The following is a 56,174-nucleotide window of genomic DNA, read 5'->3' as shown; positions in this document are numbered from 1 at the left end:
CCACGCGATCGTCTGGGTGGCGCTCGGCCCGCGCACGATGTCCGGGCCCGAGCGCGACTGCAACGCGGTCTGCACCAGGCGGCGCAGGTCCTCGCCCTTGTAGAAGGTGGTGTTCAGGTCGATCTGCGGCTTGGCCTTCTCGAAGACGGCGGCCACGTTGTTGGTGAAGTACTTCTGGTTGGCGTCGCCCTGAATGTCCAGCCACAGGTCGACCTTGCCGGTGCCGTTGCCGGCGCCGCCGCCACTGTCACCGCTGCAGCCCGAGAGCAGCAGGCTGGGGGTGGTGATACCGAGAGCGGTCAGGCCCGCACCGGCGAGGAACCGCCGGCGACTCAGCGAAGCGGTCACGATGTCTCCTCAACGGGAATGGGGGTGATGCGGACGGACTGCGTGGCGGCGCGCCCCTGTGTGACGAGGAGCGCGACGCCGCCGCAGGTGAGCGCGTCGTCGTCGAGGTCGAAGACCACCTCGTCGTCGACGCTGGCGGTGAGTCGGGTGCCGGCCGCGCGGACGGCGAGCCGGTAGGTGGCGCCGTACTCCCAGGGGAAGTCGCGGCTGGCGAGAACGGTGTCGTGGCGGAGCATCTCGACCCGGTCGCGGCCGGCGAGCCGCAGCGCGTAGTACCGGGTCAGGCCCTGCACCCGCACGGCGAGGCCGGCGGCCTCGGCCAGGTGGGGCGTGACGTCGGCGTGGACGGTGTAGTCGCGCCAACCGCGTTCGCCTTGGACGAGCAGGCCGGTGCCACGGTTCTGCACGATCCGGAACGGCTCGGGCCAGTGCGGGTCCCAGCGGTCGACGGTCTTCACCCAGGCCCGCCGCCACATCGCGTCGGCCGGGGTGCCGTGCCCGGTCCCGGCGGTGGCGGGGCGGGTCAGCGTGAGCGTCGGTGTGCCGTCCCAGGTCAGCGACTCCAGCTCGACCGCGCCGGTGGCGCGGAGGCCGACGTAGGTCACCGGCTGGCCGCCGAGGTCCGGCACCGTCCAGCGGATCTCGTCGCCGGCCGCGGCCGGCCCCTCGACCCAGCTCAGGGTGTCGCCGTCGTCGGCGTAGTGCCCGACGACCGGGCGGACCTCGACGCCCGTTCCGACGCGCAGCCGCGCGCGGACGGTCTGTCCGCTGTAGAGGGTGGGGCTGGCGATCAGGCCGTAGATCGGCATGGCGCGCGCCTCCGGCGGGATGAACGTCGGCGTCGCGACGGTGACCGCGGGGGTGGTCGGTTCGACGGCCAGCCGCCCGCCCGGGTTGTGCACCCGGGCCGTGCCGGACAGGACGGTGAACCCCTGCACGCTGCCCGGCAGCGAAAAGTGGAACCGGGCGCCGTTCTTCGTCAGGTCGCGCTCCGGCTGCCCCGCCCAGGCTCGGCCGTGGCGGGCGAGCGTGAGCGCCTCCCGGGCCACGTCGGTGACCGTCGACCCGCCGTCGGTGCTCGGCAGGTACATCCGGTCGGCGACCGGCCCGCGGTAGTCCGGCCCGGCGCCGTCGATGCCGGCGAGGCCGCCAAACACGCCGCAGATCGCGCCGACGTCGCCCGCGTTGGAGTCGGTGTCCCAGCCGGAGGTGTTGACCACCGTCATGGCGGGCAGGAACGCGCCGCCGCTGCGGGCCACCGCGTGGATCACCGTGGCGTGGTTGGGCACCACGTGACAGTTGCCGCCGTAGCTGTCGTACCCGTAGCGGGCGTCGATCCGGGCCCGCGTGGTCTTCCAGTCCTCGTCGGCGGCGGTCCACTCCCGCACGTCGGCGATGACCCGGTGGATCAGGCTGTCCTTCGGGATCAGGGCAACCGCGGTGTCGAGGAGCCGCTCCATGTCGGTCTCGGTGAACGCGCCGGAGACCAGCGCGGCCACCACCCGCGCCGCGTGGATCGATTCACCGTCGTGGCTCACCCGGGCGGCCCGCTCGGCCAGCTCGGCGGCCGCCTCCGGGTCGCCGGGGCGGGTCATCGCGAAGCCCTCGACGAAGATCTGCGCGCCGACCTGCTCGGCCACGACCACCCCGTTGCGGGCGATCGACCCGCTGTCCGGCGCGCGGACCCCGTCCTTGAGATGCAGGTACGCGGTGTGCTCGGTGGAGTTGCCCACCCCGCCCCACCACAGCACCGACTGCCCCTCGGCGATCTCGTTGAGCCAGGTCTCCCCGATCTGGGCCGACGTCGGCTCGGCGCCGTGGTCGCGCAGCGCCCGGGGGAACATGAACGTTCCGCTGATGTCGTCGTCGGTGACCACCAGGAGGTGGTTCTTCAACGCGAGGTCGGTGCGGTGGTTGACGTAGCCGGTGATGTCGCCCAGCTCGGCCTGGATCCGCTCGAAGCGCCAGCCCTCGAAGGGCCGGCCGAGGTAGACGGCGATCACCTTGCCGAGCACGCCGGCGTAGACGCGCTCCTCGTAGTCGCTCGGGAAGTCGGTCATCAGAAGGGAACCCCCGCTCGCAGGATGACGTTGGCGAACGGGGTCGCCTCGCCGGTACGGACGACGGCGCACGCGCTGCGGCAGGCCGCCTTGAGGTCGTCGTGACTGGTCGTCTTCACCGGGATGCCGGCGAGCCCGGCGTGCAGGCCGGCGAGGATGTCGGCGTCGCTCAACTCCTCGGCCACCGTTGCCTCCTCGACGACCAGGTCGGCGGTGACCGCCGCGAGCACCGGCAGGAAGGTCGGGACGCCGCGGGCGACGCCGAGGTGGACGCTCTCGACGCCGGGCGGGACCGGCAGGCCGGCGTCGGCGATGACGATCGTGTCGGTGTGGCCCATTGCGGCGACCAGCGCGGCGAGCCGGGGGTGCCAGAGGCCCGTGTCACGCATGGCTGGCCTCCGGGAGTGTGGCGCGGAGCCGGTCCAGGTCGGCTCTCGTGGGCAGCGCGGGCTGTGCGCCCATCCGGGTGGTCGCCAGCGCTCCTGCCGCGCAGCCGCGGCGTACCGCTTCGGGGAGGCTCTGACCGTCGGCCAGCGACGCCGCTAGCGCGCCGACGAAGCTGTCGCCCGCGCCGGTCGTGTCGACCGCGTCGACCGGGAAGGCCGGGTGGGCGGTGGCGCCCGCCGCGTCGGCGTGCACCGCGCCGCGCTCCCCCAGCGTGATGACACAGGCGGCCGGGCCGCGCGTGCGCAGGCGGGCGGCGAGGGCGGCCCAGTCCGTGGTCGGGACGCCGGCCAGGCGCAGCGCCTCGCCCTCGTTGACCACCAGCACGTCGACGTGGCGCAGCAGGGTGGCCATTGTGGGCGGAACCGGGTCGGGCAGCGGCGCGGCGTTGAGCAGCACCCGGGCGCCGGCGTCGCGGGCGTGCCGGGCCGCCGCGAGGCAGGTTGCCAGCGGGATCTCGAGCTGCAGGACGAGCACCGCGTCGGGGCCCAGCGTGGCCGGCAGGGCGGCCAGCGCGTCGGCGGTCAGCCGGGCGTTCGCACCGGGCGCGACGACGATGGTGTTCTCGCCGTCCGTGTCGACGACGATGAGCGCCACGCCGGTCGCGACGCCGGCCACGGTGGTCAGATGGTCGGGCGGCAGTCCCTCGGCGGTGAGCGCGGCGCGCACGTCGGCGCCGAACCGGTCGTCGCCGACCGCGGCGAAGAACAGCGTGTCGGCGCCCAGCCGGCGGGCCGCGACGGCCTGGTTGGAGCCCTTGCCGCCGGGGCGGGCGGCGACGTCGTCGCCGAGGACGGTCTCACCCGGCACGGGCAGGTGCGGCACGGCGACCCCCAGGTCGAGATTGGCGCTGCCGACGACCACGACGCGGCTCATGACGGGTCTCCCTCGCTCGGCGCGTCACCGCCGGGTGGATCCGCACATCCGCACGAGCCGCGCCGGACCAGCGCGACCGGCAGGACGTCGGTCGGGCTGGTCGTGCCCTCGTGCTGGGCGAGCAGGTGGGACAGCGCGGCCCGGCCGATCGCGGCGAACGGCTGCGCCATGGTGGTCAGCGCGGGGGTCGAGTAGGCGGCGCCCGGGATGCCGTCGAAGGAGGCGACCGCGACGTCGTCCGGGCAGCGCCGGCCGGTCTCGCTGATCGCACGGAGCACCCCGACGGCCTGCTCGTCGCTGGCCACGAAGATGGCGTCCGGCGGCTCGGGCCGGGACAGCAGCTCGCGGGCGGCCCGGTAGCCGGCGCGCCGGCCGAACGCGGACTGCACGACCGACATCGCGCGGCGGGAGACCCCCTCGTCGGAGAGGGCGTCCCGCCAGCCGCTCACCCGGTCGTGGGCCGGCATGACGTCTTCGGGGCCGCCGATGCAGGCGATGCGGCGGCGGCCGTGCTCGATCAGGTGCCGGGTCGCCAGGTAGGCCCCGCCCCGGTTGTCGACCAGCACGCTGGGGGCGCTGGCGCCCGGCACCTGGCGGTCGAGCGAGACCCAGGGGGTGCGCGAGCGCTGCAGGTCGGGGAGGAACCCGGCCGGCCCGTGCGCCGGGACGATGAACAGCCCGTCCACCTGCCGGGCGAGGAAGGTGCGTACGTAGGTCGTCTGCCGCTCGTCGTTCTCGGCGGCGTTGCCGATCAGGAGCGTGTAGCCCTTCGCGAACGATTCCTCCTCGATCGCGCGGGCCAGCGCGGCGAAGTAGGGGTTCGCGTTGTCGGGGATGACCAGGCCGAGGGTCATGGTGCGGCTCATCCGCAGCGACCGGGCGATGCCGTTGGGGCGGTAGCCGAGCTGCTCGATCGCGGCGAGCACCTTTGCCCGAGTCTGTGCCGACACGGGGCGCGGCCCGCCATTGAGGACGTAGCTCACCACCGCTGGTGAGGTGCCCGCGAGGCGGGCCACGTCCATCCGTCGAACCGTCACGCCGACCTCCGGTCAACACGAGTTGCGCTCGATGTGTCGCAAATCATGTGACGAGCGTGTTCATAGACGCAACACGTGTTGAACAGCCGTGACCTGACCGAGATCTGTGACGAGCCCGTCCCGCTCGGTGTCCCCCACGGCGATGTCTGTGCCTGCTCGCCGAGGGCCTGCCCAACCCCGAGATCGCCGAGCGGCTCGTGGTCAGGCGACGAGACCTTGAAGACCCACGCCGGCCGGCTGCTGGGTAAGCTGAGCCTCCGGGACCGGGCGCAGGCGATCCTCGTCACCCAAGGTCCAGGCTGGTCGTCCCGCGCGGCAATCGGAGTGAACGGTGAACGACGACGCGCTCGCCGCCTCGCTCGCGGCGAACCTGGACGCACTGACCTTCGCGGACCGGTCGACCGACGAGGTCACCGCGCTGCTTGTCGACGCGGTCGCCGCGTGGGGTACGGCCCAGGGCTTTCGGGTGTACCGACGCGCCACAAGCGTCGTCCCGCTTCCCGCCCCGTACCAGAACCGGCACTCGGTCGTAGACGTCGCCTTCGCTCGTCCCGCCGCTCATCCCGTCGTGATCGAGGTGGACCGCACAGACCGCCGACGCACGGTGCAGAAGCTGCTCGCCGAGGCCGCCGCCGGCCGGGTCGCGCTCTGGGTGCGCTGGGGGCCGGGACCGTTCGCCGTACCGCCCGCGCCGGTCCGCCTTGTCACCTGCGAAGTCGCCGTGCGCAACCACAGGCACTCGCGACTGCCGGCCCGTCCCGCGCCGCAGCACTCCGCGCCGGCCGGCGCCGCGGCCGATCCGGTCGAGCTTCCGCTCATCGCAGATTGAGCTTCGTTCCCTCGTGGCCGGCGACGAACCCGAGCCGCCCGAGGACACGGGTGGCGTGGACGTAGCCGACAGCCGCGATCAACGACTGGCCGTCATCGCTTCGTCGGCCCACTCCCGTGCGATCGTCCGCTGCGGAGTGTTGGGGTCGGAGGGATCCCAGGCGTCCCGGCTCGACCTGCCGTAGTTGTTCGTGGGGGTCGTGGTGCCGTCGGGCAGCATCGGCTCGATCGGCCTCAGGCCGTTGGCGACGTTCAACGAGTTGTCGTTGACGCGCCAGATGACGAGCCCGGCGTCACTGGCGCCCTGGTCGTAGGTGCCTGGCGTCAGCTCGCGGTTCTCCACCTTGAAGTAGTTCTTGGTGCCGTCGTCGGGGTCCTACAGGATGAAGGAATCCCCGGTGGTGTCGGCCCGCCGGATGTCGTAGAAGCCGTCGGCCTCCACGACGACCGGTGTTGTCCAGCCCAGGTGCATCTTTGTCCAGGAGTTCGGCGCGAACAGGGTCGTGTCCGGCAGACCGCAGGTGGGTCCGGCGAAGCCATCCGGCGCCGATTCGGCAACATCTGGTGGTTGACTTCCTCCCCGCGCCTGAAGGGCGGGGGATTCCCGTGGCTGAGGCGCGTTCACGCCGCGAGCCGTTCGGGTGGTTGGCGTTTCACAGACAGCCCTGCGGCTCGGTCTCCGCGCCCTGTTACCGCCAGTCCGGCGGCGAGGATGTTCTTGGCCGCGTTCACGTCGGCGTGGTCCTGATGCCCGCAGGCGACGCATCGGAAGACCGCTTGGCTCTCGCGGGACTCCGAGGCGACATGCTTGCAGGCGTTGCAGGTCTGCGACGTGTACGCCGGGTTGACCTTCTCGATCTTTGCTCCGTGGTAGCGGGCGGCGTGTTCGAGCTTGAGCAGGAATCCGCCCCACCCTTTGGCGAGGATGGCCCGGTTCAGGCCAGCCTTCTGGCGGACGTTACGGCCGGGCTGCTCAACGGTGCCCTTCGCGCTGGCCGTCATGTTCTTGATCCGCAGGCCCTCGACAGCGACCATGCCGTGCTCGCGGACCAGGCGCACGGCGGTCCGCGCGGCGAAGTCAGCTCTGCGGGCCCGGATACGGGCATTCAGCCGGCCGAGTTGCGCACGGGTAGCGTCGCGACGTCTCGATCCGCGGTTGCGGCCATGAACCCGCAGCGACCGGGAAATGCGCTGCTGCAACCGCTTGAGCCGGGCCGCCTCGCCCGCGGTGACGAACTCCCGCTCGTCCAGCCCCCCGTCCGAGGTGGCCACAGCCACGGTGACACCCCGGTCCACACCGACCGGCGGCTTACCGTTCGGGGCAACCTCGCTCCTGCCGTCCTCGACGCAGAACGAGATGTACCAGCGTCCGCCGTCACGCAAGACCGTGGCGTTGCGGACGGCGCCACCCAACGGCCTGGTCCACCGAAACCTGACCGGCCCGAACTTCGGCAGGCGCACCTCACCCCACCTGCGGTTCAACCGCTGCACCGCGATGTGTTTGGGGTCGGGAAACCGGAACGACGGGGCCGTGCGGGCCTTCGACCGCCAGCGCACCTTCCACGTGCCATGCGTCTTGCACGCCCGGTCCAGGTCCCGCAGGGTTTGCTGCAACGTGTGCGACGGCGCGTCGGCCAGCCACGCGCAGTCCGGATCTTTCTTCGCCTTGGCCATCTGCCCGGCCTGCTCGTTGTAGCCGATGAACGCGCCGCGGCGGCGGTACTCACGGCGCTGCTCCAACGCCGTGTTCCACACCGCCCGACACGCCGCGCCGACCTGTTCGGCGTAGGCGGCCTGCTCGTCGGTGAAGGCGAGGAGATAGCGGCGGCCGGTCAGCATTCAGCGGCCCTTCTGCTGCTCGACATACTCCTTCACCGCTGCCAGCGGGGCACCGCCGGTGGTCGCCACGAAGTACGAGTTCGTCCACAAGGTCGGCAGCCGAGAACGCAGCGACGGGAACTCCTCACGCAGCACCCGAGACGTCCGTGCCTTGACCGCCTTGACGAGCTTATGGACACCGAACCGCGGATCCACCTCAACCAGCAAGTGCACCTGATCGGGCATGACCTCCAACGCCACCAGCCACGCCCCCTTCTCCTCCACCACCTCACGGATGAGTTGCTTCAACCGCTCCTCGATCCGGCCGCCGAGCACCCGGCGTCGGTACTTCGGGCACCACACGACGTGGAAAGCGCACTGGAACACGACGTTGCTGTTCGACCGCAGGGCAACGGACACCCGCGCAATATACAACCTCGTGCTATCTACTGCCCGTCCAAAAATGACACGCTAACCCCACGGCTAAAGCCGCGGGTCTGCTCGCTACGCACTTCGATCAACGCAGCGATCGAGGACGTCGCACCGCTGAGGGGATGCGGCGGCTCGCCGAACCGCGGTACGCCGAGGCGATGCGCTACGCGCAGGAAACCCTCGACCGGGAGCTGAGCCGCCGCACCGACAGAGTCGTCAGCCGCCAACTGATCGGCTGACGACGGCACCGCGGCGCGGTGGACGACCGGCCAGTCGACGCTGCCGGTCCGCCCGAGACCGCTGCCGGCGTCCTGTTCGTACGATCGCCCTTGTCGGCGTTGGAGGTCGTCATGTCGGTCGATAATCGGGCAGGGAAGCCGAAGCTTCCGCCGCGCTGGTTCATCCGGCTGGCCTGGTCGGTGCACCGGGGTCTGTATCGGGCCTTCCGGGGACGGGTCCTCTGGCGACCCCGCGCCGACCGGTGGGGCACCCTGCGGCTGTCCACGACCGGGCGGCGCAGCGGGCAGCAGCGCAGCGTCATCGTCGCGTACCTGGAGGACGGGCCGAATCTGTTCACGCTGGCGATGAACGGCTGGGGTGAGGGCGAGCCCGCCTGGTGGCTAAACCTGCAGGCGCATCCGGACACGGCTGTCGACCTGGTCGGCGGGCGGCGGCTCGTGCGCGGGCGCGCCGCGACGGGCGATGAGCGGTCGCGGCTGTGGGCCCGCTGGCGCGAGATCGACGCGAAGCTCGACGCGTTCGCGGCGCTGCGGCCGTCCGAGACCGCTGTGGTGGTTCTGGAGCCCCGGCCCGGCACCGAGCACGTCGCCGGGTAGGGGTCGGCACCGGCGATCGGGGTGAAGGTGTGTCAGTCGAACCGGACGACCAGCTCGGCAACCTGGTCGCCGCGGTAGCGAAGGGTCAGTGTGCCGGTGCCGCCGCGGGACCACGCGAAGGTGACGACGTCGCCGTCGCCGTCGGAACGGATGCCGCTGACCCGGATGGTGTCGTCGGGCGGGTGTTCGGCGTAGGCGACCGCGATGGCGTCGCGGCCCCGCTGTGATCCGACGGCCCGCCCGACGAAGGTCATGACCGCGTCGGGATGCAGGGCGTCGAGGAACGCCGCCCAGTCACCGCTGGTGACCGCCGTGTTGAAGCGCGCGACGTGGGCTCTGGCCGATGCCTCCGTCATGGCAGCCACCGTACGGCAGGCGGGCCCCGGACGGCGCGCACCGGGGCGCGGTCCGGGGCGGCGCTGTCTTGGGCGCCGCCCCGGGCCCGGCCGCACGTCAGGCGATCCGGTAGGCCTGCTGGATCGTCTGGGTCACCGTGTTGCCGGCGCTGTCGGTGGCCGTGAGGCGCAGCGAGACGAAGCCGGGCCGCCGCGGGTGCCGGACGAGGGCGGCACCCCGGTGCACCGGCAACGCGACCCACGTCCGGACGTCGTCGAACGAGGCCGAGACGCCGAGCGTCCGGCCGGGAGCGGCCGTGGAGCCCGCCAGCCGGTCCAGCGCCACGGGCAGGGTCATCGTCGTGCCGGCCCTGGCCGTGTTGGTGTCGTCGAGGGCGGGCATCGGCCGGGCCGTGGTCAGGGGCAGCCGCTCCGGCTTCACCGTGTGGGCCGAGGTGAAGGTCCAGGCCACGGAGACCGAGGTGGACAGGGTGTCCGGCGCGCCGCGGGTGACGGTTGCCTCCAGGCGGTAGGTGGCCTTGCCGGGCGGCACCGGGAAGTCCGCGTACGCGCTGTCCGCCGTGGCGATCTCCGTGCCGTTGCGGGACAGCCGGAGGTGGACCGGCAGGTCGTCGCGGCTGGCGGGGCGGCCGGTCGCGTCGCCGAACAGGGGCGGCGACGCGGCCGAGATGGTGTCGCCGTCGCGGCCCGCGTACCCGAGCGGGGTCAGGGCCGGGGCGCCGCCCACCGTGGGCCCGAAGGGGGCGGCGTTCCAGGTCTGGGCGTACGTCCTGCCCGCCGTGAAGGTGGACTCCTGCGTGGTGAGGTTGTCGCCCTCGACGAACGTGGACGTCCAGACAATGCCGCCGTCGGTGTTGTAGTACTCGGTGGCGCGGAACGGCAGGTCGAACGACGTGTTCGAACCGATCGGGCCGGCGCCGCCGGGGGACGCCGCACGGTGGAAGCGGACGGCGGTCGCGGCGGTGGACTGGCTCCGGTAGGTCGCCCGGACGGTGGCGAGGTTCTTCGGTGACAGCGCGGTCGCGAGCGCTCCGGCTGCCAGGGAGCGTCGTTGCCGTCGTCGCACATCGTCCTCTCCGCCACGGGCCTCTCCCGGACGGGACGATGACGCCTGGCCGGGCCGACGGGTTGATCATCGACTCTGTGACCGTGGTCACAATTCCGGCCCGCGCGATGCGACCCCGACCGCCTCCCCTGTTGCATGCCGCAGTGACCACCGTACGAGGCTCGGGGGCCGGTCAGATGGGTGACGCAGAGGAGTTCGACGCCCTCTACGCGGCCTGCGCGGGGCGGATCGTCGGTCACGTCTACATGCTGACCGGCAACCGCGGCGAGGCGGAGGACGCGGTCGCCGAGGCTTTCATGCGGGCCTGGCAGCGCTGGCGGACCGTGCGGGAGGCGGACAGCCCGGAGGCCTGGGTCCGTCGGGTCGCCTCCCGGATCGCGGTGAGCAGCTGGCGCAAGACGTTCAACCGGATCCGCGCGCACCGCCGCGCCGCGGTCGACCAGACCGTGCCCGGGCTCAGCGAGGACCACGTCGCCCTGCTGCAGGCGCTGCAGCGGCTGAGCGCCAACCAGCGCCGCGCCATCGTGCTCTACCACCTGAACGACCTCAGCGTCGCCGAGGTCGCAGCCGAGATGCAGGCGCCCGTCGGAACCGTCAAGACCTACCTCGCCCGAGGCCGGAGAGCGATGGCCGAGCTTCTGACCGAGACGCACCACGAGGAGACCCACCATGGCTGATCCTCACGACGACCTCGGGGCGATCGCCGAGGAAGTCCGGCGCGTCACGACGCTGCCCCCGGCACCGACCCTGCGCCGGCGCAGCGAGCGGCGGCGGCGCCGCACCGCCGCCACCGGTGCTGCGCTGACTGTGCTGGTGGTGGCCGGCGGCACCGCCCTGCTGCAGACGCGGGACCAGGTGGAGACACCGGACGAGGGCGTCGGCCCGGTCGGCCCGGCACCGGCGTCGGTCGCCCCCTCCAGGACCGCCTCCACCGAACAGGAGATCCTCGCCGGCCGTCGGCAGACCCGGATCGTGGTGCCCGGCATGGGCGGGGCCGCGCTCGCCGTCGACCGGGACAGCGACCGGGTGCGGGCCACCACCGAGCAGGGCATCGACGACCGGGCCCGGTGGGTCCTGCGCCCCGAGGGGGGAAAGTTCCGGATCATGCTGGCCACGCCGGGCGCCGCCGGCCCGGTCTGCATGACGGTCGTGCACGACGCCGCGCCGGGCAGCGTCCGCGGCCGGGAGTGCGATCCCGCCCAGCAGACGCAGCTCTTCACCATCGAGAAGGAGGCCGACGGGACCTACTCGCTGTTCCAGGGTCGGCGCTACGTCCAGACGGTGGACGGCACCAACGCCCTGGTCCCCGACCTGCCCGAGGGCCTGACCACCACCTACGCGTTCGAGGACCGCGGCCCCGCCGCCGGCGAGCCGTCGGGCGGGGGAATCACGCCCACCCGCTGAGCGGTGAGGCGGTTGGTCCCGCGCGGCTGCGAGACTCTACAGAGGAGCGGCGTGCGGAGGAGGCAGGTTGATGTTTCGCCGATTGCAGCGACAGGACGTCGACGCGCTCAGGGAGAGGTTCCTTGCCAACCGGGAGAAGGTCCGGTCGTGGATCGGCGGCTGGGACTGCCCCGAGGTCGAGTGGCCCGAATTGGCGGAGATCCCCCTCCCCTGGGTGGTGCGGCAGGCGGATGAGCGGACGTGGCTGAAGCGGCACGCCCCGTTCATGGACGAGTACGGGTGGATTCTGGAGGCCCGACCGGTGGCGCAGGGCGTCAGCCAGGTCGTTGCCCACTGGCAGTTCGGCGAAGGACACCGGTTCGATCGCCTCGACATCGACTTCCGGAGCTTCGCCGACCCGCCGTACCTGGCGGAGAAGCTTGCCCTGGGAGCGCACGCGGCCGATCTGAAGGGCTGGCAGGAGGGCGACGTGCAGGGCGTGTACGCCTGGCTCTTCGAGGGGATCGACAGCCGGCCGATGGGTGAGATGGTGCGGGGGCAGCACCGGAGCGGGTTCATCCTGTTCCAGCTCACCCGGTGGCCGCACAGCAGGACCGAGATCAACGTACGGCTGCGGATGACCCTGACGGACACGGCGCTGGACGGCACTCCGTTGAGCAGCGCGGGAGAGTCTTTCCCGGCGTGAGACCGAACGCCGGTCAGCATCCGTCAGGATTCTCGGCGGAGCGTGTCGGATCGGGGCGACGGCGTTCGTAGCAGGGGTGAGAGGCGGCCCGAGGCAGCCCACGACGACAGGAGATGACCCGATGCCGCAGTACCTGATTTCGGTGCTCCACGACACGAGCGAGCTCGCCACCGCGGAGGAGATGGCCGCGATCGACGTCTTCAACGCGCAGCTCCAGGCCGACGGCCACTGGGTCTTCGCCGGCGGCCTCGCGGCGCCCGGCTCGGCCACCGTCGTCGACGGCCGGGGCGGGGAGCCGGTGTTCACCGACGGGCCCTACGTGGAGTCGAAGGAGCACATCATCGGCTTCTGGATCATCGAGGCCCCCCACCTCGACGTGGCGCTCCGGCTCGCCGCCCTGGGGTCGGAGCACTGCAACCGGAGGGTCGAGCTCCGGCCGTTCCTGGGTTGATGGGCGACGTCGGCGAGGTGATCAGCCGGGTCCACCGCGAGGAGTGGGCCCGGGTGGTCGCGACCCTGGCCAGGCGCCTCGGCGACCTCGACATTGCCGAGGAGATGGCCGCCGAGGCGTTCGCGACCGCCGTCGAGCGCTGGCCGGTCGACGGGGTCCCGCCGAGTCCCGGCGCGTGGCTCACCACCACCGCCCAGCGCAAGGCGATCGACCGGATCCGGCGGGAGGCGCGGCGCGACGAGAAGCACAAGGAGGCGCTGATGCTGTCCGCCACCCCCGAGCCGCTCGGCGCCATCGACGACGACCGGCTGCGTCTCGTCTTCACCTGCTGCCACCCCGCTCTCGCCATGGAGGTGCGGATCGCGCTGACCCTGCGGATGGTCGGCGGGCTCACCGTGCCCGAGATCGCCCGCGCGTTCCTGGTCCAGGAGGCCGCCATGGGCCGGCGGATCACCCGCGCGAAGGCGAAGATCAAGGCGGCGAGGATCCCCTACGGCGTGCCGCTGCGGGAGGACGTTCCGGCCCGGGTCACCGGGGTGCTCGCCGTCCTCTACCTGATTTTGAACGAGGGCTACCTGGCCTCGGACCCCGGGAAGGAGGCGGTCCGCGCCGACCTGACCGCCGAGGCGATCCGGCTGACCCGGCTGGTCCGTGCCCTGCTGCCGGCGGACGGCGAGGTCGCCGGGCTCCTGGCGTTGATGCTCCTGACGGAGGCCCGCCGGGCCGCCCGGGTGTCCGCCAGCGGTGAGCTCGTCACCCTCGCCGAACAGGACCGCGGGGCCTGGGACGGCGAGCTGATCGCCGAGGGCCACGCCCTGGTCCGCGCGCGCCTCGCCACCGGCCAGGCGCCAGGGCGCTACCAGATCCTCGCCGCGATCAACGCCCTCCACACCGACGCCCGCGACGTGCGCGACACCGACTGGTCGCAGGTCGTCGCGCTCTACGACCAGCTGCTCCGCCTCGACCCCTCGCCGATCGTGCGGCTCAACCGGGCGATCGCGGTCGCCGAACTCGACGGCCCGGAGGTCGCCCTGGCAGCGGTGGACCGTCTGCCGCTGGAGGGCTACCACGCCTTCCACGCCACCCGCGCCGACCTGCTGCGCCGGCTGGGCCGCAGCGAGGCGTCGCGGACGGCGTACGACCGGGCCATCGAGCTGGCGGGCAACACCGCCGAGACGGCGTACCTCATCCGTCGCCGCGACCAGCTGGCCGGCACGGGTACCGGTGCCGCCGACGATGACGAGCGGCCGTAGCGGCGTCACGGCGCGCCGTGTCATCCTGGCCGGGTGCGAGTCGCCGCGATTCACACGTACCCCGTGAAGGGGTGCCGCCGGATGGACCGCGACACGGCGCGGGTCGAGCCCTGGGGCCTCGACGGCGACCGGCGCTGGCTCGTCGTGGACGACCACGGGGTCGGCCTCACCCAGCGCCAGCACCGGGAGCTGGTGACGCTGCGGGCGGTCTCCCGGCCGGGCGGGCTGACCCTGGACGCGCCGGGGCTGGCCCCGCTCGAGCTGGCCGAACCGACCGGCGGCGAGACGATCCAGGTCCGGGTGTTCCCGGCGCGACCACCCGCACCGGTACGCGCCGCCGGCCCCGAGGCGGACGACTGGCTCCGCCGGCTGTTGGGCCGCGCCGCCCGGCTGGTCTGGCTCGGTGACCCCACCCGCAACCTCGTTCCCTGGCCGGTTCCGGCCGGCTCCGGCGCCGAGCTGAGCTTCGCCGACGGCACTCCGCTGCTGCTGGCCAGCACCGCGTCGCTGGACGCGTTGAACGACTGGCTGCTGGAGTCGGGCAGCACCGAGTGGCCGCTGCCGATGACCCGGTTCCGCCCCAACCTGGTGGTCGGTGGCGCCGCGCCGTGGGCCGAGGCCGGGTGGGTCGGCCGGCGGATCAGGATCGGCGGGGCCGTGTTCCAGGGCGTCGGCGAGTGTGACCGCTGTGTGGTCGCGACGATCGACCAGGAGACCGGGGAGCGGGGGCGGGAGCCGCTGCGCACGCTCGCCGCACGGCGCAACGTCGGCCAGAAGCTCCTCTTCGGTCTGCAGATGGTGGTGCGGGCCGACCCGGACGGCTCTTCCCGCGACGGTGCCACGATCAGCGTCGGTGACACCGTCGAGGTCGTGGACTGACCGGACGGTCCACTCGGGCCACTTTCGTCGCTATCGGAGGAAAGTCTCTCCCTCATCGATGAAAGCTATGGACATCGGCAGATGCCTTTTGTAGCGTCGCGTCATCCTCGAGAAGGAGAAGCCGATGTGTTACGGACACGACGGAATGGCCGCGCTGCGGCGCTCCGTTGACCGGCGCAGCCTCCTGCGCGGCTCACTGGCCACCCTCGCCGGCATCGGGCTCGCATCGTCCGGCGTCGGCGCGACGGCCGCGGCGGCCACCGGCCACCCCACCGGGCGGCGCCACGTGCCCCCGGGCCTGATCAGCATCCAGCTGTGGACGGTCCGCGACGCCCTGTCGGGCCCGCCCGGCTACGACGCCACCCTCGCCCACCTCGCCCGGATCGGATACCCGCGCGTGGAGCTGGCGCTCGGCTACTTCGGTCGGACCGCCGCCCAGCTGCGCCGGTTCCTCGACGGCATCGGCATCCGGGCCAGCTCGAGCCACGACGGGATCAGCGCCAGTCCGGCCGAGCTGGCGCAGAAGATTGAGAACGCGGTCACCCTGGGGCAGCGGTTCCTGGTGGTGCCGTACCTGTACTCGGAGAACGCGGACGACTGGAAGCGCTGGGCCGAGCAGATGAACGTCGAGGCCGCCGCGGCGAGGGCGGCCGGCCTGCGCTACGGCTACCACAACCACGCGCACGAGTTCACCATCGACCTCGGCAACGGCCGGCGCCCGTGGGACGTGCTGACCGGGGAACTCGACCCCCGGCTCGTCCACCTGGAGGTCGACCTCTACTGGGCGGTCACCGGCGGCATCAACTCGGGCGACGGGATCGCGGATCCCGAGGGCTTCACGCTGGACGTGATCCGCTCGGCGCCGCAGCGGGTCCTGCAGTACCACGTCAAGGACCGGGACGGGTCCACCGGCGACATGGCCGACCTGGGCACCGGGACCATCGACTTCGGGCGGATCTTCCGGAAGCACCCGGTGCTGGAGTACATCGTCGAGAACGACACGCCGGACGTGACGCCGCAGCAGACGGCCGAGGTCGGTTACCGCTACCTGCGCAGGCTGCGGTTCTGACCCGGGCGGTCACAGTGCCGCCGGACACCGGGGCCGACGTCCGGTTCGACGGGAGCCCGCCGATCGTCGGCCCCGGTGTCCGGCACCCACCATCCGCGCCGGTCCGGGGGTACGGCGATCGTGCGGACCTGTCGGAGGGGCGGCGTAACGTCCGGCGGGTGACCGATCCTGGCGACGTCCCACCCGAGATCCTCGCTCGGCTCCGGCCCGTCTGCCTCGGCCTGCCGGAGGCCTACGAGGAGCCCGCCTGGGTGGGCACCCGGTGGCGGATCCGCAAGCGGACCTTCGCCCACGTGCTCACCGTCGACCCCGACCACCAGGCCGCCTACGCCCGCGCCGCCGCCAGCGACGAGCCGATCTGCGTGCTCACGTTCCGCTCCCCCGGCGACGAGATCGCCGGGCTGCTCGCCGGCGGGCACCCGTTCTTCAAGCCCGACTGGGGCGCCGACGTCGTCGGCATGCTGCTCGACGACGGGGTCGACTGGGCCGAGGTCGGCGAACTGCTCACCGAGAGCTACTGCGTCCTGGCCCCGAAGAAGCTGGCCGCGCTGGTCGACCGGCCGGCCGAGCCGCCGGCCCGACCGACGGGCCCGGGACAGCCGTCGGGCACCTCTGGCGCGCGCCGGGACATGCTGCCAGGCTGAGGATCGTGTACGACTACGACCTGCTGGTGCTGGGCTCCGGGCCGAGCGGTCAGAAGGCCGCGATCGCCGCGGCCAAGCTCGGCCGGCGGGTCGGCATCGTCGACCGCCGCGACATGATCGGCGGGGTGTGCATCAACACCGGCACCGTCCCGTCGAAGACGCTGCGCGAGGCCGTCCTCTACCTCACCGGCCTGAGCCAGCGCGACCTCTACGGCAGCAGCTACCGGGTCAAGGAGGAGATCACGGTCAGCGACCTGGCCGCCCGGACCCAGCACGTGATCAGCCGGCAGACGGACGTCATCCGCAACCAGTTGGCCCGCAACCGGGTCGCGATGATCACCGGCACCGGCCGCTTCGCCGACGCGCACGCCGTGTGGGTCGACGGCGGCTCCGGCCGGGAGTCCCGGGTCACCTTCGACAAGATCGTCATCGCCGCCGGCACCCGGCCGGCCCGCCCCGACAGCGTCGACTTCGACGACCGGACCATCGTGGACTCCGACGGGGTCATCAACCTCCAGGCCGTGCCCCGCAGCATGGTCGTGGTCGGCGCCGGCGTGATCGGCATGGAGTACGCGTCCCTGTTCGCCGCCCTCGGCACCAAGGTGACCGTGGTGGAACGCCGCGACCGGATGCTCGACTTCTGCGACGAGGAGATCGTCGAGTCGCTCACGTACCACCTGCGGGACCTGTCGGTGACGTTCCGCTTCGGCGAGGAGGTCGCCGCGGTGGAGAAGCACCAGACCGCCGCGCTGTGCATCCTCAAGAGCGGCAAGAAGATCGTCGCCGACACGGTCATGTACTCGGCGGGCCGCCAGGGCCAGACCGACGACCTGGCGCTGGAGGCGGCCGGCCTGGCGGCGGACCACCGGGGCCGGATCCAGGTCGACGCGACCTACCGCACGGCGGTCGACAACATCTACGCGGTCGGTGACGTGATCGGCTTCCCGGCGCTGGCCTCCACCTCGATGGAGCAGGGCCGGCTGGCCGCTCAGCACGCCTGCGGCGAGCCGGTGCGTGCCATGCCCGAGTTGCAACCGATCGGCATCTACACGATCCCGGAGATCAGCTTCGTGGGGAGGACCGAGGAGGAGCTGACCGACAGCTCGACCCCGTTCGAGGTGGGCATCGCCCGCTACCGCGAGCTGGCCCGCGGCCAGATCGTGGGTGACTCGTACGGCATGCTGAAGCTGCTCGTCTCGCCGGACGACGGGCGGCTGCTCGGGGTGCACGTGTTCGGGACCGGGGCCACCGAGATCGTCCACGTCGGGCAGGCGGTGATGGGCTGCGGGGGCACCGTCGACTACCTGGTCGACGCGGTGTTCAACTATCCGACGCTGGCCGAGGCGTACAAGGTGGCGGCCCTGGACGCCGCCAACAAGATCCGCAACATCACCCGGATCGACGGCTGACGGACCCGCCGGGCGGCGGGCATCCGTCGCGGCCCCTCCCCCGTGACAAATGTCAGCGGCGCCGGACCGTGCCCGACGTTACCGTCGAGCGCGGAGCCGACGTCCCCGCGGGAGAGAAGGACTCGATGTCGAGTACGCCGCGGGCGAGCCGCACGGCGGTGCTGGTGTGCCAGGGTCGCGCCGCCGCGGACGGGCTCATCGCTCCCGGCCGCTTCGCGGACCCGACCGCCCTGCCCCTGCTGCGCGCCGACGAGCGGGCGGCCGTCCAGTGGGCCCGCGCCGGTGTCCCACCCCAGAGTTGGCAGCAGCGGCTCGACTACGAGACCGTACGCGCCGCCGCCGAGCTGATGGCGCCCCGGACGATCGCCATCGACGACGCGATCCGCGCCCACCCGTCTCCGCAGCTGGTGATCCTCGGCGCGGGGCTGGACGGCCGCGCCTGGCGGATGCCGGAACTCGCCGGGGTGACGGTCTTCGAGGCCGACCAGCCGGCCACCCAGCAGGACAAGCGCGACCGTGCCGTGGGTCTGCCCGGCGCGCCGCCCACGTTCGTGCCGGTGGACTTCGGCCGCGACCGGCTGGCCGAGACGCTGGCGGCTCACGGGCACCGGGCCGACCTCGCCACGACCTGGCTCTGGGAGGGCGTCGTGCCGTACCTGACGAAGGCGGAGGTGGCCGCCACGGTCGCTGAGCTCGCCGCCTGTTCCGCCCCGGGCAGTCGCCTGATCGTCAACTTCCAGAGCCCCGCCGTCTCCACCGCCCTGGGCCGGGCGGTCGCTCGGCTGCTGACCGCCTCCACCGGCCGGGCGAGCGTCTGGGCCAACGAGCCGTGGCGCTCGACCTGGACGCCCGCCGCCATGGCCGCCCTGCTCACCCGGCACGGCTACCGGGTGACCAGGAAGGAGAACCTGCTCGACACGGCGCGGGCGCTGGCCCTGCCGCCCGTCCGCGCCAGGTCGCTGCGCCACAGCCAGGTGATGGTCGCCGACCGGGCCTGACCCCCGGCGCGCCACCGGGGACGAGCCCCGGCGGCGTTCAGGGCGCCAGGGCCAGGGTGAGGCGGAGCCAGTCCGCCAGCTCCTCGATCTCGTGCCGCACCGCGTTCGTCATCGCCCTGGTGAACGGCACGTCCTGGTGAATCGCGTCCACCCGGAACACACCGGCCCTGCGGTCGGCGGTGGCGTCGAGCTTGCCGACCAGCCGGTCCCCGTAGAGGATCGGCAGCGCCCAGTAGCCCCAGCGGCGCTTGGCGGCCGGCTTGTACATCTCCAGCTGGTAGTCGTACTCGAACAGCTCGGTCATCCGCCGGCGGTCGAAGACGAGCCGGTCCAGCGGGGACAGCAGCGCGGCACGGCCGGTGAACGTCCGGTCCAACAGCTCGGGGTCGACCCGCCACCGGCCCTTCACGCCCTCGACCACCGCGGGCTCGCCCGCCGAACCGACGTCGTTCGGCTCCCCCGCACTCTCCGGGGCCCGGGCGCGTGCGATGCCGAGCGCGCGCAGCCACCGCTCGTTCCGGATCCGCCGCGCCTCCTCGTAGGGCACCACCTCGTCGGGGTAGACCCGTTCGGCGAGGTCCCACAGCCGGTCGGCGCCCCGCCGGCCGGCGGCCGCGACCTCGCCCCGCTGGACGAGGAAGTCGATCATCTTCCGGACGTTGCGGTCGTTCGTCCAGCCGCTGGAGCGCCAGGGGACCACGCACGTGTCGGGCAGCTCGCGCGCCGGCAGCGGACCGTCGGTGCGGAGCCGCGCGAGGATGTCCAGCCGGCAGCCCCGGTTGGCGTCCACCCAGTCCCGCAGGCCCTCCTGCCAGTCGCGCAGCGGCGGACGGCCGGGCCACTCGGCCATCTCCGCCCGGTGCAGCGCGAGGTCCTCCGGCGGGCGGATCAGGCCGTGCAGCTCCAGCAGGGTCTGCTCGTCGAGGGCGTCGCGCAGCTGCGTCGGCGAGTACGAGGAGCCGAGACGGCTCCACAGGACCAGATCGGCGCTGGGCGCGACGGCGGCCGTCCGGTCGTTCTGCAGCAGCGTCAACCGGCGGACGACGTCGAACATCCCGCTCGGGCGGTGGGCGTCCAGCAGTTGGGCGCGCACCGCGAGGCGTCGAGCGTCGCCGCGGGACAACTCGTGCACGATCACCAGCCGAGCCTAGGAGGCGGGTACGACCTCAGACGGGCGGCCCGCTTGACGCCGGAGCCCGTCGACGCGGCGCGCGCGAGGGCGGCCCGGCTGGTCGTACACCGGGCCGCCCGTCAGGTCCCTGCGTGTCAGCCGCCGAGGCTCGCCGCGGCCGAGGCGATGGCCGAGGAGAAGTAGCTGACCTGGGTGTAGACGCCGGGGTAGTTCGGCCGGGCGCAGCCGTTGCCCCAGCTGACGATGCCGACCTGGATCCAGGCGTTGGAGGCGTCCCGGCGGAACATCGGCCCGCCCGAGTCACCCTGGCAGGTGTCCACGCCGCCGCTGGCGTACCCGGCGCAGATCTCCTCGGCGGGGATGAGGTCGCCGCCGTAGTTGGCGTTGCAGGTGGCGTCGCTGACGAACGGCACGGTGGCCTTGAGCAGGTAGCGCTGCTGCCCGCCGCCTTCGGTCGCCGCGCCCCAGCCGGCGACGGTGAACGTGCCGTTGTCGTAGGCCGTGGTGTTGGCGATCTTCAGGGTGCTCAGCCCGGTGACCGGGGTGGCCAGGCGGATGAGCGCCCAGTCCTTGCCGCTGCCGTTGTAGCCGGGGGCGCGGTAGACGTAGTTCGACCGCACCTGGATCCGGCTGGACGACTGGAGGTCGACCACGCCGAGGGTGGCGGTGATGCTGGTGTTGGTGCCCGTACGGCCGACGCAGTGCGCGGCGGTGAGGACCAGGCGGGGGCTGTACAGCGCGCCGCCGCAGCCCATCGAGAGTCGCACCATGAACGGGAATTCGCCCTGTGCGGCACGGGTGCCGCCGACGACGTTCGGCGTGATCGGCGCGGGGTCGGCGACGGCGGGTGCGGCGAGAGTGAGGCTGCCCGCGGTCACCGCGGCCAACGCGGTGGCCAACAGGCCGGTGAGGGTACGCCAGCGAACCATGGATTCCTCCGCATCAGGACCGGTGCGCCTCGTGGGCCCACCTGATTCGAGACTGCGGACAGCATATTGAGATCAATGGATTTGCTGACCATACTCTTCGGGTCGTACCGCGCCGGTATGGGCAGCCGTCACGTCACCGGCGTCAGGGTCTTCTCGAACCAGTGGTGTGCGTACGGCTCGTCGTTGTACGGCGCGATCTCCCGGTAGCCCGCGGCGCGGTACAGGGCGATCGCCTCGGTCAGGTTGCGGTTGGTGTCCAGCCGGGCGGCGTTCCAGCCGCGCTCGGCGGCGTACCGTTCCAGCTGATCCAGCAGGCGCCGGCCGACCCCCAGCCCCCGGACGGTGTCGGACACCCAGACCCGCTTGATCTCCGCGGGCGCGCCGGCGTGGAGCTTGATCGCGCCGCAGCCGACCGGCTCGCCGTTGAGGGTGGCGAGCAGGAACACGCCGGCGGGCGGGACGAGGTCCTCGTCGCGGACCGGCTTGCTCCGGGCCGGGTCGAACCCGCCGTCGAAGCGCTGCGCGATCTCGTGGGCGTAGGCCCGCACGCACGCCCGGGCCCGGGGATCTCCGGGTGGGCAGGGCCGCACGACCACCATCGAGCTGACGAGCAGCCGCTGCACCTCCGCCATCGCCGCGACCAGGCGCTCGCGGCGCTGGTCGGTGAGCGGTTCGAGAATGGACCGGGCCAGCTCGTCGGACCGCTCGTCCAGCTCCGCCCACTCCGCCCGCCCGGCGTCGGTGAGGGCGGCGACACGTACCCTCCCGTCGCCGCCGGCCCGGTCGGCCGGGCCGACGCTCACGAGTCCGTCGCCCTCCAGGGTGCGCAGGAGCCGGCTGAGGTACCCGGAGTCCAGGCCGAGCCGGGCTCGCAGGGCCGCGATCTCGGCGCCGTCGGGGCCGATCTCCCACAGCAGCCGCGCCTGGGCGAGCGGTCGGTCACGGGACATGTACTGGTCGTCGAGCGCGCCCACCCGTTGGGTGACCGTCCGGTTGAACCGCCGCACGGTGGCGATGAGCTCCGAGTTCATATGCCTGACCTTAGTCAGGCTTTGCCGCCGCCCGCCAGGGGGCCGGGCCCGCCCGATCAGGTGGAACACCCGGCTGAGCCGGCGGTCGGCCTTGGCGAGCATGACCGGCGACGGGTCCAGGACGGTCACGTCGTAGCCGAGCCGGGGCAGCGGCAGCGACTGGTGGGCCGCGCCCCCGCCGACGTCGAGGACGCTCGCCCGCCGGAACAACGGCCGCCTCCGGTCCTACGCCGCGTCGCCCGTGGCGGTGCGACGGCCCACCGTCCGGTGGGTCCACAGCCGCCACAGCTCCGGTACGGACCTCCCGCCGGCGAGGCACCACGCGGCGATGACCGGGTCGCAGATCGCGCAGCCCAGCGAGGAGTGCGCCGCGAACGGCAGGATCGGTTCGCCGTAGCGGTGGTGCAGCAGGTCCCAGACGGTGTGCATCAGCCACGCCACGCCGATCCACCGCCAGGACCGCAGCCCGCGGAAGGCGACGTACGTCATGGCCGCGGTGAACAGCAGCTCCCAGAGCCCGAAACCGCCGCTGAGGTAGGCGGCGCCCGCGCCGGCGACCAGGACCGCGTTGAAGGGTCGGCGGTGCACGGCGGGGATCAACGAGTTCAGCGCGGCGTAGGCCAGCCCGATCAGCACGGGCGCGATCACGATCATGCAGGGAACGTACGACCGGGGCAGCCGGGCCAACAGTGGCGCGAGCGCCAGGCAGCAACGGTTCACCGCCACGGCGTCCGCGGCGAGCGGGGGTAGCGTCGACGGGTGCACACGGTGGCGGTGGCGGCGTTCGACGGGGTGGTCGGCTTCGACCTGGCGACCGCGCTCGAGGTGTTCGGCCGGGCGCGGCTACCCGACGGCGCGCCGGCCTACCAGGTGAAGGTGTGCGCCGAGCGCCGCGAGGTCGACGCGGGTTCCTTCGTGCTGCGGGCGCCCTGGCGTCTCGACTCCCTCATCGAGGCGGACACGGTGATCGTGCCCGGCCTCGCGGACGTCGCCGCGCCGACCTCGGCGCCGCTGCTCAAGGCCCTGCGGGCGGCGGCCGCGCGGGGAGCCCGGGTGGCGTCGATCTGCGTGGGCGCCTTCGTCCTGGCCGAGGCCGGCCTGCTCGACGGCCGCCGGGCGACCACCCACTGGGCTGCCGCCGCCGAGCTGGCCCGCCGACATCCCGCCGTCACCGTCGAGCCGAACCTGCTCTACGTCGACGAGCGCGACGTGCTGACCTCGGCGGGTGCGGCCGCCGGGCTCGACCTGTGCCTGCACATGGTCCGGCGCGACCACGGCGCCGCCGTCGCCGCGGACGTCGCCCGCGCCTCGGTGATGCCGCTGGAACGCGCCGGCGGCCAGGCGCAGTTCATCACCTACGAGCCACCGGCCGCGAGCGGCTCCCTCGCGCCGCTGCTGCAGTGGCTGGCCAGCAACGCCGTGCGGGACATCGACCTGGACGACATGGCCGCCGAGGCCGCCGTGAGCGTGCGCACCCTGCTGCGCCGCTTCCGCGCCCAGACCGGCACCACGCCGATGCGGTGGCTCACCCACCATCGGGTACGCCGGGCGCAACACCTGCTGGAGACCAGCGAGCTGCCCGTCGAGCGGGTGGGGCAGGCGACGGGCTTCGCCTCGGCGACCACGTTCCGCGACCGGTTCAAGGAACTCGTCGGCGTCAGCCCGGCGGCCTACCGGCGCACCTTCGGGTCTCAGCCGCTCAGGCCGAGCTGGGGAGACAGGGCGTCGGGGGCGGCGACCGCGCCGTGCGGCCGCGTGACGTCGACATCCGCGCCGAAGCCGCTGTAGCGCAGCGACGCGTTCGGCCGCGACGGACACCGCCGCGGCGCGCCCCGGCATCTACCGCCGGGGCGCGCTGCGGCGCCTTGCCTCAGGTGACGGTGATGGCCTTCGGCGTGGTCTTCGAGTCCAGCCAGGTGTTGATGAGCTTGGTGAAGTCGCGGCCGGTCTGCTTGTTGACGAAGGCGATGAACGAGGCCCGGTCCTGCTGGGTGTTGCGCTGGTCCTGCACCCAGGCGCGGGCCAGCGCGAAGAACGCCTTGTCACCCAGCTTCCGGTGGATCTCGTGGAGCATGGCCTCGGGGCAGAGGTAGACGTTGCCCTCGGCGAAGTTCTTCGGGTTGGGCTTGCCGGGCGGGCCGAGCTTCTTGCGCGAGGCGGCGTCGGCGTCGCGCAGGTACCGGTCCAGGCTGGCGTCGCTGAGGTGCAGGGTGTCCTTGGTGTAGAGGTCCTGGGCGTACTGGGCCCAGCCCTCGTTCAGCCACAGGTCGGTCCAGGTGGTCGGGGTGACGGAGTCACCGAACCACTGGTGGGCGTACTCGTGCAGCAGGTCGCTTCCCCAGCGGTCCCGGCGGGCCTTGGTGTTCTCGATCTTCCGGCCCATCGTGATCATCTGCTGGGTCTCCATGCCGGACGCCGAGTCCACCACCACGACGCCACCGGACGGGAACGGGTAGGGACCGAACTTCTTCTCCAGCCAGGCCAGATACTGGGGGGACTTCTTGAGGTACGGCAGCAGCTTGTCGTCGGCGCCCTTGCGGTACCAGAAGGTCAGCGGGACGCCACGGGGCCCCTTGGCGGTCAGCTTCTGGTATTTCCCGACCGCCAGGGTGGTCAGGTACGTGGCGACCGGGTCGGTGCTGCGGTAGGTGAACGTGGTGCCGGACTGCCCCGCCGGGGTGCCGTTGGCGATGGCGGACCAGCCCGCCGGGACGGTCACCCGGATGTCGTAGAGGGCTTCGTCGGACGGCTGGTCGTTCGCCGGGTACCAGGTGAAGGCCCCGAACGGCTCCTGCATCGTCCAGAGGCCGCCCTCCTTGGTGACGGTGAGGCCCAGGTCCTCCACGTCCTTGCGGTGCGACGGCATGGGCGTCGTCTTCGGCTTGCCGTGGTACTTGACCACCAGCGTCACCGGCTTGTCGGCGACCACCGGAGCGATCACGGTCAGCTTCTCCCTGGCGACGGTGCCGGTGACCGTCGTGTCGTCCAGCGTCACCCCGTCGACCTGGTAGGGCATGAAGTCGAGGACGAGGGCGGGAGCGTCCTTGGTCGGGCGGATCCGCAGGGTGGCCGTGCCCGTGAGGGTCCGGGTCGCCGGCGCCCAGTCCAGCGCCAGGTCGTAGTGCAGGACGTCCAGCGCGTCGGTGCCCCGGGCCGGGTAGACCTTGTCGGCCACCGGGGTCGAGCGCCCGGCCTGCCAGGCGGTGTAGTCCACGGCGGGGGCGGTGGGGCTGGGTGTGGTCGTGGGGGCGGAGGAGCCGGCGGCCGGGGCGGCCGGATCGGTGGTGCACGCGGTGACGAGCAGCGGTGCGAGAAGCAGGGTCAGTGGTACGTGGCGACGCATCAGCGCACCCTACGGCAGAGATCCACTTCTGTGGGGGCCTCGATCTTCCCCGCTTGGATGAGTCAGGATCGGCGGATGGCGAACGTCTGGTCCGGTGTCACGATCGACTGTCTCGACCCGGAACGGGTGGCCCGGTTCTGGAGCGCCCTGCTCGGTCGCGAGCCCGGCCCGTCCCAGGAGGGCTGGGTCTACCTCGGCGAGCGCGGTGACCCGCAGCCGCGGCTGGTGTTCCAGCCCGTGGCCGAGCCGCAGACCGGCAAGGTGCGGATTCACCTCGACATCACCGTCGCGGACATCGACGAGGCCATGACGGCTGTCGTCGATCTCGGTGGCCGGTTCACCGGTGAACGGCACGACTACGAGGAGGGCGTGGTCGTCGTCATGGCCGACCCCGAGGACCACGAGTTCTGCCTGGTCGAGTACTACGGCTGACGGCGGCGCGCGGACAGAACGTATGCCTGCCTGGTCGGCCACCTCGACGACCCCTTGGTCCGGCTCCGAGCGCAGCTCGTCCTCCGGCACGCACCGAGAGCAACGGACCACCCGCACGAGCTGGCGACTTTGGCTCAACGCCGCAGGCTGACCTCCTGGTGGTCCCACATCCGCCGGGCCGCCCGGCAGCGGGCCGAGTTGCGGCCACGGTGGCACCGAGGGCACTACCGCTGCACGCGAGCGCCCCTGCCGAGGACGAGCGACTCGACTTCCTTCAGGCTCGCCATCGAGGTGTCGCCGGGGGTGGTCATGGCCAGGGCTCCGTGCGCCGCGCCATATTCCACCGCGGTGGCCAGGTCGCCGGTCTTGAGCAGTCCGTAGATCAGTCCGGAGGCGAAGCTGTCGCCGCCGCCGACCCGGTCGAGGATATCCAGGCCGGCCCGGTGGGTGGCCTCGACGAAGCCGCTTTCGGCTGACCAGGCGATCGCGCCCCAGTCGTTGACCGTGGCGCTGCGGACCGTACGCAGAGTGGTGGCCACGACCGCGAAGTTGTCGTACTCCTTGGTGACCGCCTGGATCATCCGCTCGAAGTTGGCCACCTCGAGGTGGGACAGCGACCCGTCGGTGTCGGGCACCTCGAAGCCCAGCGACGCGGTGAAGTCCTCCTCGTTGCCGATCATCACGTCGACGTAGCGGGCGAACCGGCGGTTGACCTCCCGCGCCCGCGGCTGCCCGCCGATGGCCTGCCAGAGGCTGGGCCGGTAGTTCAGGTCGTAGGAGATGACGGTGCCGTGCCGGCGGGCGGACCGCATCGCCGCCTCGATGGTGTCGGGGGTGGTGGTGGACAGGGCGGCGTAGATGCCGCCGGTGTGCAGCCAGCGCACCCCCAGCGTGCCGAACAGGTGGTCCCAGTCGACGTCCTCGGGACGCAGCTGGCTCGCGGCGGTGTGCCCACGGTCAGAGGTGCCGACGGCCCCGCGTACGCCGAAACCGCGCTCGGTGAAGTTGAGGCCGTTGCGCACGGTGCGGCCGGTTCCGTCGTACGGCATCCAGGTGATGAACGAGGTGTCCACGCCACCCTGGAGGACCAGGTCTTCGAGCAGGCGGCCCACCTCGTTGTCGGCGAAGGCGGTGACCACGGCGGCGCGGAGGCCGAAGCAGCGGCGCAGGCCGCGGGCGACGTTGTATTCGCCGCCGCCCTCCCACGTGCGAAAGCTGCGGGTGGTGCGCACCCGCCCCTCGCCGGGGTCGAGGCGCAGCATGATCTCGCCGAGCGAGACCATGTCGTACCGACAGTCGTCGGCGGGTCGAATCCGCAGCATCTCACGCCTCCGGTCCGGTCCGGGCGGCCGCCACCGCGGCCGACGTACGCCGGGTGACCTCGTCCCAGCGTCCGGCAGTGATCAGCTCCGGGGCGACCATCCAGGTGCCTCCGACCGCCAGGACCGCCGGGTGGGCCAGGTAGGCGGCGAGGTTGTCGGTGTTCACCCCGCCGGTCGGGATGAACCGCACGGAGCGGAACGGCGCGGCCAGCGCCTTGATCATCCCCAGGCCGCCAAGCTGTTCGGCGGGGAAGAACTTGACGCTGTCGAGGCCGGCGTCGAGCGCCATCATGATCTCGGTGGGGCTGGTGACGCCGGGAAAGACCGGTATCCCGAGCTGCTGGCAGTGCCGGACGACGGCCGGGCCGAAGCCGGGGCTGACGACGAACCGCGCACCGGCCTCGACCGCCCTGTCGACCTGGGCCGGGGTCACCACGGTTCCGGCGCCGACGAGCAGGTCGGGCCGCTCCGACATGTTCCGGATCGCCTCGGCCGCGGCGTCGGTGCGGAAGGTGACCTCGACGCTGTGCAGGCCCCCGTTGACGAGCGCCGCTGCCAACGGGGCGGCGTCGCGGGCGGCGTCGAGCACGACCACGGGCAGGATCCGACCGGCTCCGACGGCCGCAACCACGCCACCGGCCTCCGGATCGGACTGTTCAGAATGGCGAACGCTAGTCACATACTTGACCCTATCGACGTCCATCGCCCTGTCAACCCCGCTAGAGTGGCCGCCATGACCTCGCCCGACGGGTTCCTCCCGGTGAAGTCCGCCGGCCGGACGCTGGAGGTGCTCGAAGCGCTCGCCGCCTCGCCGCACCGGCGCTCCCTCGTCGACCTGGCCCGCGCCCTCGACATCCCTAAGAGCAGCCTGCACGGCATCCTCCGCACGCTGGCCCAGCGCGGCTGGGTGGAGAGCGACCTGACCGGCACCCGGTTCGGGCTCGGCATCCGCGCGCTGCAGGTCGGCGCCGCGTACCTCACCGCGGACGACGCCATGGGCGTGCTCGGCAGGGTGCTCGACGACCTCTCCCGGCAGTTCGGCGAGACCGTCCACCTGGGGCGCCTCGACGGGCCACACGTCGTCTACCTCGCCAAGCGCGAGTCCGTACATCCCCTGCGGCTGTACAGCGCCATCGGCCGGCAGTTGCCGGCCCACGCCACGGCACTCGGCAAGGTGCTGCTGGCCGAGCGCGGCGACGAGGAGGTCGACGAGTTGCTGAGCTGGCCGCTGCCCGCCCTGACCCGGCACACGGTCACCACGCCGGACGCGCTGCACGCCGCGCTGGCCGGCATCCGGCAGCGGGGCTACGCGGCGGACCGCGAGGAGAGCACCGAGGGCATCGTCTGCGTCGCGATGGCCGTACCCCTGCGGTCCCCCGCCATCGACGCGATCAGCCTTTCCGTGCCGGTGGCCAGGCTCGGGGCCGACACCGAGGAACGGATCGTGGCGGCGCTGCACCGGGCGGTCGACCAGGTCCGGGCGGCCGGCGGCCTGCTGACCAGCGCCTGACCCGCCGCTCGACCCCGGCCCGGCGTCGAGCGGCGGCGGCCGTCACGCCGAGGCCAGGTCGAGCGGCACCGCGTTCTCCACCACGTTGCGCAGCACCGGGGTTGTCGACATTCTCCACCACATCAGCCCGGCTCGTGGTGCCGAAGTCGACGTCGGTGAGGGTCACCGTCTCGATGTGCGCGTCGGGGTAACCGCGCAGGTTGAGGGCACGACCGGCCGACCGGACGGTGAGGTCCTGGACGTGGATGTCGCCGACAACGGGGTTGACCTGGGTCGGCCGGTCCCGCCGCAGCGGGACCGGCCGAGGGATCGCGGTACAGGTCCCGTTGCTCAGTGCGAGAAGGTGACGATCTGCGCGGTGCCCGGCGCGACGGTCACCGTCGCCGACCGGTGATCGACCGCAACGGCGCTGGACTGCGGCGCGCCGGTGGCGACTCCCGCGGGCGACACGGTCCGTCCCCCGAGGGAGATCTGCGCGGCGTCCAGCGAGGCCAGGCCCTCCGGCGCCGCACTGCGCAGGGTCACCTGGCTTCCGGTGCCGTACGCCGAGGGCAGGTTCAGCGTCACCGCGTCCTGCGTGCTGTCCGCATGAGCCGGGTCCTGGACGTTGATGAGCACCACGGTCAGCGTGCCAGCCTTTCCCTTGACCGCGTACGCACGGAGCTTGTCCAGGTGCTCATCGGCGAGATCGAGGTCGACGAACCGGCCCTGCGGGACCTGCCGGAACGCCCAGATGCCGTAGTAGAGCGGGTTCGCCGACAGCTCGTTCGCGTCGAGTGCCGCCTGGTCCGCGGCGCAGAACGCACCGTAGTAGCGGTAGGAGATGGGGTACTCGGCGGAGTCACGCGCCTTGAAGTCGCCGCAGACGCCGGTGGTGTTGGTGTGGAACTGCAACCGGTCGACGCCGCTCTGCGCCGCCTGCAGGAGGTAGTCCAGCGACCAGAGCGCCGTGGCGTACGAGTTGCTCGCCGCCGGCATCCCGCTGCACGAGGCACTGTTCGACTCGTTGAGGGTCATCGGGATCGTGCCGTGGAGCTGGTCGTCGACGGCCATGATGCCGGCCAGCTTGCTGCGGGTGTTCGTGTAGGTGAGCGGGGACATCAGCTGGCCGATTGTCATCACCGAGGAGCCGCAGTGGCTCCACGGGTACCAGTGCGAAGACAGCTCAGACAGCACCTGCCGCGGCTGGGTGGATTTGTCGGCCAGTGCGGCGGAGACGAATCCCTCCAGGTGGGTGTTGGTCTTCGCGGTGTTGGCCGACGGCCCGACGATCTTCAGGTTGGCGTGCGGCAGCGCCTCGTCGATGGCGGCCCGGTACTGCTTCGCCGTCTCCCACATCTCCGCGTCGGTCAGAGTGGTGACGTTGTCGTACTCGTTGCCCAGTTCCACCCCCAGCAGATCGTCGCCCAGGGTCCGGTACGCGGCCGTCACCTCGGCGACCACCTGCTCCAGGCTGACGTCGGGCGACGGGTCCCGGGTCGGGTTCTTGATTTTGGAGGGGTCGATGATCTTCTTGAGCGGCGCGCCGAGGGTCACCTTCCAGCCCGTGGCGTCCAGCAACTCCTTGAGGTGGTCCAGGTCGCTCTGGTCGACCGTGCCGCCGATCGCCTCGGGCGGGGCCGGCGCGTCGGTCCACGTGCCGAAGGCGGGCCACACCAGGTCCATGGAGTAGCCGCCGAGCCGGATCACACCGTGCGGACCGAGCGTCCGCAGCCGCTCCGCCATCCTTTCCCGAGTCAGGTAGCCGTGCGCGAAGTCCGCGGACTCGACCGAGAAGCCCTGGAAGTCCGCACCCAGCACCGCGTTGCGTCCGTCGACGGTGGCCGTGAGCGTGAGGTCCGTCGTCGCGGCGGAGTCGTCAGCGGTCGCGGGTAGGCCGCCGGCCGCCACGAGACCGGTCGCCAGCACTCCGGCGGCCAGCGACCGGCGCAGGAAGCTTCGCCGTACGGGGATAGGGGTGGCGGCGCGGGCGCCGCGACCCGGAGCGGCAATGCCGTAGGTTTTCATGGTTCTCCTCGCAGTGGTGGACGGTTGGTGGCGTCAGCGGTACAGACGCAGTCGGGGGCGCAGGTCCGGCGCGGGCGCGGCACATCCCGAGAGCTCGAGGCGCCGACCGTCGTCGGCGGTGTCCTCGCCCCGCTTCCGCTCCCGGATCAGCAGGAACCCGAGGGAACGGCCGCGAGCGCGGCGCAGCGCATCGGTGACGTCGAGCCGGACGGGACCGGTGGCACCGGTCGCCGTGAGCTGACCGGCCGGGTGGAGCCGGTCGCCCACCGAGGTGGGCCGGACCGCGCCCGGGTCGAGGTACGGCGCTGACTCCCAGGTCAGGTCGCGCCCGGTCCAGGACGTTTCCGTCATGACGTACGCCATGACGGTCAGCGGCGCCCCGTCCGTGCTGTTGCCGTGCATCTCGAGTACGGCCCGGCGCGCCGCGGGCCCGCCGCCGAGATCGAAGGCGAGGTAGCTCACGGCCGAGGCGCCGCCTGGGTCGAGGGCGATGGCGAGGCTCTGCTGGGCGCCGCCGGAGGGCTGGGCGGCCTGGCTCACCGAGGCGTCGGCATAGGCCTCGATCGAGCGTGACTCGCCGGGGTCGGCCACGGTGACCAGCCAGACGGCCTCGGCGGGTTGGGTCAGCGTGATCCTGCCGTCGGCGGGCAGCGGGACGACCGTCGTGATGCCTCCGCTGTACGTCGGGCTCACCTCCTCGACGACGACCTCGCCCCCGCCGAGGCCCAGCCCGCCGAGGTCCAGCGAGACGGAACCCGCGGGGCTGCCACTGGCACGGGGCAGCCAGAGGTGGTGGCAGCGGGTCCGCTGGTCGCGGCTGACCGGGATCGTCCGGCCGTCCCCGGTGACGGCGTGCAGCAGCCGGCGCTGCTGGCCGGCGAAGCCCTTCGCGAAGAGGCGGTTCACCTCGGCGGCTTTCGTGGAGCCATGGATGTCGTAGACGCCGCTGTGCTCGACGTGGTAACAGCCGGTGCCGTACGGGATGCCGTTGGCGCGCATGGTGTCCTGGAACTTGAACACGATCATGCCCTCGGCCTGAGCGGTGACCGCCTCGCCCCAGATCCGGGCCAGGTCGCAGTAGATCAACGGGGTGTCGAGATCGTCTCCGCTGGTCTCGAACGCGCTGGTGTTGCGGCGGTTGAACTCGGAGTAGACGATGGGCAGCTCCGCGCCGGTCGGGGTGTATTCCCGCATCCGCTGCCGCATCATCGCGAACTCGTACGCGTAGACGTCCGCCGTCTTGTTGTACTGGTGGGTGTCGAACACGTGGAAGATGTCGTAGTCCACCTGGGTGCCGTGGTAGTCGGTGCGCAGGTTCCGCAGCGAGATCTCGCCCCAGCCGTACCGGTCGTCGCGGGCATCGGCGTCGGGGTCGGCGTCCATGTGATCGTTCCCGCGTGAACTGGACACGTGGGTGACGACTGGCGCGTGGACGAGGGGCCGCAGGCGCTTGCCGTAGCGCTGGTTGACGTCGGCGATCGCGCATCGCACGGCGTCCGACGCGATCTGCAGCCCGCGGATGTAGATCTGCTGGTCGACGATGTCCTTGGCGGCGCTGGGGTGGTCGGGCTCGTTGACGAAGTTGAAGCGCTCCACGTCGTAGTCCCGGGCCAGGTGGTAGGTGAGCGCGTAGTGCTTCTGCCACTGCTGCCACAGCCCCGACCACGGGCTGTTCCAGCGCAGCTGCGCGGCCTCGATGATCGGGGTGATGCCGAGCCGCTTGAGCTCGGCGAGCTGGTGGTTGAGCCGGTAGAAGTTGGTGCTCGAGTAGACGTGGTGCTCGAACACCTCGCGCAGCAGTGCCCAGTCGAGGAAGCGGTTCTGCTCGGGGCTGCGGCGCAGTTCGTCCTTCGCCACGTCGAACGCATCGATGTCGGAGATCCCGGCGCCCGGGTCGAAGGCCTCGTCGGGACACCAGTCCTCGAAGGACGCGAAGAAGCGGACCGCATTGACGCGGGAGTACGCCAGCCAGGCGCTGGTGTTGCTGCCGGGCATGAAATGACCGGTGTTGTAGCCGACGAGGGGCATTCCGCGGCCGGCCGGGGCCGTCGACACCACCACACTCAGCGGGCCGCCGTCGGGGGCGGCCGCCGCCGCGCGGCCGCTCCGAGCCCCGGCCATCGTCGCGGCGGCGGTGAGCCCGAGGCCGCCGAGCAGGGTGCGCCGGCTCAGGCCCCGGGGCGGGTGGACCGGGTCCGGCACTTGACTCCGCATGGTGCGGCTCCCGTCGTCGTGGATGGTCGGGGGCGTCTGACCGGTCAGTGCGAGAAGGTGACGAGTTGCGCGGTGCCGGGCGCGACGGTGACCGCCGCCGACCGCTGGTCGACCGGCACCGTGCCCGGGCGTGGGGTGCCCGTGGCGGTGCCGGCGGGTGAGATCTGCTGGTCGCCGAGGGTGATGCGGCCGGCGTCGAGGGACGCGAGCCCGCCGGGTGCGGTGCTTCGCAGGGTCACGGCTCGCGCGGTGCGGTAGGCCGCGGGCAGGTTCAGCGCGACCGTGTCGCCGGTGCTGTCGGCGGCGGCGGGATCCTGGACGTTGATGAGGACGACGGTGAGGCTTCCGTCGCGGCCCAGGACGGCGTACGCGCGAATCCGGTCGAGGGCGGTGTCGGGCAGGTCCAGGTCGACGAATTTGCCGGTGGGCACCTGGCGGAACGCCCAGATCCCGTAGTAGAGGGCGTTGGCGGAGAGCTGCCCGGCATCCAGCGCTGCCGGATCGGCCGCGCAGAACGCGCCGTAGTAGCGGTACGAAATCGGATAGTCGGCGGACTCACGCGGTTTGAAGTCGCCGCAGACGGCGGCGGTGTTGGTGTGGAACTGCACCCGGTCGACGCCGCTCTGCGCGCCCTGCAGCAGGTAGTCCAGCGACCACAGCGCCGTGGCGTACGAATTGCTGACTCCCGGCATCCCGCTGCACGAGGCGCTGTTCGATTCGTTGATCGTGGACGGGACGGTGCCGTGCAGCCGCGCGCTGACCGTCCGCATGCCGGCCAGCTTGGCCCGGGTGTTGAGGTGCGTCTCCGCGGACATCAGCTGCTGGATGGTCATGGTCCGGCCGCTGCAGTGGCTCCACGGATACCAGTGCGAGGACAGCTCGGCGAGCACCTGCTGCGGCTTGACGGAGCCGTCGGCCAGCGCGGCGGTCACGAACTCGTCCTCCCTGGTGCTGCTCTTCGCGCCGCTGGGCGAGGGCCCGGCTATCTTCAGCCGAGCGTGCGGCACCCCGGTGCTGATGGCGGCCTGGTAGCGCTTGGCCGTCTCCCACATCTCTCCGCCGGTCAGGGTGGTGACGTTGTCGTACTCATTGCCGAGCTCGACGGCCAGCAGGTCATCGCCCAGGGTGTCGTGCGCCGCCTTCACCTCGGCGACCACCTGTTCGAGGCTCACGTCCGGCGACGGGTCCCGCAGCGGGTTTTTGATCTTCGACGGGTCGACGACCGTCTTCAGCGGGGCGCCGAGGGTGACCTTCCAGCCGGAGGCGTCCAGGAGCTGCTTGAGGTGGTCGAGGTCGGCCTGGTCGACGGTGCCGCCGATCGCCTCCGGCGGGGCCGGAACGTCGGCCCACTTCCCGAAGGCCGGCCAGACCAGGTCCATCGAGTAGCCGCCCAACCGGAGCACACCGGGGCCCAGCGTGCGCAGCCGTTCGGCCATCCGCTCCCTGGTCAGGAAGCCGTGCGCGAAGTCCGCCGACTCCACGGAGAACCCCTGGAAGTCGTCGGACAGCCGGGCGCTGTGCTCGTCTAACCTGGCGGTGATGGTCAGTTCGGTGGTCGCCGGTGCGGCGTCGCCGACGACGGCTGCGCTACCGGGGTACGGCACCAGCGCCGCGACCGCGGCGCTCACGACGAGGCACCGGCGCAGCCGGTGGCCACCGGAGCCGGGGCTCGCCGGCCCTCGACCTGTTACGTCCCGCATCTCGGTCCTCCTCAGGCAGGTGGCGGAAGCTAATGCCGTCCGCGCTGGGCGAGGTAGAGGTCCTCGACGGACGGGGCCGATCCGTGGTCGGCGAGCAGCGACTCCAGGTCGCCGGAGAAGTCGCGGGCCAGGCCGCTGCTGGTGTCCTCGACGCCCTGCACGCCGACCGTCGCGCTGCGCGGCGCCACGTCGGCGATGGTGATCGCGTACGGGCGGCTGTTGGTGATCTGGACGTTCCAGTGCGCCATCCGCGCGCCGAAGAGGGGGCCCGACGCGGCTGATCCGCCCACCCGCCCGTTGTTCTCCAGCGTGATGTTCGTCCGGACGTTCTCGAACGGGAGCGCCCGGTGGGTGTCGAACGTCCCCTCCGCCATGCGCCCGCCGCGATACACATTGCCGGCCGAGAGGCCTTCGACGTTGAGGCCGTGGTGGATCGCCCCGGAGGCGACGGGAACGGTGAACCGCTCGATCTCGAAGTCCTCGACGAGGTTGTCCGTGGACTGCATGCGGCAGGCGAAGCTGTGGTGGGCGGCCCGCCCGCCGACGGCGACCCCGGTGATGGTCACCGACTTGGCAGTGGTGAGCCCGAAACCGAGGTCGCAGTTCTCCACGCGGACGTCGCGGGCCCAGCAGTCGTGCACCGCCTGGAAACACACACCGTTGGAACCCGGATGCCGATTGTGCGCGGTCTGCGGCACGAGCTCGTTGCGGATCGTGAGGTTCTCGACGCCGGCGTCGCTCACGGTCGGCCCGATCGCGCGCAGCCGCGCCGGCCAGCCGGGCCGGAGGTCGTACTTGAGCGGCTGCGCCAGCCGGACGACACGCTCGCCGAGCACCGCCGCCACCCGCACCGGCCACTGCAGGGTCGCGTACTGCACGTACTGCCCGCCGGATCCGGTGACGAGCTGGGGCGCCGAGCGCGGCCAGTCGTAGTCGCGGGTGCCGGGTACGTCGCCGGCGAGGTGCTGCAGCAGGCTCGCGTCCGGCGGGTTCTGGCACTCCAGCACGACCATGTCGCCGGGCGTCAGCCGGTCGGTGCCGGAGATCACCAGGGTTCGCTGGCCGCGGGACGCCGCGCCGACCTCGGCGAGCACGTCACCGAGCAGCCATCCCTCGGTGCCCGCGTAGTCCTCGGCCTCCGAGCGGGCGCGCCGCTCGGGCGCGACGAACCAGATCTGCCCGCCGGTCCAGGACCAGCGGCTGTTGCCGTTGGACTGGCGGTTCGGCCGGTAGCCGTCGTCGAGGGTGCGCGTGAAGTGCAGCACCGTGGCGTCCCGGCCGGTTCCCCTGAGCACCACCCCCGACCAGTGCATCCACACCGGCCCGGAGAGCGTCCAGGTCCCCGGGGGCACCAGCACCACGCCCCCGCCCTGCTCCCCTGCCTGCCGTACCGCGGCGTTGAACGCCGCCGTGCAGTCCGTCCCGTTCGGACGGGCACCGAAGTCGGTGACCTTCGTGGCGACCGCGGGCCGCGGCGGTCGCCGGCCGAGCCGGTAGCCGGCGGCGGTGACGTCCGGGAGCAGCGGATGACAGCCGGGGGCCTCCCGCCACTGCCGCAGGAGTTCGGCGGCGGCGTCACGGGCCGGTCCGGGTCCGCCGGGCTCCGCCGCCCGGGCCGGCGGAGTCACGCCGGCGAGGGTGGTGGCGGCGGTGGCGGCCGCGCCCAGGCCGAAGAGTCCACGTCGGGTGATGGCGGGATCCGTGAGTGGTGGCGCCATGTTCTCTCCTCAAGGCGGTGCGGCGCGGACCTGAAATCGTTTGTGGTCCGACGTTCACGACACCAAAGACTTGGCCGGGGGTCAATGCGTTACAAGCCTGAAACTTGTTTCAATGCCACTCCCACAACCCGGCGGTCTCCTTCAACAGTGAGGCGGAAACAGCCGGTAGAAGGGGTGACGGCCGCTGGAGTGGCTGGCTTCTGAAACTTGTTTCATCCCGCCGGACGCATTGACGGGGGCGTCGCCGTTTGTTGCCATCAGATAACCGCAAACGGTTTCAAGGAGCCTGCCACCGCCCGGGATGGCGACGGCACCTGACCGGTGCGCGGGACCGCCCGGACCACTACACCCGCGAGGACGCTGTCATGAGGATCCGGCTACCCAGAACGATCGTCGCCTGCCTATCCGCCAGCATTGTCGCGCTGGCGCTGGTGCTCGTCGCACCCGTCGGTGGCGCCGACGCCGCCGACCCGGCACTCCGGTTCAAGAGCCCGAGCGGCCGCCGGCTCAGCGGCACGGTGGATCTCGAGGTCACGGCCCCACCGGGGACCACTGCTGTGCGGTTCTACCTGGACGACGTTCAGCTGTCGGAGCTGACAGACCTCTACGCGCGACAGACGAAGACCGCGCCGACCTGGGCGACCGCGACGGACGCGACGTGGTTTCCGAACGGGGCACACGATCTCCGGGCCGAGGCCGACACCCCGTCGGGCACGCTCACCGTGACCAAGCAGGTCGTGACCACCGCCCCGCCCGCCGGGCCGGGCCACACCCGCCTGACCGGAGGCTGGCGCTTCTCCACCGCCTCCGAACTGCCGGCCGGGGCACTGGACGGCGCCGTGCCGCCGGCGGTCCGGCCCGAGCACGACGCCGGCAACTGGCCGCTCATCGTGGTACCCGACTCATTGGGGGCGGTACGGGCGAGCTGGAACGACGACAACGGCGTGCTCGGGGTCTACCGGCGGACCATCGACCTCGACGCGCCCGACCCGGGTGAGCGGACCGCTCTGGTCTTCGAGTCGTGCTTCTGGACCTGCCGGTACTTCGTCAATGGCGTCGATGTCGGCACCAGCACCGGTGGTTACCTGCCCACCCGGCTCGATGTGACCGACGCGGTCCGCGCCGGGACGAACACCATCGCGGTGGTGGTCGACAACCGGGTCTCGGAGATGGGCGAGTACGCCCGCCCGGTCCAGGGCCTGTACTGGAACTGGGGTGGCCTCCTACAGGAAGTACGCCTCGAGCGCTCCCCCGCCGTCGCCCTGACCGAGACCCGGGCCGAGGGCACCGCGTCCGGTCGGCTTACCGTACGCCCGACCGGGGTCAACGCAAGCGGCATGCCGCAGCAGGTGTCCGCGATGCTGACGGTCGACAGGCCGGACGGCAGGCGCGTGCTCGGCCCGACGCGGGTGACCACCACGGTCCCCGCCGGCGGCGGCGCGGCCACACCGATCACGCTCGACGTCCCCGCTCCCGCGCTGTGGGACCTGGACCACCCGAACCTGTACACGGTGCGCCTGCGCCCCCTCGGTGACGCCGCCTGGCGGGAACTGGTCGAGCAGACCGGCTTCCGCACCGTCGCCGTCGACGGCCTCGACCTTCTGCTCAACGGCAAGCCGATCAAGGACCTGCCGGGCTTCAACCGGCACGCCGATTACCCCGGGCTGGGTCGTACCCAGCCGGACGGGCTGGCCGACCGGGAGATCAAGCGGCTGCACGACAAGGGCTTCCGCATCTTCCGGCCCGCGCACTACCCGACCACGCCTGCGGAACTGGACGCCGCCGACCGGTACGGACTGCTGGTCATCGAGGAGATCAACAACATCAGCTCGCAGCCGGGAACCTTCCTCGGCCGCGCCGACGTGCAGGAGTTCGGCAAGCGGACGCTGGCCCGGATGATCGCCCGCGACCGCAGCCACCCCAGCCTCTTCGCCTGGTCGGTCGGGAACGAGAATGCCACCGAGACCGACGGCGCGGTGGACTACGTGCGCACCGTCATCGCCCACGGGCGCAGCCTCGACCCGGCCCGGCTCTACACGCAGGTCTCCCACCGGCACACCCGCGACCGCGCGTATCCCTACCAGGACTTCTTCGCCACCAACTACTACGCCGGCTGGTACTCGACACTGGAGAGCCTGACCTCGCATCTGGACGCGTTGCAGAAGATGACCGGCCAGCCCATCCTGCTCAGCGAGTACGGGGCGGAAGCCGTCCACCAGCGCGCCGGCCTGGATCGCGGCACCGAGTACTACCAGGCCTATCTGGTCGACGAACACAACCGGCTGCTGCACGACCGCCCGCACCTCATCGGCAAGATGTACTGGACCTCCACCGAGTTCTGGTGCACCCCGACCTGGGGTTCGGGGCAGAACCCGGAACCCGTCCCGCCCTTCCACACCAAGGGCCTCGACACCTACCAGCGGGAGCACAAGCTCGGCTGGCGGGTGATGTTCTCGCCGGTGCGGATCGCGCGGGCCAGCGTCCTCGCGGCGCCACTCGACCGGCCGGCGTCGTTGCGCCAGCGGGTGACGATCGTGGACGCGCTCGGCCACGGCGGGCACGGGACGGTGGTGGTCGAGCCTCCGCCGGGCTTCGCCGCCCAGCCGGTGCCCTTCACGGTGCCCGTCGGCGGCGAGACCACCGTCGAGGTCACGCTGACCGGCGCGCTCACCGCCGAGCACGTCTCCTCGACCGGGTTCGTCCGGGCCGTCGTCGACAGCGACACCGAGGCCCTGCCAGTGCCCTTCACCGTCCGCAGCCTCGACAGCGTCACCAGCCCGGCCGGGGACGACTTCCCGTCCGGCACGCTCGACCCCGGCTGGCAGATCGTGCGCCCGGACGACTCGGGGTGGAGCCTGCAGGACCGGCCGGGCGCGCTGCGGCTGTCGACGCTGCGCGGCGGCGAGACGGGGGCCGGCGGCGACGGGCGGAACCTGTTCCTGCGTACCGACACGCCACAGTCCGACTTCACCGCCGCCGCCACTGTCGAGGCACCCGACCTCTCCGCGGACTTCCAGCAGGTCGGGCTCTACGCGTACGTCGATGACGACAACTATGTGAAGGCCGACCTCGGCTGGGTCGACGGGCGGCGCGCGCTGGAGATTCTGACCGAGTCGGGTGGGAAGGTCGGCGCCCGGTCGTCGGTGCCGTACGACGGGCGGTCGGCCCGGCTGCGCCTGGTACGCCGGGGCACCGACGTCGCCGCGGAGTACTCGAGCGACGGCCAGTACTGGTACCGGCTCGGAAGCGCGAGCCTCGCCGGGTCACCGAAGGTGGCGGTGCAGGCGGTCGGCGGCGGCACCGCGCCACCCGTCGTCCCGACGTACGTCGACAACCTGATTGTGCGGGCCTCCGGGCACGTGTCGGTGCAGGACCTCGCGGTTCCCGGCCAGCCGCTGTTCGCCGGTGAGGCGGGACAGGCCGTGGTCACCGTGGCCAACGGCACCGACCGTCCGGTGTCGGTCGACGCGCGGCTGGCCGTACCGGAGGGCTGGACGTCGGGAGCCGTGGCGCGGGAGGTGCCGGCGTTCCCGAAGGTGAGCATCCCGGTCCCCGTGACGCCCGCGCCGTCGCCGCAGATGGCGACCCTCGCCGCGGTGGTGACGGCGACCGACGCGCCGCTCTACGGCCGGCCGGAAGCAGCGGTGGTGACCACGCCGCGGGGTGACCGGGTCGGGCTCGCGCTCGACGCCGGTACGGCCACCAGCCCGCTGCTGCCGACGTACCACCGGATGTCCCCGTCCGATGCCTGGGACGCGGCCCGGGGGTACGGCTGGATCGGCACCGGGCCGCAGTCCCGCGACCGGGGCGGCCCGGACGACCTGCGCCGCGACATCGTGACCGGGCAGGTGCCCGCCACACTCCGGCTCGCCGTGCCTGCCGGCACCCACCAGGTCGCGCTGCTCGTGGGCGACGCCAGTTTCCCGGCCGACGCGATGACGGTGTCCAGCGCGGGACGCACCCTCGCCCACCTGGCCAGCCCGACCGCCACCGGGCAGTTCACCTGGCTGACGTTCCCGGTCGACGGGGGCGCGGACGGGCGGACCGTCGACCTCGAATTCGCCGCCGACAACGCCGGCCAGTACTGGCGGTTCGCCGCGCTCGTCCTGTCCTGAGTTCGCACCTGAAAGGCGTACCCGTATGAGAAGACATCCGACCCGTGGCGCCGCCGCGGTCGTGGCCCTGGCCGTGCTCGCCTGTCCCGGCGTGAGCGTCGCCGCATCCGCCGATCCCGGCGAGTCCCACGCGTCCGTACGGCTCGACCCGCGGCGCATGGTGGGGGGCGGGTCCGTCCCCGCGCACTTCGTCGGATTCAGCGTCGAGTGGTCGTTGATCGAACGGTACATGGGGCCGAGCGCTCGGCCCGCCTTCGTCAACCTGCTCCGCAACCTGGACACGGGCTCGCTGCGTATCGGCGGTTCGTCGCAGGACGTGATGCAGTTCGACGCGACCGCGACGAACACCGACGAGGTGATCACGCCCGAGGACCTCGCCGACATCCGGGCGACCCTCGAGGCGGCGAACGCCGACGGCGGCGGCATTCCCCGCTGGGCGGTGACCCTCGGCACCGCGATGGCGCCGGCCACCGCGGGCCGTCCCTGGCGCGGTCCCGAGCACGCCCAGGCGTTCGTCACGCAGGGGGTCAAGCCAGCGTTCGCGGGTGCCGACGAATACATCGCCGCGGTATCGCTCGGCAACGAGCCGGACCTCTCCTACGGGTACGACTTGCCGGAGTACCTGGGCGATTTCGCCGCCTACACCGGCGCGGACGTCACCGGGCCGTACCCGCTCGTCACGCCGAACACCAGCGAGCCCATCTCACCCTGGCAGAGCATCGCCGACCGCAGCGTGCAGACGCGCTTCTTTGCAGACTGGCCGGCCATCCTCGACGCCACCGCCGGGCCGACGAAGGCGAAGGCCGGCACCTTCGGACCCTGGGCCGCCGACCACTTCTACCCGCTGGCCCGCACCTGCGCCACCGATTCGTACCGCTGCCCGACCATCCCGGCGCTGCTCTCCGACGAGCGGCTGGACAACTTCAACTACCAGGTCTACACCCACGCCGACGAGGCGGCCCGCCACGGCCTCGCCTACCGGGTCGAGGAGCTCAACACCGCCGCCGGACGCGGCGCCCCGGGCGTCAGCGACGTCGCCGCCAGCGCGGTCTGGGCGCTCGACGCGATGTTCAACGCGGCCTGCCCCCAGCCGCCGCACGCCCCGTCGGTCAACGCGACGTGCGGCACCGGCGCGATCGGGGTGAACTTCCACAACGCCGAGGTGCGGGCGTTCTTCCACCCGGAGGAGGGCAACGGCTACTACAACGCGCTCAATTTCGACCCGTCACCGGCCATGGGATCGCCGGCCCCGGCGCCGGAGTACTACGCGCTGCTGCTGTTCTCCCGGTTCGCGCAGGGCACCACCGGGCTCCGGCCGGTGCCCGTGACGGTCAACGCCGCGCAGGGCGGGCAGGTCAAGGCCTGGCGCGTCGACGGCGGCGCGTCCGAGCGACGGCTGTTCCTGATCAACAAGGGTGACGAGCCGACGTCGGTCGACGTGGCGGCGCCCGGCGCGAGGTACGAACTCGACCGGATGACCCCGGACGACCCGAGCGGCGCGGGTCGCACCCTCGACGCACCGGGCGTACGCATCGACGGCCGGGCCGTGTCGGCGGATGGCAGCTGGCCCGGATTCCAGCCCACCGTGGGCACCACCTCCGCAGGGCACGCCCGGATCACGCTGGGCGCCGGTGAGGCGGTCGTCCTCACGATGCACGGCCACGCCTGAGACGCACACACATCCGGTGATCGTGGTCCGCCATCCGGGACCGCGGTCACCGGGTGCACCACATGAGCCGCCGGTCGTGGCGGCTGACCCGCACGTCGTAGCGCCACCGGTAGCCGTCCGGGCGGCTCACCGGTTCCCGGTGAGCCGCCCGACGTGTTCGATCAGCGCCGCCCGGAAGCCGTGGTGCTCGGGAAGGTCTACGCCGAAGATCTCCTCGACCCGGAGCAGCGAGTCGACCAGCCGCCCCGGATCGCCCGCGCCGGCGGCGCCAGCCGCCAGTAGGCGGTCCGCCAGCGGGTCGTCGAGCGGCAGCTCCCGTCCGCGCACGTCCCGACCTTCACCCACGTATGCCATCCAGGCCGCGACGGCGAGCGCCGCCTGCCGCGGCACCGCCCCGGCGGCCAGGCGGTCGCGGACCGTGCCGAGTAGCCGGACCGGCAGCTTCTGCGACCCGTCCATGGCGACCTGGACGGTCCGGTGCCGCAGCGCCGGGTTGGCGAACCGCTCCAGCACCTGGCGCCGGTAATCGGCCAGGTCGAGGCCGTCCGGTACGCGCAGGGTCGGCGCCACGTCCTCGACCATCAGCGCCTCGACGGCGGCGGCGAGCTCGTCGTCGGCGAGCGCGGCCGCGATCGTGTCGTGACCGCGCAGGGCCCCCAGGTATGCGAGCAGGGAATGCGTGGCGTTGAGCATGCGCAGCTTCACCGACTCCCAGGCGGCGACGTCGCTGGTGAACACCGCGCCGGCGCGGTCCCAGGCGGGCCGCTCCGCGGCGAAGTCGTCCTCGATCACCCACTGGCGGAACGGCTCGGCCACCACGACGCCCCGGTCCTCCAGCCCCAGCACCACCCGGGCGTCGGCGCGGTCGTCGTCAGTGGCCGCCGGCACGATGCGGTCGACCATGCTGGACGGAAAGCGCACGGACGCCGCGATCCAGTCGGCGAGCCCACCCGCCTCGGCCTCCGGCAACGCGTCCAGGAAGTCGTGCACCAGCCCCCGCAGGACCTCGCCGTTGCCGACCAGGTTGTCGCAGGAGAGCACGGTGACCGGTCCGGCGGCGCCGGTGGACCGGCGCTGCAGCCCACGGACGACCTGCCCGACGACGGTCCGCGGCGGGCGCCCCGCGAGGTCGGCGGAGACCTCCGGGTCCGACACGTCCAGCCGTCCGGACCGGTCGCGGCGGTAGCCCTTCTCGGTCACGGTGAGCGTAACGACGCGTACGGCGGGATCGGCGATCCGGTCGACGACCGCCGCCGGGTCGCCGGCCCCGAAGAGCACCTCGCGGACGCTGCCGACGACCCGCGGTGGCGCCGCGCCGCGGCCCCGCTCCAGCACCGTGTAGAGGCCGTCCTGCGGCGTCAGCTGATCGCGTACGGACGCGGATCGCTGGGTGACCCCGGCGATGCCCCAGTCGTCGCGGCCCGCCGCCGCCGCGGCCAGCTCGGTGAAGATCGCCTGGTGCGCCCGGTGGAAGGCCCCGATCCCGAGGTGCACGACGCCGACCCGCAGCGCGCGCGGGTCCACCGCCGGCCGGGTGAACGCGCCGCCCCGCCCGAGGCGGTCCAGGGTGTCGAGACGCAGCCGGGGTGCCGCGTTCGCCTCGTCTCTCACAGCACGGCCCCCAACTGCCACGGGACGATCTCCTCACCGCCGAGGCCGAGCTCCTCGCTCGCGCTGCGGCGGCCCGATGCCACGTCCAGCAGCAGGTCGTAGACCCGCCGGCCCATCTCGTCGACGGAGACGCCCTGCTCGACGACCGGTGAGCAGTCCAGGTCGATGTCACCGGCCATCCGGCTGGCCAGCTCGGCGTTGGTGCCGAGCTTCACGGTGGGGACGGGGCGGCTGCCGAAGACCGAGCCGCGCCCGGTGGTGAAGCAGATGATGTTCGCCCCGCCGGCGACCATCCCGGTCACCGAGACCGGGTCGTAGCCGGGGGTGTCCATGAAGACCAGCCCGGGCCGCGGGATGGGCTCCGCGTAGTGCCGCACCGCGGCGAGCGGGCTCCGTCCTGCCTTCGCGACCGCGCCGAGCGACTTCTCGAGGATGGTGGTGATGCCACCGTCCTTGTTGCCCGGCGACGGGTTGGCGTCCATCGTGGTGCCCTGCCGCCCGGTGTACTCCTCCCACCACCGGATCCGCTCCATCAGCGCCTCGGCCGTCTCCGGGCTGCTCGCCCGCGCGGCCAGCAGGTGCTCGGCGCCGTAGATCTCCGGCGTCTCGCCGAGCACGGACGTCGCGCCGGCCGCCACCAGCAGGTCGGAGGCCACCCCGAGGGCCGGGTTCGCGGTGAGTCCGGACCACCCGTCGGACCCGCCGCACTGCAGGCCCAGCACGAGTTCCTCGACCCCCACCTCGGTGCGCGTGGTGCCGGCGAGGTCGCGCATCATGTCCCGGACCAGCTCGGTGCCGCGGGCTACCGCGGCGGAGGTGCCGCCCAGCTCCTGGATGGTGTACGACGAGACCGGCACGTGCTCGGCGAGGCCGAGGTCGGCCATCAGCCCGGTTACGGCGTTCACCTCGCAGCCGAGACCCACCACGACCAGTCCGCCGATGTTCGGGTTCCGAGTGTAGCCGGCGAGGGTGCGGCGCAGCAGGTCCCACCCGTCGCCCTGGGCGGCCATGCCGCACCCCGTGCCGTGGGTCAGCGCGACGACCCCGTCGACCCCCGCCAGCCCGTCCGCGTCGTCCTCGGTCATCCGGGCGATCTTGCGGGCGACGGTGGCCGAGCAGTTGACGGTGGTCAGGATGCCCACGTAGTTGCGGGTGGCGGCCCGGCCGTCCGGGCGACGGTAGCCCTGGAACGTGCGGCGCAGGTCGGCGGGGAGCGGCGGGACCGGGTGCACCTGCCCGCCCGCCACGCGGGCGGCGGCGTCCTCCGGCATCCCGAGGTTGTGCACGTGCACGTGTTCGCCCGCCCGGACGTCCACCAGGGCCCGCCCGATCACCTGGCCGTACTTGCGCACCGGCGACCCGGCGGGGAGGTCACGCAGAGCGACCTTGTGCCCGGCGGGCACGTCGTTCCGCAGCGCCGTGTCCGCCGCCCCCGCCAGCGCCACCGGCTCCCCCGCTCTCATCGCCGTCGTCGCGACCGCGACGTCGTCGCTCTCGTACAGGACCACCAGGCTCATGCCACCACCTCGCTTCGCGCTCTCACCACGGGTGCACCGTGCCGTCTTCCAGGCGGTTGACCGGCAGGTACGCGGGCGAGTACGGGTAGCGGGCCGCCGCCTCCTCGTCGATGTCCACGCCGAGGCCGGGCACCTCCGCCGGGTGCAGATAGCCGCCCTCGAAGTGGTAGCCGTGCGGGAAGACCTCGTCGGTCTGCTCGGTGTGCCGCATGTACTCCTGCAGACCGAAGTTCGGGATCGCGATATCGAGGTGCAGGGCCGCGGCCATGCACACCGGAGACAGGTCGGTGGCCCCGTGCGAGCCGCTGCGCACGTGGTGCAGGGCGGCGAAGTCGAAGATGCGACGCAGGTGGGTGATGCCTCCCGCGTGCACCACCGTGGTACGGATGTAGTCGATCAACTGCTCGCGGATGAGCTGGGCGGCGTCCCAGACCGTGTTGAACACCTCCCCCACCGCCACCGGTGTCGTGGTGTGCTGGCGGATGAGCCGGAACCCCTCTTGGAAGTCTGCGGGGACCGGGTCCTCCATCCAGGTCAGCGCGTACGGTTCCAGGCTGCGCCCGAGCCGTGCCGCCTCGATCGGCGTCAGCCGGTGGTGCACGTCGTGCAGGAGTCGCAGGTGGGGACCGAACTCGTCGCGGACCCGGGCGAAGACGGTCGGCACATGCGCGAGGTACCGCTCGGTGGACCAGGTCGCCTCGGTGGGCAGCGCTGCGTCGGCAGGCTCGTAGAACATCTTGTCGCGGCTGACGCCGTAGGTCCTGGCCAGGCCGGGCACCCCGCACTGCACCCGCACCGCGCGGTAGCCGTGGTCGACGAACCGGGCCACCTCGGCCAGCACTTCTTCCACCGTCTCCCCGTTGGCGTGGCCGTAGACCGTCACGCCTTCGCGGGAGCGGCCGCCCAGCAACTGGTAGACCGGCAGGCCGGCCACCTTGCCCTTGATGTCCCACAGCGCGGTGTCCACCGCCGCGATCGCGCTCATGGTGACCGGGCCGCGTCGCCAGTACGCGCCCTGGTACAGGTACTGCCAGGTGTCCTCGATCCGGGCCGGGTCCCGGCCGATCAGCAGCGGTACGACGTGGTCACGCAGGTACGAGGCGACGGCCAGTTCACGACCGTTGAGGGTGGCGTCCCCGACACCGGTGACGCCCTCGTCGGTGACGATCTTCAGCGTGACGAAGTTGCGTCCCGGGCAGGTGACGATGACCCGGGCGTCGGTGATCCTCACGGCTCCGGTTCCTCCTTGACCCGCGCGACGAGCTGCGTCGGGTTGACGTACCGAAGGGCGATGACGAGCAGCACCACCATCATCGCGGTGTACATGACCGCCATCGCGTCCACCGACTGCTGGGCGCGGATGCCCGCTGCGGACATCGAGTAGTAGAGCGCGACGACGAGCGTCTGCGAGTCGGGACCGGCGGTGAGGAAGGTCAGCTCGAACATGCCGACGGTCCGCACCAGGACGAGGATCGCCGAGGCCAGCATCCCGGGCAGCAGCAGGGGCGCCAGCACGTGGAGGAAGACCGACCGCAGCCCCGCCCCGCACATCCGGGCCGCGCTCTCGATCCGCGCGTCGATCTGCTCGATGAACGGCGTCATGGTGAGGATCACGAAGGGCACCGAAGGGACGAGGTTCGCCAACACGACGCCGGAGAGGTGGCCGGCGAGACCGAACTTGTAGAGCACGGTCGCCAGCGGGATGCCGTAGGTGATCGGCGGCATCAGGATCGGGAGCAGGAAGACCAGGTAGATGGTCCGCTTGCCGGGGAAGTTCCGGCGGGCGAGCACGTACGCCGCTGGCACGCCGATCAGCAGCGACAGCCCCACGACGAGCAGGGACACCTCCAGGGTCACCTTGATCACCTGGAACAGTGCGAACTCGGTCCACGCCTCGCCGTACCACTTGCTGGTGTAGCCGTCCGGGAGCCAGCTGTTGAACCAGCGCTGGCCGAACGAGCTGACCAGCACCGACCCGACGACGCCCAGCAGGTTGAGGAAGAAGAAGATGACCGCGCCCCAGACGAACCAGGCGGCGGGGCGGGCGACGATGCGCCGCCGTGGGCGGACGTCCGGGGCGCCGGCCGCGCCGGCGCCGGTTGCCGCGGTGGTGGTGACCATCAGCCCTTACCTCCCGTGGACCCGGTGTAGAAGCGCGCCCGGGCGAACAACACCACCGAGATGACCACCAGCTCGATCAGTCCCATGATCATCGCGATCGCCGACGCGTAGGGGTAGTCGTACTGCTCGTAGGCCGCCTGGTAGGCGGCGATAGAGATGACCCGGGTCTCGCCGGCCGGGTTGCCGACCAGGACCGCGGACGGGAACACGCTGAACGCGAGGACGAACGTCAGGCAGAACGTGGTGGCCAGCCCCGGCATCAGCAGCGGCAGGGTGACCACACGGAACCGCTGCCACCAGCCAGCGCCGAGGGTCGCCGCGGCGCGCTCGAGCGTCGGGTCGATGCCGGACAGGTACGACAGCACGAGCAGGAACGCGAAGGGGAACCCCGTGATGATCAGGGAGAAGAAGACGCCCCAGTAGTTGTGGATGAGCCGGATCGGCTCGTCGGTGAGGTGCACCGCGGTCAGCACGCGGTTGAACCACCCGGTCGGGCCGAGGAAGTTCAGCAGCCCCTGGGCGGTGAGCACGGTCCCGAGCGTGATGGGTACGACCAGGAGGATCGTGACGAGTCGCTTGCCGCGGAACCTCCCCCGCATCCGGTAGGCGATCGGCACCGACGCCACCACGTTCAGCAGCGCGGCGGGCAGCGACAGGCCGAGCGTGGTCCAGATCGTCGCGCGCTGGTAGGCGTCGCTGAAGAAGCGCGCGTAGTCGCTGAACGGCCCGCCCTCGGTCGGCTGGAACGACAGGCCCAGCCCATAGAAGAAGGGGTAGAGGAAGAGCAGCACGACGAAGAGCAGCGCCGGGGCGAGCAGCCACAGTTGCCGGTCGACGCCCCGTTCGGCGAGGCGGTGCTGCCAGTGGGCACGCGCGGGCTGCCCGGCGGAATCCGCCGCGGGGGTGGAGGTCGCGGCGGTCATCCGACCAGCCCTGGTTCCTCGAGCAGGGCCGCCCCTGCGGCCGGCCCGGCCGGGGGGGCCGAGTCGCCGGGAAAGACCAGCAGCCGCTGGGGGTCCATGCTCAGCGTGACCCGGTCACCGGGTGCGACTCGGCGGTCCGTACGCAGGTGGACCCGCACGCCGGCGGCGGTCACCGCCTCCGCCGCGAGTTCCCGGCCCTGGTACTCCACCACCTCGATCTCCGCCGGCACCGCGTTGGTCGTCGCGCCGGCCTGATCGACCCGTACGTCCTCCGGGCGCACCGCGGCGATCACCTCGCCGCCCGGCGCCACCGGACCGACCGGGTCGCCGACGAGCCGGAAGCCGTCCCGTTCCACCGCCACCGTGTCGTCCACCGCCGCCTGCACCCGCATCGGCCAGAGGTTGCGGTAGCCCATGAAGTCGGCGACGTGCCAGTTGGCGGGGCGGGTGTGCAGCTCCTGGGGCGGCCCGATCTGTTGCACCCGGCCGGCACGCAGCACGACGAGGCGGTCGGCCAGCGAGAGCGCCTCCTCCTGATCGTGCGTCACGTAGACGGTGGTGAGCCCCAGCGACTGGTGCAGCCGGCGGATCTCGGTGCGCATCTCCAGGCGCAGCTTGGCGTCGAGGTTGCTCAGCGGCTCGTCCATCAGCACCAGCGACGGCTCCAGGACGACCGCCCGCGCGATGGCCACCCGCTGCTGCTGCCCGCCGGAGAGCTGGCCGGGCAGCTTGCCGGCGTGCTCCTCGAGCCGTACCAGGCGGATCGCCTCCTCTGTACGGCGGCGGATCTCGTCCTTCGGCAGCCGCCGCATCCGGAGTCCGAATGCGACGTTGGCCCGTACGGACATGTGCGGGAAGAGCGCGTAGTTCTGGAACACCATCCCGAAGCCGCGGCGCTCGGGCGGCAGTGTGTCGATGCGCCGCTCGTCCTGCCAGATGCTGCCCCCGGTCAGGGGCAGCAGCCCGGCGAGACAGTTCAACGCGGTGGACTTGCCGCAACCCGAGGGACCGAGGAGGGCGACGAACTCGCCCGCCTCGATCGTCAGGTCGAGGTCACGTAGCGCGTCATGGCCGCCGAATCGACGCGAGACGCCCTCAAGTCGCAGCTCGGAGAAGGCCTTCGTGCCGGTGGTCATCCCTGCTTGACCTTCCCGCTGCCGACCTCCCGGTCCCACCGGTCGAAGGCCGCCACCAGCGCCTTCGCGTCCAGCGGCACCTCCTTCGGGTTGCTCGCGATCAGCGACTCGTACTCCGGCCGGCCGAAGTCCCGGATGGCGTCCTGGCTCTTCTGCGGCGCGTCCGACAGCTGGACGCCCTGCAGTGCCGGGCCCGGGTAGAAGTAGCCGTCGTCGTAGGCCTTGGCCTGCTGCTGCGGGGTCAGCATGGACGCGAGCAGGGCGAGCACAGCGGCCTGGGTGTCCGTCGACACCCCCTTGGGGATCACCGCGTAGTGCGCATCGGTCACCCAGTGGAACCCCTGCAGTGAGGTGACCTTGGCCTCCTTCGGTACGGTGCCGAGGACCCGTGGGTTGATGTCCCAGCCGGTCGTCGAGGCGATCAGGTGCACGGACCCGTTGGCCAGGTTCTTCATCGTCTCGGTGGTGCCGGAGGGGTAGTAGTCGACGTACTGGTTGAGCTCCTTGAGGAAGGCCCAGGTCTTGTCCCACCCGTTCACCGGGTCCTTCGGGTCCTTGTCGCCGAGGACGTACGGCAACCCCATCAGCAGGGTCCGCCCGGGACCGGAGTTCGACGGGCGGGCGTACTGGACCTTGCCGCGATGGGCCTTTGCGTACGCGAGGAGCTGGTCGGCGCCCGTCGGCGGGTTCGGCACGGTGGCCGGCAGGTACTCCAGCAGCGGGCCCGACGGATAGTAGGTAACGGTCACGCCCGCGTTGCCGGCAAGCTTCTGCATGGCGGCGGCCGGCTCGAGATAGTTCTTCATGCCGGAGAGTCGGCTCTCGAACTTGGGCAGCACGTCCATCCACAGACCCTGGTCGATGCCGGCGGCGAGCCCGTCCACGCCGGTGAGCACCAGGCCGATGTCGACCCGGTTGGCGTTCTGCTGCGCCTTGATCTTGCCGGCCAGCTCCGGGGCGGGCGACTTCGAGTAGGTGACCCGGGAGATGACGTCCGGGTTTCCCTTGACGAAGTCGTCAATCATGCCCTGCGTCAGCTGTAGGTTTCCCGCGACGTCCAGGACGTTCAACGCCACGGCCTTCTTCGGCTTGTCGGGAACCTCGCCGTTGGTGTCGCCGCCGGCTCCGCCGGAGTTGTCCGGCGCGCCGCAGGCTGCGGTGGCGGTTAGCAGGGACGAGGCTGCGGCGATCAGGGCGCTCCGCCGGGTAATGCCCATGAGACGTTCCCTCTCTCGATCATCTTCGAAGACGGAGGTACGGGGACGGCCTTTCGACCGGGATGGTCAGTCGGTCCGCGCGACCCCCGTCGATCCGCGAACCAGCAGCTGGGTGGGGAGCTCCCGGCGGACGTTGCGCACGCCGTCAGGCTGCTCCAGCAGTGCGAGCAGCAGGTCGACGGCGGCCCGGCCGGCCTGCTCCTTGGTGAGCGAAACAGTGGTAAGCGTGGGCGATGACATCGCCGACATCTGAATGTCGTCGATGCCGATCACGCTGATGTCCCGCGGTACGTCCATGCCGCGGTTGCGGAGCCGATCCAGCAGGCCCAGCGCCATGAGGTCGTTGTAGGCGATGACCGACGTGACGCCGGAGGCGATGACGAGGTCCGCCGCGGCGATCCCGCCCTCGAACTGGGGCGGGAAATTGCCGGCCACGAGCAACTCCATGCCCGCCGCAGCGGTCGCCGTTTGCAGCGCCCGCACCCGATCACGGTTGGACCAGGAGCTGCGCGGCCCACCCACCCATCCCACCCGGCGATGCCCGAGGGCCTGCAGGTGCGCGACAGCCTGCCGCATACCGTCGGCGTTGTCGAACACGACGGACGGCAATTTGCCGACGCGTCGGTTGACCATGACCAGGGTCGTGGTCGCGGCAAGCGCCCGGATGTCTTCCTCACGCCCTCGTGGGGAGCAGAGAATGAGCCCGTCCACCTGCTTGGCGAGGACACGGACCAGATCCCTCTCCGCAGCCGGATCCTCATCCGTGTCGGCCAGGAGGACCGCGTAGTCCGCCTCCCGGGCCTTGGCCTGCACACCCTTCACCAGGCTGGGGAAGAAGGGGTTCGCCAGGTCCGGCACGATCAGCCCGACGTTGCCGGTCCGACCGGTGATGAGGCCTCGTGCGGCCCGGTTGGGCTCATAGCCCAGCCGCTGGGCCGCGCGCAGCACCCGTTCCCGAGTCACAGGGTTGACCAGGTCGGGCATCGACAGCGCCCGGGACACCGTGGACGGCGAAACGCCGGCATCACGCGCCACCTCGCGGATCGTCGCTCGCAACGTCCCACCTCCTCGGTCACGGGAACCGCACCTCGGAAGTCTGAAACCGATTGCAGAACTCTGTCAATACTCTGTTGCATGAATGTTTCCAGGTTCCGCTGGGGCAGTACCTTGTGGCAGACACTCGTCGATGCAATCCTTTGCAGGCCGAGTTCCATCAACACCTCAGAGGAGAAGTTGCGTGGCACAGCTGCGTCTGCACCCCGACCGTGCTCTGCCAGAAGGCGACAGGCGGTCGCTCGCCCGCCGGATCTACCACTCCACCCGGGAACTGCCGCTGCTGTGCATGCACGGACACGTGGACGCGGCCGTCCTTGCCGACGACCAGCGGTTCTCCGACCCTGCTCACCTGCTGGTCGTACCGGACCACTACGTGACCCGGATGCTCGTGTCGCAGGGCGTCACGCTCGACCAGCTCGGCGTTCCCCGTCTCGACGGCACGACGGCCGAGACCGACCCCCGCGCTATCTGGCGGCTCTTCTGCGCCCACTGGCACCTGTTCCGGGGCACGCCCAGCCGCTACTGGCTGGAACATGAGATCGCCGAGGTGCTCAAGCTCGACATCACCCCCGGGCCAGACACCGCCGACGAGCTCTACGACCTCATCGACTCCCGGCTGGCCGAGCCGGGCTTCCGCCCCCGCACCCTGCTCGACACCTTCAACATCGAGATGATGGCTACCACTGACTCCGCCATCTCGCCCTTGGACGACCACGCCCGGCTGCGCGAAGCGGGGCTCGGCGATCGGGTGGTGCCCACCTTCCGGCCCGACGACCTGACCCATGTCGACAGTGCCGGCTGGACCCGCCGGCTCGCGCGGCTCCAGGCGCTCACCGGGGTGGACACCGGCGACTACGACGGCTACCTCGCGGCCCTGCGCGCTCGCCGTGAGGCGTTCAGAGCGGCCGGCGCCCGCGCCACCGACCACGGACACGTTACCGCCGCCGCCGAACCGCTCGCCCTGGGCGATGCCCGCCGGATCTACACCGACGCGTGCAACGCCACGGTGACCCCTGCGGCAGCCCAGGCCTTCGCGGCTCACATGCTCTTTGAGATGGCCCGGATGTCGTGCGACGACGGGTTGGTCATGCAGATCCACCCGGGGGTGCTCCGCGATCACGATCCCGAGATCCACGCCGCCTTCGGCTCCGACCGCGGTTTCGACATTCCCATCGCGGCCGAGTTCACCCGCGCTCTCCGACCCCTGCTCAACGCCTTCGGCCGCGACCCGGGCTTCCGGGTGGTGCTCTTCACGGTCGACGAGACGACCTACTCCCGCGAACTGGCTCCGCTCGCCGGCGTCTATCCCGCCGTACGCCTCGGAGCCCCCTGGTGGTTCCTGGACAGCCCCGACGGAATGCGCCGCTTCCGCGAGTCGGTGACCGAGACCGCCGGTTTCTACAACACCAGCGGGTTCGTTGACGACACCCGGGCGTTCCTGTCCATCCCGGCCCGGCACGACCTGGCCCGACGCATCGACGCGGGCTACCTGGCCCGCCTCGTCGTGGAACACCGCTTGTCTGAGGACGAGGCGATCGATACCGCCGCCGACCTGGCGTACCGCCTTCCCCGCGAGGCCTACGCCGGCCGGAGCGAGTGAGGGCGTCACCGATCGAGACTCGGGTCGTACTCAGACGCCAGCGAAGAGGTCGGCGCGGCTGAGGGCTGCAGTGTTCGTGCCATGACGCGCTCCCCTGTGCGGACACTGTCGCAGACCGCGACGAGGACGGTGGCCCGGCACCATCGACAGCGAGTCCGACGCCCGGTGGGTCATCAGCTCGGTCGAGGTCCGCATCTGGCCGTGAACGGCGCCTCTCTGAGGTGCAGTTACTGCTCCGGTACGGCGTCCAACCGGACGCAGCATGCGCCGGGGCGTGGCGCGAGCCGGGGCAGCAGGTCGGTGCGGCCGGCGCCGTCGACCAGGCCGGCGAGGAAGGCGTGGTTGAGCCCGCACACCAGGGCGGTCTGCCGGCTGGCCAGGGCGTGGAACGGGCAGTTGCGCAGCAGCACCTGGTCGTCGAGCGTCTCGGGTTCGAAGCCGAGGCCGGCGAGCACGGCGACGAGGTCCTCGCCGGCGTCGCGTACCCGTGCGCCGATGTCCCGGCCGCGGTGCCGGGCATGCCGCCGTGCCGCCTCGGGGGCGTCGTGCGGGTCGTCGGCGACCGCGTCGGCGAGGATCTCGGCGATGAGTTCGTAGCGCCGCTCGGGAACGGTGATCGCCACGCCGTCGCCGGCGGCCTCGTAGACCTTGGGGGTGCGGCCGCGGCCCCGGGGCTGGTCGGCCGGCGTCTCGTAGCGGGTCCGCAGCAGCCCGGACTCGACGAGCTTGTCGAGGTGGAACGCGGTGAGGTTGCGGGACATGCCGTGCGCCTCGGCCGCCTCCTCACGGGTGACCGGGTGATCGGCCCGGCACACGTAGTCGTAGAGCGCCCGTCGGGACCGGTCGACGAGCGAGGCCATCGCGTTCCAGCGCTCCCCCGTGCTCACAACCCCGAGGTTATCACCAACGAAGGCTATTGAAATTCCGGACGCGCTGGGGCAGCATGACCGCTATCACCAATGAGCGTTGGTGAAAATCACCTGGGGGTTCCCGTGCGACCCATGGATCAGGCCAAGCATCCGGTGACCAGTCTGGCCGGTCGCTACGGCCACCCGCTCCATCCGGCGCTGGTCGCGGTGCCGATCGGCGCCTGGGTGGGCAGCTTCGCCCTCGACCTCGCCAGCCGGTTCGCACCCGGGTCGCCGGGCCTGGCCGACGGCGCACGGTGGCTCATCGGCCTCGGCGTCCTCGGCGCGCTCGCCGCCGCGCTCGCCGGCTTCCTGGACCTGTTCGCCATCCCCACGCGCACCCGTGTGCACCGCACCGCACTCGCGCACATGGCGATCAACCTCGCGGTCACCGGCGCGTACGCGGTGAACTTCGCCCTGCGGGCCGGCGGGCCGCCGGGTCCGGTGCCCGCGGGACCGCTCGTGCTCTCGGCGATCAGCCTCGCCGCGCTGGCCGTCGCCGGTTACCTCGGCGGCGAACTGGCCTACCGGTACGGCGTCCGCGTCGCCGACGAGACCACCCAGGCGCGGGGCTACCACCGCGCAGACAAGGAGAACTCCTGATGGGCATCGCCGCACTCGTCACCTGGCTGATCACGGCCGCCGGTGGCTTCGTCATGCTCGGCACCTGGATCAGCCACGGCGGCCACCGGCCGGGAAGCGGCAGCCGGCTGGCGCCGGGCCTGGTGTTCGGCCACGTCGCCCTGGCCGTCATCGGCCTGGTGCTGTGGATCGCCCACCTGGCCGTCGACAACGACGTGCTCGCGTGGGTCGCGTTCGGGGCGCTCCTGCCGGTGGCGCTGCTCGGGTTCACGATGCTGGCCCGCTGGATCCCCGCCCGCCGGTCCGGGACCGCCGAGTCCCGGTTCCCCGTGCCGGTGGTTCTGGGCCACGGCCTGTTCGCCGCCGCCACGCTCGTCCTCGCCGGGCTCGCGGCCCTCGGTGTGGGAGGTCGTTGAGGTGAGTGTCACCGCCCTGCGGGTGCAGCACGAGCGTCCCCGCCGCGACCCCGCCGCCGCCGAACGGGCGGCGGCGGAGTTCCTCACCGCGCTCGGCGTCGACCTCTCCGCCGACGGGCTCGCCGACACCCCCGGCCGCATGGCCCGGGCCTACGCCGAACTGCTCACCCCGCGCGAGTTCCAGCTGACCACCTTCGACAACGACGAGGGCTACGACGAGCTGGTGCTGGCCCGGGCCATCCCGATCCGGTCGGTCTGCGAACACCACCTGCTGCCGTTCGTCGGCGTGGCGCACGTCGGCTACCTGCCCGGCGAGCGCATCCTGGGACTGTCCAAGCTGGCCCGGGTGGTCGAACTGTTCGCCCACGGCCCCCAGGTCCAGGAGCGCCTCACCAAACAGATCGCCGACTGGCTGACCAGCCACCTGCGCCCGCGCGGGGTCGGCGTGGTCATCGAAGCCGAACACCTCTGCATGACGCTGCGCGGCGTCCGGGCCGTCGGCAGCAGCACCATCACCTCCACCCTGCTGGGCACCCTGCGCGACGACCACCGCTCGCGCGCCGAGTTCTTCACCCTGACCGGGATCGGCCCCCGCTGAATCGCGTACCCCGAAAGGAGCTGGACCGATGTCGACAACCGGCACGTTCGTGATCGTGGGCGCCGGGCTCGCCGGCGCGCGGGCCGCGCAGACGCTGCGGGAGGAGGGCTTCGACGGCGGTGTCGTCGTGATCGGCGACGAGCCCGAGCGACCGTACGAGCGGCCGCCGCTGTCCAAAGGGCTGCTGACCGGCGGCGCCGAGCCGGACAGCGTGTTCGTGCACGACGCCGGGTGGTACGCCGAGCACGACGTCGACCTGCGCACCGCCGCGCGCGCCGTCGCCGTCGACCGCGCCGCCCGGGAGGTGCGGCTCGCCGACGGCCAGCGCCTCCGGTACGACAAGCTGCTGCTGGCCACCGGCGCCACGCCCCGCGACCTCGCGGCGCCCGGCACCGACCTGGACGGGGTGCTGCGGCTGCGTACCCTCGCCGACAGCCGCCGGATCGCCGCGGCGCTGGTCGACGGCGCGCACCT

General features: G+C 72.0%; 53 protein-coding genes (2 of these 53 only partly in view). 22 read left to right on the top strand and 31 right to left on the bottom strand.

What is annotated here, in order from left to right:
- The 5 genes in view from ABZS80_RS17410 to ABZS80_RS17390 are tightly spaced (each overlapping or abutting the next) and all read right to left on the bottom strand, a layout consistent with a single transcriptional unit that may run on beyond the window.
- Positions 1-348: the start of an extracellular solute-binding protein gene (locus tag ABZS80_RS17410; RefSeq protein WP_355056915.1), read on the bottom strand. It extends 1,056 nt beyond the left edge of the window; only the first 348 of its 1,404 coding nucleotides appear in the window; it begins with the start codon at positions 346-348; its stop codon lies beyond the left edge, outside the window.
- Complete coding sequence (locus ABZS80_RS17405; RefSeq protein WP_355056913.1) at positions 345-2,408, bottom strand: ADP-ribosylglycohydrolase family protein; 2,064 nt, start codon at positions 2,406-2,408, stop codon at positions 345-347. Before ABZS80_RS17405 ends, ABZS80_RS17410 begins: the two co-directional genes overlap by 4 nt.
- On the bottom strand, positions 2,408-2,797 hold the full coding sequence (gene rbsD / locus ABZS80_RS17400) for a D-ribose pyranase (RefSeq protein WP_355056911.1): 390 nt from the start codon (positions 2,795-2,797) through the stop codon (positions 2,408-2,410). The genes ABZS80_RS17405 and rbsD overlap by 1 nt, the downstream gene beginning before the upstream one ends.
- Positions 2,790-3,728, bottom strand: a complete 939-nt coding sequence (locus ABZS80_RS17395; protein WP_355056909.1) for a ribokinase — start codon at positions 3,726-3,728, stop codon at positions 2,790-2,792. The genes rbsD and ABZS80_RS17395 overlap by 8 nt, the downstream gene beginning before the upstream one ends.
- Positions 3,725-4,765 carry a LacI family DNA-binding transcriptional regulator gene (locus tag ABZS80_RS17390; RefSeq protein WP_355056908.1) on the bottom strand — a complete coding sequence of 347 codons (1,041 nt, stop codon included), beginning with the start codon at positions 4,763-4,765 and terminating at the stop codon, positions 3,725-3,727. The genes ABZS80_RS17395 and ABZS80_RS17390 overlap by 4 nt, the downstream gene beginning before the upstream one ends.
- 331 nt (positions 4,766-5,096) lie before the next feature.
- On the opposite strand from ABZS80_RS17390, the gene ABZS80_RS17385 reads away from it, so the two are divergent.
- Positions 5,097-5,594 (top strand): hypothetical protein, encoded by a 498-nt coding sequence (locus tag ABZS80_RS17385; RefSeq protein WP_355056906.1) that lies wholly within the window; start codon positions 5,097-5,099, stop codon positions 5,592-5,594.
- 78 nt (positions 5,595-5,672) lie between these two features.
- Here the strand turns inward: ABZS80_RS17385 and ABZS80_RS17380 are convergent, their stop codons facing one another.
- The 4 genes from ABZS80_RS17380 to tnpA are packed head-to-tail and all read right to left on the bottom strand — an operon-like array spanning position 5,673 to position 7,831.
- Positions 5,673-5,936: a hypothetical protein gene (locus ABZS80_RS17380; RefSeq protein WP_355056904.1), complete on the bottom strand. Its 264-nt coding sequence runs from the start codon at positions 5,934-5,936 to the stop codon at positions 5,673-5,675.
- Positions 5,937-5,969: 33 nt separating this feature from the next.
- Positions 5,970-6,218, bottom strand: coding sequence for a hypothetical protein (locus ABZS80_RS17375; RefSeq protein WP_355056902.1), 249 nt, complete (start codon positions 6,216-6,218; stop codon positions 5,970-5,972).
- Positions 6,215-7,432, bottom strand: coding sequence for a transposase (locus ABZS80_RS17370; protein WP_355056900.1), 1,218 nt, complete (start codon positions 7,430-7,432; stop codon positions 6,215-6,217). Before ABZS80_RS17370 ends, ABZS80_RS17375 begins: the two co-directional genes overlap by 4 nt.
- Positions 7,433-7,831, bottom strand: coding sequence for an IS200/IS605 family transposase (tnpA, locus tag ABZS80_RS17365; RefSeq protein ID WP_355056898.1), 399 nt, complete (start codon positions 7,829-7,831; stop codon positions 7,433-7,435).
- A gap of 269 nt (positions 7,832-8,100) precedes the next feature.
- On the opposite strand from tnpA, the gene ABZS80_RS17360 reads away from it, so the two are divergent.
- Positions 8,101-8,679 (top strand): nitroreductase family deazaflavin-dependent oxidoreductase, encoded by a 579-nt coding sequence (locus ABZS80_RS17360; protein ID WP_355056896.1) that lies wholly within the window; start codon positions 8,101-8,103, stop codon positions 8,677-8,679.
- Between the two features lie 32 nt (positions 8,680-8,711).
- Here ABZS80_RS17360 and ABZS80_RS17355 read toward each other — a convergent pair whose 3' ends face one another.
- Positions 8,712-9,035 carry a nuclear transport factor 2 family protein gene (locus ABZS80_RS17355; RefSeq protein ID WP_355056894.1) on the bottom strand — a complete coding sequence of 108 codons (324 nt, stop codon included), beginning with the start codon at positions 9,033-9,035 and terminating at the stop codon, positions 8,712-8,714.
- A 97-nt stretch (positions 9,036-9,132) separates the two neighbouring features.
- A complete protein-coding gene (locus ABZS80_RS17350) occupies positions 9,133-10,101 on the bottom strand; it encodes a hypothetical protein (RefSeq protein WP_355056892.1) in 969 nt (322 codons plus the stop codon).
- 176 nt (positions 10,102-10,277) lie between these two features.
- Between ABZS80_RS17350 and ABZS80_RS17345 the strand changes: the two genes are divergently transcribed.
- The 10 genes from ABZS80_RS17345 to ABZS80_RS17300 all read left to right on the top strand — a co-directional run bounded on the left by ABZS80_RS17345 (position 10,278) and on the right by ABZS80_RS17300 (position 18,893).
- On the top strand, positions 10,278-10,778 hold the full coding sequence (locus tag ABZS80_RS17345) for a SigE family RNA polymerase sigma factor (RefSeq protein WP_151464068.1): 501 nt from the start codon (positions 10,278-10,280) through the stop codon (positions 10,776-10,778).
- Complete coding sequence (locus tag ABZS80_RS17340; protein ID WP_355056890.1) at positions 10,771-11,505, top strand: hypothetical protein; 735 nt, start codon at positions 10,771-10,773, stop codon at positions 11,503-11,505. Before ABZS80_RS17345 ends, ABZS80_RS17340 begins: the two co-directional genes overlap by 8 nt.
- A gap of 70 nt (positions 11,506-11,575) precedes the next feature.
- On the top strand, positions 11,576-12,190 hold the full coding sequence (locus ABZS80_RS17335; RefSeq protein ID WP_355056888.1) for a hypothetical protein: 615 nt from the start codon (positions 11,576-11,578) through the stop codon (positions 12,188-12,190).
- Between the two features lie 121 nt (positions 12,191-12,311).
- Complete coding sequence (locus tag ABZS80_RS17330) at positions 12,312-12,641, top strand: YciI family protein (protein WP_151464065.1); 330 nt, start codon at positions 12,312-12,314, stop codon at positions 12,639-12,641.
- Positions 12,641-13,894 (top strand): DUF6596 domain-containing protein, encoded by a 1,254-nt coding sequence (locus ABZS80_RS17325; protein ID WP_355056886.1) that lies wholly within the window; start codon positions 12,641-12,643, stop codon positions 13,892-13,894. The genes ABZS80_RS17330 and ABZS80_RS17325 overlap by 1 nt, the downstream gene beginning before the upstream one ends.
- Positions 13,895-13,927: 33 nt before the next feature.
- Positions 13,928-14,773: an MOSC N-terminal beta barrel domain-containing protein gene (locus tag ABZS80_RS17320; protein WP_355056884.1), complete on the top strand. Its 846-nt coding sequence runs from the start codon at positions 13,928-13,930 to the stop codon at positions 14,771-14,773.
- 124 nt (positions 14,774-14,897) lie between these two features.
- Entirely contained in the window at positions 14,898-15,842 is a 945-nt protein-coding gene (locus ABZS80_RS17315; protein ID WP_355056882.1) for a sugar phosphate isomerase/epimerase, read from the top strand.
- A gap of 158 nt (positions 15,843-16,000) precedes the next feature.
- Positions 16,001-16,486 (top strand): MmcQ/YjbR family DNA-binding protein, encoded by a 486-nt coding sequence (locus ABZS80_RS17310; RefSeq protein ID WP_355056880.1) that lies wholly within the window; start codon positions 16,001-16,003, stop codon positions 16,484-16,486.
- 5 nt (positions 16,487-16,491) lie between these two features.
- Positions 16,492-17,895: a Si-specific NAD(P)(+) transhydrogenase gene (gene sthA / locus ABZS80_RS17305; protein WP_355056878.1), complete on the top strand. Its 1,404-nt coding sequence runs from the start codon at positions 16,492-16,494 to the stop codon at positions 17,893-17,895.
- 125 nt (positions 17,896-18,020) lie between these two features.
- Positions 18,021-18,893 carry a class I SAM-dependent methyltransferase gene (locus ABZS80_RS17300; protein WP_355056876.1) on the top strand — a complete coding sequence of 291 codons (873 nt, stop codon included), beginning with the start codon at positions 18,021-18,023 and terminating at the stop codon, positions 18,891-18,893.
- Between the two features lie 37 nt (positions 18,894-18,930).
- Here ABZS80_RS17300 and ABZS80_RS17295 read toward each other — a convergent pair whose 3' ends face one another.
- From ABZS80_RS17295 to ABZS80_RS17280, 4 genes are all read right to left on the bottom strand, one after another.
- Positions 18,931-20,031, bottom strand: coding sequence for a crosslink repair DNA glycosylase YcaQ family protein (locus tag ABZS80_RS17295; RefSeq protein ID WP_355056875.1), 1,101 nt, complete (start codon positions 20,029-20,031; stop codon positions 18,931-18,933).
- 128 nt (positions 20,032-20,159) lie between these two features.
- Positions 20,160-20,954: a serine protease gene (locus ABZS80_RS17290; RefSeq protein ID WP_355056873.1), complete on the bottom strand. Its 795-nt coding sequence runs from the start codon at positions 20,952-20,954 to the stop codon at positions 20,160-20,162.
- Between the two features lie 128 nt (positions 20,955-21,082).
- Positions 21,083-22,195: a GNAT family N-acetyltransferase gene (locus ABZS80_RS17285; RefSeq protein WP_355056871.1), complete on the bottom strand. Its 1,113-nt coding sequence runs from the start codon at positions 22,193-22,195 to the stop codon at positions 21,083-21,085.
- 15 nt (positions 22,196-22,210) lie between these two features.
- Positions 22,211-22,639: a DUF6010 family protein gene (locus ABZS80_RS17280; RefSeq protein WP_355056869.1), complete on the bottom strand. Its 429-nt coding sequence runs from the start codon at positions 22,637-22,639 to the stop codon at positions 22,211-22,213.
- A 105-nt stretch (positions 22,640-22,744) separates the two neighbouring features.
- Here ABZS80_RS17280 and ABZS80_RS17275 point away from each other — a divergent pair, with 105 nt between their 5' ends.
- Positions 22,745-23,773: a helix-turn-helix domain-containing protein gene (locus tag ABZS80_RS17275; RefSeq protein ID WP_355056867.1), complete on the top strand. Its 1,029-nt coding sequence runs from the start codon at positions 22,745-22,747 to the stop codon at positions 23,771-23,773.
- 82 nt (positions 23,774-23,855) lie between these two features.
- Here the strand turns inward: ABZS80_RS17275 and ABZS80_RS17270 are convergent, their stop codons facing one another.
- Complete coding sequence (locus ABZS80_RS17270; RefSeq protein ID WP_355056865.1) at positions 23,856-25,328, bottom strand: M1 family metallopeptidase; 1,473 nt, start codon at positions 25,326-25,328, stop codon at positions 23,856-23,858.
- A 75-nt stretch (positions 25,329-25,403) separates the two neighbouring features.
- Here ABZS80_RS17270 and ABZS80_RS17265 point away from each other — a divergent pair, with 75 nt between their 5' ends.
- Positions 25,404-25,760 (top strand): VOC family protein, encoded by a 357-nt coding sequence (locus ABZS80_RS17265; protein ID WP_151462237.1) that lies wholly within the window; start codon positions 25,404-25,406, stop codon positions 25,758-25,760.
- Between the two features lie 224 nt (positions 25,761-25,984).
- On the opposite strand, the gene ABZS80_RS17260 is transcribed toward ABZS80_RS17265, so the two are convergent.
- The gene (locus ABZS80_RS17260; protein WP_355056863.1) at positions 25,985-27,082 is read right to left on the bottom strand and encodes a sugar kinase; all 1,098 of its coding nucleotides are present in this window, start codon (positions 27,080-27,082) and stop codon (positions 25,985-25,987) included.
- Between the two features lies 1 nt (position 27,083).
- The gene (gene eda / locus ABZS80_RS17255; protein ID WP_355056861.1) at positions 27,084-27,713 is read right to left on the bottom strand and encodes a bifunctional 4-hydroxy-2-oxoglutarate aldolase/2-dehydro-3-deoxy-phosphogluconate aldolase; all 630 of its coding nucleotides are present in this window, start codon (positions 27,711-27,713) and stop codon (positions 27,084-27,086) included.
- A 102-nt stretch (positions 27,714-27,815) separates the two neighbouring features.
- On the opposite strand from eda, the gene ABZS80_RS17250 reads away from it, so the two are divergent.
- Positions 27,816-28,592, top strand: a complete 777-nt coding sequence (locus ABZS80_RS17250) for an IclR family transcriptional regulator (RefSeq protein WP_355056859.1) — start codon at positions 27,816-27,818, stop codon at positions 28,590-28,592.
- 330 nt (positions 28,593-28,922) lie between these two features.
- Here the strand turns inward: ABZS80_RS17250 and ABZS80_RS17245 are convergent, their stop codons facing one another.
- Genes ABZS80_RS17245 through ABZS80_RS17230 form a run of 4 tightly spaced genes read right to left on the bottom strand, consistent with a single transcriptional unit; the run spans position 28,923 to position 36,231 of the window.
- Positions 28,923-30,599, bottom strand: a complete 1,677-nt coding sequence (locus ABZS80_RS17245; RefSeq protein ID WP_355056857.1) for a hypothetical protein — start codon at positions 30,597-30,599, stop codon at positions 28,923-28,925.
- Between the two features lie 33 nt (positions 30,600-30,632).
- A complete protein-coding gene (locus ABZS80_RS17240) occupies positions 30,633-32,813 on the bottom strand; it encodes a DNRLRE domain-containing protein (RefSeq protein WP_355056855.1) in 2,181 nt (726 codons plus the stop codon).
- A 44-nt stretch (positions 32,814-32,857) separates the two neighbouring features.
- On the bottom strand, positions 32,858-34,513 hold the full coding sequence (locus ABZS80_RS17235; protein ID WP_355056854.1) for a glycosyl hydrolase family 79 C-terminal domain-containing protein: 1,656 nt from the start codon (positions 34,511-34,513) through the stop codon (positions 32,858-32,860).
- A gap of 29 nt (positions 34,514-34,542) precedes the next feature.
- A complete protein-coding gene (locus ABZS80_RS17230; RefSeq protein ID WP_355056852.1) occupies positions 34,543-36,231 on the bottom strand; it encodes a glycosyl hydrolase family 28-related protein in 1,689 nt (562 codons plus the stop codon).
- Positions 36,232-36,596: 365 nt separating this feature from the next.
- Between ABZS80_RS17230 and ABZS80_RS17225 the strand changes: the two genes are divergently transcribed.
- Together ABZS80_RS17225 and ABZS80_RS17220 are read left to right on the top strand one after the other, a co-directional pair.
- Positions 36,597-40,346, top strand: coding sequence for a glycoside hydrolase family 2 TIM barrel-domain containing protein (locus ABZS80_RS17225; protein WP_355056850.1), 3,750 nt, complete (start codon positions 36,597-36,599; stop codon positions 40,344-40,346).
- Between the two features lie 25 nt (positions 40,347-40,371).
- Positions 40,372-42,015 carry a hypothetical protein gene (locus ABZS80_RS17220; protein WP_355056848.1) on the top strand — a complete coding sequence of 548 codons (1,644 nt, stop codon included), beginning with the start codon at positions 40,372-40,374 and terminating at the stop codon, positions 42,013-42,015.
- A gap of 126 nt (positions 42,016-42,141) precedes the next feature.
- Here ABZS80_RS17220 and ABZS80_RS17215 read toward each other — a convergent pair whose 3' ends face one another.
- The 8 genes from ABZS80_RS17215 to ABZS80_RS17180 all read right to left on the bottom strand — a co-directional run bounded on the left by ABZS80_RS17215 (position 42,142) and on the right by ABZS80_RS17180 (position 51,596).
- A complete protein-coding gene (locus tag ABZS80_RS17215; protein ID WP_355056846.1) occupies positions 42,142-43,626 on the bottom strand; it encodes a mannitol dehydrogenase family protein in 1,485 nt (494 codons plus the stop codon).
- A complete protein-coding gene (locus ABZS80_RS17210; protein WP_355056844.1) occupies positions 43,623-45,143 on the bottom strand; it encodes an altronate dehydratase family protein in 1,521 nt (506 codons plus the stop codon). Before ABZS80_RS17210 ends, ABZS80_RS17215 begins: the two co-directional genes overlap by 4 nt.
- 22 nt (positions 45,144-45,165) lie before the next feature.
- Positions 45,166-46,374, bottom strand: a complete 1,209-nt coding sequence (gene manD / locus ABZS80_RS17205) for a D-mannonate dehydratase ManD (RefSeq protein WP_355056842.1) — start codon at positions 46,372-46,374, stop codon at positions 45,166-45,168.
- Positions 46,371-47,264 (bottom strand): ABC transporter permease, encoded by an 894-nt coding sequence (locus ABZS80_RS17200; RefSeq protein ID WP_355056840.1) that lies wholly within the window; start codon positions 47,262-47,264, stop codon positions 46,371-46,373. The genes manD and ABZS80_RS17200 overlap by 4 nt, the downstream gene beginning before the upstream one ends.
- Positions 47,264-48,187, bottom strand: a complete 924-nt coding sequence (locus ABZS80_RS17195; protein WP_355056838.1) for an ABC transporter permease — start codon at positions 48,185-48,187, stop codon at positions 47,264-47,266. Before ABZS80_RS17195 ends, ABZS80_RS17200 begins: the two co-directional genes overlap by 1 nt.
- A complete protein-coding gene (locus tag ABZS80_RS17190; RefSeq protein ID WP_355056837.1) occupies positions 48,184-49,323 on the bottom strand; it encodes an ABC transporter ATP-binding protein in 1,140 nt (379 codons plus the stop codon). The genes ABZS80_RS17195 and ABZS80_RS17190 overlap by 4 nt, the downstream gene beginning before the upstream one ends.
- Positions 49,320-50,540, bottom strand: a complete 1,221-nt coding sequence (locus tag ABZS80_RS17185; RefSeq protein WP_355056836.1) for an extracellular solute-binding protein — start codon at positions 50,538-50,540, stop codon at positions 49,320-49,322. The genes ABZS80_RS17190 and ABZS80_RS17185 overlap by 4 nt, the downstream gene beginning before the upstream one ends.
- A 66-nt stretch (positions 50,541-50,606) precedes the next feature.
- Positions 50,607-51,596 carry a LacI family DNA-binding transcriptional regulator gene (locus ABZS80_RS17180; protein ID WP_355056834.1) on the bottom strand — a complete coding sequence of 330 codons (990 nt, stop codon included), beginning with the start codon at positions 51,594-51,596 and terminating at the stop codon, positions 50,607-50,609.
- 181 nt (positions 51,597-51,777) lie between these two features.
- Here ABZS80_RS17180 and uxaC point away from each other — a divergent pair, with 181 nt between their 5' ends.
- Positions 51,778-53,196 (top strand): glucuronate isomerase, encoded by a 1,419-nt coding sequence (gene uxaC, locus ABZS80_RS17175; RefSeq protein WP_355056832.1) that lies wholly within the window; start codon positions 51,778-51,780, stop codon positions 53,194-53,196.
- Positions 53,197-53,423: 227 nt separating this feature from the next.
- Here the strand turns inward: uxaC and ABZS80_RS17170 are convergent, their stop codons facing one another.
- Positions 53,424-54,083 carry a helix-turn-helix domain-containing protein gene (locus ABZS80_RS17170; protein WP_355056829.1) on the bottom strand — a complete coding sequence of 220 codons (660 nt, stop codon included), beginning with the start codon at positions 54,081-54,083 and terminating at the stop codon, positions 53,424-53,426.
- A 114-nt stretch (positions 54,084-54,197) separates the two neighbouring features.
- Here ABZS80_RS17170 and ABZS80_RS17165 point away from each other — a divergent pair, with 114 nt between their 5' ends.
- The 4 genes in view from ABZS80_RS17165 to ABZS80_RS17150 are tightly spaced (at most 28 nt apart) and all read left to right on the top strand, a layout consistent with a single transcriptional unit that may run on beyond the window.
- A complete protein-coding gene (locus ABZS80_RS17165) occupies positions 54,198-54,707 on the top strand; it encodes a DUF2231 domain-containing protein (protein ID WP_355056828.1) in 510 nt (169 codons plus the stop codon).
- Positions 54,707-55,102 carry a hypothetical protein gene (locus ABZS80_RS17160; protein WP_355056826.1) on the top strand — a complete coding sequence of 132 codons (396 nt, stop codon included), beginning with the start codon at positions 54,707-54,709 and terminating at the stop codon, positions 55,100-55,102. Before ABZS80_RS17165 ends, ABZS80_RS17160 begins: the two co-directional genes overlap by 1 nt.
- A gap of 1 nt (position 55,103) precedes the next feature.
- Positions 55,104-55,700, top strand: coding sequence for a GTP cyclohydrolase I FolE (gene folE / locus ABZS80_RS17155; protein ID WP_151462257.1), 597 nt, complete (start codon positions 55,104-55,106; stop codon positions 55,698-55,700).
- A gap of 28 nt (positions 55,701-55,728) precedes the next feature.
- Positions 55,729-56,174: the start of an FAD-dependent oxidoreductase gene (locus ABZS80_RS17150; RefSeq protein WP_355056824.1), read on the top strand. 778 nt of this gene lie beyond the right edge of the window; the window shows 446 of its 1,224 coding nt (coding positions 1-446); its start codon is at positions 55,729-55,731; its stop codon lies beyond the right edge, outside the window.

Source organism: Micromonospora sp. NPDC005305 (assembly GCF_040607315.1).
GTDB lineage: Bacteria > Actinomycetota > Actinomycetes > Mycobacteriales > Micromonosporaceae > Micromonospora.
The sequence above is the reverse complement of the archived record's forward strand: the minus strand, read 5'-3'. Positions and strand labels throughout refer to the sequence as shown.

Excerpts from the sequence above, each read along its gene's own strand:
- ABZS80_RS17405 (WP_355056913.1), bottom strand. The coding sequence starts at position 2,408 with ATGACCGACTTCCCGAGCGACTACGAGGAGCGCGTCTACGCCGGCGTG.
- rbsD (WP_355056911.1), bottom strand. The coding sequence starts at position 2,797 with ATGCGTGACACGGGCCTCTGGCACCCCCGGCTCGCCGCGCTGGTCGCC.
- ABZS80_RS17395 (WP_355056909.1), bottom strand. The coding sequence starts at position 3,728 with ATGAGCCGCGTCGTGGTCGTCGGCAGCGCCAATCTCGACCTGGGGGTC.
- ABZS80_RS17370 (WP_355056900.1), bottom strand. The coding sequence starts at position 7,432 with ATGCTGACCGGCCGCCGCTATCTCCTCGCCTTCACCGACGAGCAGGCC.
- ABZS80_RS17355 (WP_355056894.1), bottom strand. The coding sequence starts at position 9,035 with ATGACGGAGGCATCGGCCAGAGCCCACGTCGCGCGCTTCAACACGGCG.
- ABZS80_RS17345 (WP_151464068.1), top strand. The coding sequence starts at position 10,278 with ATGGGTGACGCAGAGGAGTTCGACGCCCTCTACGCGGCCTGCGCGGGG.
- ABZS80_RS17340 (WP_355056890.1), top strand. The coding sequence starts at position 10,771 with ATGGCTGATCCTCACGACGACCTCGGGGCGATCGCCGAGGAAGTCCGG.
- ABZS80_RS17335 (WP_355056888.1), top strand. The coding sequence starts at position 11,576 with ATGTTTCGCCGATTGCAGCGACAGGACGTCGACGCGCTCAGGGAGAGG.
- ABZS80_RS17330 (WP_151464065.1), top strand. The coding sequence starts at position 12,312 with ATGCCGCAGTACCTGATTTCGGTGCTCCACGACACGAGCGAGCTCGCC.
- ABZS80_RS17325 (WP_355056886.1), top strand. The coding sequence starts at position 12,641 with ATGGGCGACGTCGGCGAGGTGATCAGCCGGGTCCACCGCGAGGAGTGG.
- ABZS80_RS17315 (WP_355056882.1), top strand. The coding sequence starts at position 14,898 with ATGTGTTACGGACACGACGGAATGGCCGCGCTGCGGCGCTCCGTTGAC.
- ABZS80_RS17300 (WP_355056876.1), top strand. The coding sequence starts at position 18,021 with ATGTCGAGTACGCCGCGGGCGAGCCGCACGGCGGTGCTGGTGTGCCAG.
- ABZS80_RS17290 (WP_355056873.1), bottom strand. The coding sequence starts at position 20,954 with ATGGTTCGCTGGCGTACCCTCACCGGCCTGTTGGCCACCGCGTTGGCC.
- ABZS80_RS17280 (WP_355056869.1), bottom strand. The coding sequence starts at position 22,639 with ATGATCGTGATCGCGCCCGTGCTGATCGGGCTGGCCTACGCCGCGCTG.
- ABZS80_RS17270 (WP_355056865.1), bottom strand. The coding sequence starts at position 25,328 with ATGCGTCGCCACGTACCACTGACCCTGCTTCTCGCACCGCTGCTCGTC.
- ABZS80_RS17265 (WP_151462237.1), top strand. The coding sequence starts at position 25,404 with ATGGCGAACGTCTGGTCCGGTGTCACGATCGACTGTCTCGACCCGGAA.
- ABZS80_RS17260 (WP_355056863.1), bottom strand. The coding sequence starts at position 27,082 with ATGCTGCGGATTCGACCCGCCGACGACTGTCGGTACGACATGGTCTCG.
- ABZS80_RS17250 (WP_355056859.1), top strand. The coding sequence starts at position 27,816 with ATGACCTCGCCCGACGGGTTCCTCCCGGTGAAGTCCGCCGGCCGGACG.
- ABZS80_RS17245 (WP_355056857.1), bottom strand. The coding sequence starts at position 30,599 with ATGAAAACCTACGGCATTGCCGCTCCGGGTCGCGGCGCCCGCGCCGCC.
- ABZS80_RS17240 (WP_355056855.1), bottom strand. The coding sequence starts at position 32,813 with ATGCGGAGTCAAGTGCCGGACCCGGTCCACCCGCCCCGGGGCCTGAGC.
- ABZS80_RS17235 (WP_355056854.1), bottom strand. The coding sequence starts at position 34,513 with ATGCGGGACGTAACAGGTCGAGGGCCGGCGAGCCCCGGCTCCGGTGGC.
- ABZS80_RS17230 (WP_355056852.1), bottom strand. The coding sequence starts at position 36,231 with ATGGCGCCACCACTCACGGATCCCGCCATCACCCGACGTGGACTCTTC.
- ABZS80_RS17225 (WP_355056850.1), top strand. The coding sequence starts at position 36,597 with ATGAGGATCCGGCTACCCAGAACGATCGTCGCCTGCCTATCCGCCAGC.
- ABZS80_RS17220 (WP_355056848.1), top strand. The coding sequence starts at position 40,372 with ATGAGAAGACATCCGACCCGTGGCGCCGCCGCGGTCGTGGCCCTGGCC.
- ABZS80_RS17210 (WP_355056844.1), bottom strand. The coding sequence starts at position 45,143 with ATGAGCCTGGTGGTCCTGTACGAGAGCGACGACGTCGCGGTCGCGACG.
- ABZS80_RS17200 (WP_355056840.1), bottom strand. The coding sequence starts at position 47,264 with ATGGTCACCACCACCGCGGCAACCGGCGCCGGCGCGGCCGGCGCCCCG.
- ABZS80_RS17195 (WP_355056838.1), bottom strand. The coding sequence starts at position 48,187 with ATGACCGCCGCGACCTCCACCCCCGCGGCGGATTCCGCCGGGCAGCCC.
- ABZS80_RS17190 (WP_355056837.1), bottom strand. The coding sequence starts at position 49,323 with ATGACCACCGGCACGAAGGCCTTCTCCGAGCTGCGACTTGAGGGCGTC.
- ABZS80_RS17185 (WP_355056836.1), bottom strand. The coding sequence starts at position 50,540 with ATGGGCATTACCCGGCGGAGCGCCCTGATCGCCGCAGCCTCGTCCCTG.
- ABZS80_RS17165 (WP_355056828.1), top strand. The coding sequence starts at position 54,198 with ATGGATCAGGCCAAGCATCCGGTGACCAGTCTGGCCGGTCGCTACGGC.
- ABZS80_RS17160 (WP_355056826.1), top strand. The coding sequence starts at position 54,707 with ATGGGCATCGCCGCACTCGTCACCTGGCTGATCACGGCCGCCGGTGGC.